Below are 55,189 nucleotides of genomic sequence, written 5' to 3'. Positions count from 1 at the left end.
TCTTCTAATTACCCTCAAACTAAATCCACTTTCATCCCAAAACCATACCTGGAGACGCTCCGGACTCTCTTTTTCTATTTTTATATATGCTTCTATCTTTTCTTTAAATGCTTCTCTTTTTTGGAAGTCTCTCTTCGCTTCCAAGCTATATTTTGTCCAAAGGTAAGCGTACTTTTTTCTCTCTAATATCCTCCGAACCTGTGAACCACTTAACTGAATTTCCGTTTTTTATTCTAAATACTTAGCCAATCTTTGGGTTGTCCATCGACCAAATTCATATCCGAACTCTTCGAGACTTTTTTCGATTGTTTCCAGTAAAATATCAATATATTTATCTGTGGCTTTTTGATGGTTACCTGACATTCTTCTATCTCTGAGACTTTCCAAGTTGTCTGGGTCTCCATGAACGCACCAATAGCACACTTTGTTTTGTGAGCAACCAATAAACTCGGCAATTTCTTGTTGTGTTTTGCCATCATTCAGCAATAATAGTATTAGAATTTTTTCTCTAATATCTGCATTGTTCTCGGTTTTTAGAGCAATTTGTAATTTTTCTTTCTGCTCTGGTTTTAAATAATTTTTGGCTGGCATATTTTTTCGTTTTTCGGATTTTCTATTTTGATTATACCCTATTTAAATGCCGAACAGCTTATCAACAATCGCTCCGGCGATCGCGAATTCATGCTGAAATCCGTAACCCTACTGACTCACCCAGGGGGCGCGATCGCGAACTAATCCAGCAAACGTTTCCTGTCTATTGGCTATCTTTAACGCGAGGGTACAAGTCAGCCAGAGCCGTCCTCCTGCCACGAAATCACTCGGACGTTGTCAAAGGTTTCAATCCACACCTTAGCTCCACATCTGGGACTATCGGGACGATAAACAACCCGGCATCCTCCCGGTATTTCCACCTCATGACCATAGATATTGGTCTTGCCCTTTTGGGTCCCCTGTTTCCTGGCGTCAATCCCCGAGGCGGGGTCGCCCCACTTTTTCACCGTAATCACCGGCTGGCGTTGTTGGTATTTTTGATTGGAGCGAATTCTTTGTGAATTGACGTGAATGATTGTTTTCGCTGGCTTTCGGGGATTGCGCCAACGCGGAGCCGGACCTCTTTTCCCGCGCTTAATTAGGGGTTTGCCACTAAATAGAGGCATTAACCACATCCTCCCAGTCTTGTAAGCCCCTTCCACTCTGCCTTGGAGCAGCAGGACTCGCAGTCGAGCCGTGGAGATATTTAAAATTTCAGCCGCTTCTTTTGTACCGACAATCATAGTAACTAGAAAGATAGCGTAATAGTTTTGAGGAATATACTCAGCAGTATACCCGTTATCAGAATTAGTAAGGAGAAAACACGACACCCTTCAGGGTAAACGTCGTGTGCCTGGGAACTTGGGAAGACAATTAGATCCGACAGGAGAGTTAGAATCGGGAATTTTTCCCGCCTTTATCGTCGAACAAGCGCCCTATAAGTTTAATGCTGAAACGCTAGATAATCAAATCACGGCTTGGCGATTTGGTCCCAATCTATACTGGCAGATTGCCCCAGATACGAGCTTTTTTACCTTTCTGAGAGTGGGTCTTTATAACGATGGGAATCAAGAGTGGCAATCCTTTAGTCGGCTAGAGCAGAAAATGGGTCAGTTTTATCGGGCGGCTAATCTGTTTACCTGGAGTTATCAAGAGGATTTAGAGAGGCAAAATGGCTATTTTTCACCGCCAGATTTCTTAGTTTACAATGCCGAGATTGGTTGGGAGGGGGATGTTTTTGATTTTCTGAGTTGTCGGTTAGCGGCAACATTAGGACGCCAGCGATTAGATGGAGAATTTGATAATGCTAATGGGTATGAAGCCCGTTGTACAGCTAAGATTTCGCCCAATGTAGAGGCAGATTTTGGTTATCGCTATACCAATGTCCAGAATCGAGCGACGGGGGATAGTGACTATAACAATGATGCCTTTAGCGGACAGGTGCGGATTTATTTTTAGGTCATTTGTAACTTGTAATTTGTAATAGTTTGAGGAGCATTATGAGTATTAATTTTGAGCCACCGCCAAGAAAATTATCTCTTTTTGTTTGTGCTGGAGGAATTGCCACAGCCATCGCCGCGATCGCGAGTTTGGAAAGCCTGTCAAATCAGCCGAATATGGCGTCTATGCCATCGCCAGAAGCCTCGGTTTCTCAAGTCATTACCCCTAAGTCCCAGGAAAACCCTAAATTGGCGAAAATTGATGCTGAATCGGTAAAATTGCCCGGTACTCCTGTCACATCTGCCGAACTCAAAGCGGCAGAACGTTCAGTGATTACCCCTGGTGCAGGTATATTAACCCCAGCGGAAATGGCAATGGCTGAACAAGCCTGGAAGTATTTTGAACAGAACTGGAATGATCAAACCGGATTGGTGAATTCTGCTGATGGATTTGCCTCAGTAACGATGTGGGATCAAGGGGCGGCAATTGCGGCATTAGTCAGTGCTAAAGAACTGGAGATTATCCCAGCGGCTGAATTTAAGACTAAGATGAGTCGCCTGTTGAAAACACTGGCAACGATGCCGCTTTATAACGATGAATTGCCGAATAAAGTCTATAATTCTGAAACATTAATGCCTGTTGATTATGGTCAACTGGACAAGAAAGAGGAAATCGGTTGGTCAGCCATTGATTTGGGACGATTGGCGTTATGGCTAAAGATTGTCGGCGCGAAATATCCAGAGTTTAAATCTGAAACGGAAGCGGTTTGGGATCATTGGCAGGTTGAGCGGTTGACGGAAAATAATCAGATGTATGGCACTAGCGTTGTTAATGGCAAAGAGCAATATAATCAGGAAGGGCGATTGGGCTATGAAAATTATGCGGCTTATGGTTTGAAGTTGTGGGCTTTGAATGTTCAGAAGGCGTTGGATTTTGCCGAAAATGTGGCGTTTGTCGATCTTTATGGTCAAGGGGTTCCTTATGACAAGCGAGATTATGAAACCTCGGAAGCCAATAACTATGTCCTCAGCGAACCCTATATTTTAGATGGAATTGAAACTGGGTTTAAAGCTTTGCCGAAAGCTTATGCGGATCGACTTTTAGCGGCACAAGAATCCCGGTACAACGCCACGAATCAATTAACGGCGTTAACTGAAGATAATTTGGATCGTCCGCCTTATTTTGTCTATGGCACTTTGTTTGCCAATGGGGAAGCCTGGGCAACGATTACTGATACTCGCGAAAATTATGATGATTTGCGCTTTATCAGTACGAAAGCGGCGCTGGGTTGGCACGTTCTTTATAATACGGATTACACCAAGAAGTTATTTGAGTTTGTCCAAGATAATCTCAAAGCGGATAAGGGATGGTACAACGGGTTTTATGAGTCGTTAGATGAACCGAATAAATCCCTGACGGCGAATAATAATGGTGTGATTCTGGAACTGTTTCTCTACAAAAAAGTTGGCGAACCACTCATCGAGTGGGCAGGGGTGAAGGAATAGGTTTGTAGGGGCGGGTTTTACCGATAAGGTGACGATTCAAACTATTAATGTAGCCAAAACCGCCCTGACCGAGTTTTGAATGTGAAGGAACTAGCGGCAATGGTGCGTTACGCTGCAATGGTGCGTTACGCTACGCTAACGCACCCTACAGATAGTTACGCTGCAATGGTGCGTTACGCTACGCTAACGCACCCTACAGATAGAGACTCGCTATCTGCTTTTTGTCCTGAAGCATTCCTCCGTAAATATTCAGCCCGCTGGTTAAATTTAATTGACCAGGGAGAGTTCGACTATCGCCTGAATCAGTTTTTAACGGGTTTGGAAATGTTGAGGTTATTTGAAGATAGCCTACCCAACAAAGTGTATAATACCGAAACTGGACAACTTGTTGATTATGCCAATACTCCCATCGAACGAGGAATTGGGTGGTCGGCGTTGGATATTGGTCGCGTATTAGCCGCATTTGATGTAATTCGGACTTGTCATCCCCAGTATGAAGATTGGTTGTCTAAAATTCTTCAGACGTGGGATATTGAGCGATCGCTTAACGATGGACACCTCTATGGCGCTACGGTTTTACCGGATAATCAAACTCTATTGGTGCAAGAAGGGCGTCTGGGTTATGAAGAATATGCGGCGAGAGGCTACGAACTTTGGGGCTTTAATGCGGCGAAAGCGGTCTCCTTTGAACCGTTTAAGTTGGTGGAGATTAATGGGGTGCAAATTCCTGTGGATACCCGCGATTACCAAACCACCAATGCCAATAACTATGTAGTGAGTGAGTCCTATATTTTAGATGGGATTGAATTTGGCTTCCAGGGAGATATTGCGGATTATGCGGCTAGGGTTTTAGAGGTTCAGAAACGTCGCTATGAACAAACTGGACAACTCACGGCGGTGACGGAGGATAATATTGATCAAGCGCCCTATTTTCTCTACAATACCGTTTACGCTAATGGCGTTCCCTGGGCAACAATTACCGATCGCAACGAGTCTCACTCAGCGTTACGCAGCATCAGCACTAAAGCCGCCTTCGGTTGGCACTATCTCTATCCCGATAATGATTACGCCAAAACGCTGTTTGAGGCGGTGAAAGACTTACGCAGTCCCGATGGTGGCGGGTTTTATGCGGGATTGTATGAGGAAACTCAAGCACCGAATACCGCCTTAACCGGGAATACCAATGGCTTAATTTTAGAAATTCTCTACTACAAAGCCAGGGGCAATCAACCATTAATTGGCAGCAATGGCGTCAGTGTTTCCACCGGACAACCGGGAAAGGAAGCCGTTGTTTCCCCTAGAACTCATTCCACCTCCACCCCGCCTGCGGTAGCGATTCAACCCCTCCCTCCAGTCGGAAAACCCCAGTCCTCAACCTGTCCCCCTCTGGCAATACCCCTCACCGATACCCAACGGCGTTACGGGGAGAAGGCGTGGCAGTATTTCCAGGCAACCTATCACCAGAATACAGGCTTAGTGAACGATCGCGCGGATCTCAATGGGGCTACGCTATGGGGATTAGGGGATTATCTAGCCGCCCTCCATGCCGCCCGTACTCTAGATATTATCTCACCGGAAGAATTTAGCGATCGCACTCGTCATCTGTTAGCCGCGTTGCAGCAGTTGCCCCTATTTGCCGGACAATTACCCCATCGAGGCTATGATACCCAATCCTTACACCCCATCGATTACGGCGGGAACCCCAGTGTCAAGGGTAGCACCAATCCTACGGCTGAGGGGACGGGTTGGTCGGCGTTGGATTTGGGACGACTATTGGCGGCGTTGTACACGTTGAAAACTTGTCATCCAGAATACACTGATGTTGTGGATCATCTGGTGTTGGATTGGTCTTATTCTCAAGTTATCCGGGATGGGATTCTCTATAGTGCCAGGGTGACACAGGATAACAATGGACGACTGCGAACCCATGTCACGCCCGAAACCCGCCTCGGCTATGTAGACTATGCGGCGCGGGCATTTCAACTCTGGGGGTTCAACGTTACCCCGTCTCAGAGTAGCAAGAATTATCCGACAACCCTCGTTGAGGGGGTTCCCGTACCCTTAGCTAGCCCAGACTCCTCCACGGTTAGTAATCCCTTTCTCCTCTACGGCTTAGAATTTGGCTTTGATCCCTCCATGTTGGCATTGGTGCAACCCCTCCTGCAAGCCCAAGCCCAACGCTATCATCGCACAGGTACCGTCACAGGGGCGGCGACTACCCTACTGGATCAACCACCCTATATTGTCAATAGCACAATTATTGGCAAGGGCAAACCCTGGGCAACTCTGGATGATCAAGGAAACTCGGTTCCCGACAATCGCACCGTGAGTACAGCCGTTGGCTTTGGCTTTCATGCCCTATTCCCGAACCAGGTCAAGGATTGCCGACGACTGTCCAGCAAACCGCCCAGTTAATCACGGGAACGGCGGGAACCTACTGGCGTTCCACATTAGGATTTTGAAACGTCATGATATCAAGTTCACCTAATCCTAACTCCGGGTTAATTATCTCCTGCCTTCTGCCTCCTGCCCGGTTGGTGAGCCTGTCGAACCACTGCCTTCTAAAATCACCATGACTACCTCTATTTCACTTCTAGAAAACTCCTCTGTTTTTTTAGGCAACATTCGCTCCCGCCTCAAAGAACGAACCTTACTATTTCGCTATTTAGCCGAAATCAACTTAATTTTTGGCGCTTGGTATCTCCACTGGCGAATTACTCATTCAATTAATACCAATGCGCTGTGGCTATCCATTCCCCTACTCCTCGCCGAAATTTACTGTTACGTGGGCGGTGTCATGTTTCTGCTGGGATTATGGCGACCCATCGTTCACAAAGTCCGCTCATTGTGGCAACTTACTCCACCATTCCCCCCAGCAGAATTTCCCACCGTGGATGTGTTTATTACCTGCTACAATGAACCCCCGGAATTAGTCGAAAACACCACACGCGCTGCTTTAGCCCTCAATTATCCCCTCACCAAACTATCGGTTTATGTTCTCGATGATGGCAATTCCCCCGATTTGCGAGCCATGACCGAAAAACTCGGGTTAGAGGACTTACAATCGCCAATGTTGCAACAAGAAGCCGAGCGCATTAATAGCGAGCGATCGCAGTTAGAAAATCGGCGTCAGCAACTGAAAAATTTAGCCCTAGAAATTTCCCAAGCCGAGCAATTTTTAGAATCCTTCCAACTTACCGTCAATACCGACTTTAATGCCTTATCTCAAGTTTTATCCTGGTTTGAGCAATTAAATCCAGTCGAGGAAACCGCAGAACGGGGGCGTGGCGTCAATATTATGTATCAAGTTGCGGATTATTTGAGTTACACACATACCTTAGATAATCGCAATTGTTTGCTCATGATTAAATCCTATTCTCCTCTCTCCGAGGTTGAGCAAGATTGTCCCTCTTATACCGTTACCAGTCATCTCAAAAGTCTGCGGAACTGGCTGCGCGTCTTACATCCCACCTCTCCCAATTTGAGCAGTAATTTAGCGTCTGAAATTAGAATCGTCGAAAAAGCGATTTACCAAAAAGAGTTAGAACTCAGTAACTTAGTTCGCTGTCGCTACATTGCGCGTCCCAAACCCAAAGGAAAACCCCACCATGCCAAAGCAGGTAATATTAACTACGCGATGTTTTCCGGCGAAACCTCTGGCGATTTTATCCTCACCCTAGATGCAGATCACATTCCCAAACCGCAATTCTTACAACGAGTTCTGCCCTACTTTTACACCTACAACCTCAATACCGGAAAATACGAAAGCAATCAAATCGCCTTTGTTCAAACCCCCCAAGCTTTTTATAATATCCCTCCTGGAGACCCCTTTGGACATCAAGCCCACTTATTCTACGGACTAATTCAACAGGCAAAAGATGGTATGAATTCGGCGTTTTACGCTGGAACCAATGCCGTGTTAAGACGCGAGGCATTAATTAGTGTCGGCTTGCAAAACTTTGCCGATGAATTTGCCGTCGATCAAAAACGGTTAGCCGAATTTGACTTAGTAGGTGGTGTCTCCAGTAACAGCATTACCGAAGACATGAATACCGCCATGCGCCTCCATGCAGCAGGGTGGAAATCTGCCTATCACGATGAAGAATTAGCGACAGGATTAGCCCCCGATGACTTAAGTTCTACGCTCAAACAAAAGCTACGCTGGGCGCAGGGAACTCTACAGGTTCTCCTGCGAGAAAATCCCTTCAGTAAACCGGGGTTAACCTTTTGGCAAAAGTTACACTATTTTCAAACCATGTACAGCTATTTCTCTGGGTTTGCTACGGTTGTCTTTCTCATCTGTCCGATTATTTATTTCTTCACCGGGATTATTCCGGTGCAAGCTTATGGAGATGAATTTGCCATCCACTTCATTCCCGCCTTTGTTCTCAACCGTTTAACCTTTATCGCCGCAAGCTGGGGGATTCCCGCCCGGGAACTGTGGCGTTCGGAGCAATACGCGATCGCGTTATTTCCCCTATTTATCCAAGCGGTTTGGAGTGTATTCACGGGACGCCCGATTAAATTCCAAGTCACGCCCAAGCAGCGTCAATCGGGAATGTATCTTCGGTTAGTTTTGCCGCAGTTAACGATAGTTATTTTCACGATTCTGGGAATACTATGGTGTCTGTATCGATTAGCAATGGGAGAGTTAGAAAATCCTGGACTTTATCTAATTAACGGGCTTTGGGCAGTTTACAGTTTGTCTTTGTTATGGGTAATTATTCGAGCCGCTGTCTGGCAACCCAAAGCTAGCCGTAACTAGGTTATCAGTAATCAGTTATCAGTGATCAATGATCAGTTATCGGGAGATGGGGGAATTGTAGGGGCGGGTTTCACTACTATCGTTTTTTACCCACCCTAATGTCACTAAACCCGCCCTGTCTAAATGACCAATGACAAAGGTCAAAGTAAATTTATTCACAACCAAGGAGTCATGCAAATGAGTACAACCATTAAAATTGTTCAACCTGCTGGTATCTTAGATGGCGTAAGCGTCAATCAACTCCGACGTGAAGTCAATGATGTTGTCGAAAGTGGAGCGGATATTGTCTTAGTTGACTTTCAGGATGTTACATTTATGAACAGTACAGGGTTAGGGGCTTTAGTTGCCACGCTAAAAACGGTTCAGGCGGCTGGCGGTCAACTGTTTATCTGCTCGCTTTGTGACCAAGTTAAGATGATTTTTGAACTGACAAAAATGAATCGCGTGTTTAAAAGTTTTGCCAATCGAGAGGATTTTGAGCGTCAGATTGCTCCTGTCAGTTAATCCAATTGACAGGCAAATCCAAATGTAGGGGCGGGTTTAGGGACTCAAGTAACGGGGAAATCACTGCATTGAATACAAAACCCGCCCTTCCCCAGTCTTGAACCTAACCGATAAGCTCAATCAAAAATACCCCGTTCATGCTTAAGCAGAGGGCGGGTTTCGTTGTTCATTAGGTGCAATAGTTTAGTATTACCTAGCAGCCAATCCAAATGTAGGGGCGGGTTTAGGGACTCAAGTAACGGGGAAATCACTACATTGAATACAAAACCCGCCCTTCCAAAATTTTGAACTACGAACCCATTGTTTTTGTAATATTATGGTGGCATTCTTGCACAAGAAGAGGGCGGATTTTGTTGTTCATTTATTGGTGAGGTAGTAGGGCGGGTTTTGTTTTTCAGTTAGTTCTGAGTAGCCGATTTTAGTGCCTAAACCCGCCCCTACAAATTGTCCCCCATCTCCCAGACGTTCCACCGGAACGTCTCTACTACCCCCATCTCCCCCATCTCCCTCATCTCCCCTCTTGACAGGTGTGTCTAGGGTGAGGTAAGTTAAACATAACTAAATAGTGATTTAACGAATAAACAATACAAAACAGTCCAAGGGAGATGAGCTGATGTTATTTCGTCAACTATTTGACAGTGAAACCAGCACCTATACCTATCTCATCGCTGATTTAGCCACAAAAGCCGCGATTCTGGTCGATCCGGTCAAAGAACAGGTGGATCGCGATCGCAAACTCCTCGATGAGTTGGGATTAACCTTGCAGTATTGTCTGGAAACACATATTCACGCCGATCACGTCACCGGAACAGCGCGACTGCGGGAGTTGACACACTGTCAGGGTGTGGTTCCTCAAAATGCCTCGGCTGCTTGTGCTGACCGCTTTCTGGCGGATGGTGAGGTGTTAATGGTGGGTTCAGTTGAGATTCAGGCGATCGCCACACCGGGTCATACCGATAGCCATAACGCCTACTTCGTGAATCGCGATCGCGTCCTCACGGGAGATTCGCTGTTAATTCGGGGATGCGGTCGAACTGATTTCCAAAGCGGTGATGCAAGCACATTATTTAATTCTATAACTCAAAAGTTATTTAGATTGCCCGATGAGACGCTGGTGTATCCCGGACATGATTATCGCGGACATACCGTATCCACGATTGGCGAAGAACAGCAATGGAATCCTCGATTAGCGAATCGCGATCGCGCCAGCTTTATCGAATTGATGAATAACTTAAATCTTCCTGACCCCAAGAAGATAATGGAAGCGGTTCCCGCTAATGAACGCTGTGGCAAAGTAGCGGTGAACACCTAAAAGAAAAGGGATTCCTGTAAACATCTACACCAATACATTCAGTTAGACAAGTTCTGCACATAGATAAGGAGAAAAACTCATGGTTTTAGCCAATGCCAATAACCTCCAAGAAATAGACGCCAAAACGTTAAAACAATGGCTGGATCGTCAAAAAGTAATGCTGATTGACGTGCGGGAACCGGGCGAATATGCCAGCGAACATATTCCTGGGGCAAAATTAATGCCACTGTCTAACCTCAATCCCGCCGATGTTAAACCAGAAACCGATCAACAGGCTGTATTGTACTGTCAAAGCGGGAATCGCTCGAAAATGGCGGCTCAAAAACTACTCGATGCTGGATTTGAATCCTTAACCCATCTTCAAGGGGGATTACCCACCTGGAAATCCGCCGGATATCAGACTCAAGTTAACAAAAATGCGCCCATTAGTTTATTCCGACAAGTGCAAATTGTGGCAGGTACATTAGTGTTTACGGGAACTGTACTGGGTGCGTTTGTCTCTCCCTGGTTTTTAATCTTGAGTGGTTTTGTTGGTGCGGGATTAGTCTTTGCTGGCGTCAGTGGAACCTGTGCGATGGGGATGTTACTAGCAAAGTTACCTTACAACCAACGAGTTTAAATGGGATAGATCAACTGATGTAAGCTGAGTGGGCAATGCCCACCCTACAGGGTGTTGACCAATTAAAAATGACCAAGCACATAAGACAAATGACAACATGGATAATTGGGTTAATTCTCGCCGCCGGAATTGGTATTAGTTTGGGGTTAATGGGGGGTGGCGGTTCGGTACTAGCCTTGCCTATTTTAGTGTACGTGATGGGTGTGGAAGCAAAAAGCGCGATCGCGATGACATTGGTAATCGTGGGAACCGTTAGCTTGATTGGAGTTATTCCTCACTGGCGACGAGGGAATCTGAATTTCAAAAAGGCGTTTATGTTCGGCGCGGCGACGATGGTAGGTGCATATTTAGGGGCAAAGTTAGCCTTTTTTGTCAGCGGAACAGTCCAGCTTCTTCTCTTTGCAGTAATGATGATTATTGCGGCGGGATTTATGATCCGCAAAAGCAGTAAACCGACTCAACCCGATAATGACTTGCAGTATTATCCTCAACCCGTGTGTAAATATTGTTGGGTATGGATGTTAACTGAAGGGTTAGGTGTGGGCGTATTGACAGGGTTAGTTGGGGTTGGGGGTGGATTCGCGATCGTTCCAGCGTTGGTATTATTAGGAAATACGCCGATGAAGGAAGCGGTGGGAACGTCATTATTAATTATTGCCTGTAACTCGGTGGCTGGATTTCTGGGATATTTTGGACAGGTTCCCCTAGATTGGGGATTAATGGGTTCATTCATTGTGGCGGCAAGTGTGGGAATTATCGTTGGCGCATATTTGGCACAGTATGTCAAAGCCCAACAGTTACAGAAAGCCTTTGGTTATTTTTTAATTGCCGTAGCCGCGTTTATTTTAGTGCAAAATCGTCAGGTTTTCACATCTGGACAGAATCAGACGGACTCAATCAGAAAGCCAGGGGTTCAGATAGCTTATCGATAAATTTCAGGTTTGATGAATGTTCGTTGGCACTTGACTTTTTTTGTCGTTTCCGGTATTATTTCATCATGGGAAAATGTGCCGTCCTATAGACCCAAATAACCCAGAATCGGTAAGGTGGGTTAGGCGGTATTCAATAGAGAAAACAAATCCTTAAATTAAATATCCACCGTAACCCACCAAGTTATCGTTGCTAACAGTGGAATAACAGAATATAGGGCTAAGGTTCCCCACTACGAACCCAAGCTAATCTACCAAATTATGCGTGCCACGCCAGTAGGGTGGGTTAGGCGGTATTCAATAGAGAAAACAAATCCTTAAATTAGATATCCGCCGTAACCCACCAAGTTATCGTTGTTAACTGTGTAAGTAGGTTGGTGGAAATAAACTCAACCTTATGAAGTTATGTTAACAAGCCTTAAACCCTGACAAATGACAAATGACGAATGACGAATGACGTAGCTTGCTTCTCGCGAAAGCGAGTTCCCCACCGTTGACTTTAATTGTCCTCACCTACTTATTCCCTGTTGCCTGTTGCCTGTTGCCTGTTGCCTTTTCCGCTACAGTTAGCAGTAAGCTGGTTTACGGCGTTCGTCACAATTGATTATGGCAACCATCAACGATAACTACCTCAAACTCAAAGCAGGCTACCTGTTTCCCGAAATAGCCCGCCGGGTGAATACCTTTGCAGAAGCTAACCCAGATGCCGCTATCATTAAACTGGGAATTGGCGATGTTACCGAACCCTTACCCGAAGCCTGTCGCACGGCGATGATTCAGGCGGTAGAAGATATGGGGAATCGGGAGTCTTTCCGAGGCTATGGACCCGAACAGGGGTATCCCTGGTTGCGGGAGAAAATCGCCGCCCAGGATTTCCAGGCGCGGGGATGTCAGGTGGATGCATCGGAAATCTTTATCTCCGACGGTTCTAAGTGCGATACAGGCAATATTCTGGATATTTTTGGCAAAAATAACAAAATTGCCGTTACTGACCCTGTTTACCCTGTCTACGTGGACACGAATGTAATGGCGGGACATACCGGAGAGGTGAATGAGAAGGGTGAATTTGAGGGATTAGTCTATTTGCCGATTAGCGCCGAGAATAATTTTACCGCCCAGATTCCCTCTCAGAAAGTGGATTTGATTTATCTGTGTTTCCCCAATAATCCCACAGGCGCTACCACGACTAAGGAAAACTTGAAGGCGTGGGTGGATTATGCCAAAGCCAATGGGTCAATTATTTTCTTTGATGCGGCTTACGAAGCGTTCATCACCGACGAGAGTTTACCCCATTCTATCTATGAAATTGAAGGAGCGCGAGATTGTGCGATCGAGTTTCGTTCCTTTTCTAAGAATGCAGGATTTACCGGAACTCGTTGTGCGTTGACGGTGGTTCCCAAAACTTTAACCGCGAAAGCATCGGATGGTTCAGATGTGGAACTTTGGAAGCTATGGAATCGCCGCCAGTCTACTAAATTTAATGGTGTCTCCTATGTTGTCCAACGGGGGGCGGAAGCGGTTTACTCAGAAGCAGGAAAAGCCCAGGTGAAAGCCTTAGTTAGCTTTTATTTGGAAAACGCCAAAATTATTCGCCAGAAGTTAACGGAAGCAGGATTAAGTGTGTATGGCGGGGTTCATGCCCCTTATATTTGGGTGAAGACACCCAATGGTTTATCCAGTTGGGATTTCTTCGATAAGTTACTGCAAACCTGTTATGTTGTCGGAACACCAGGTTCTGGATTTGGGGCTGCGGGTGAAGGCTATTTCCGAATTTCGGCGTTCAATAGTCGAGAGAATGTGGAAGAGGCGATGAAGCGGATTACCCAGAAGTTTAAGGTTTAGTACGTAGGGACACGATATTATCGTGTCCTGATCTAAGTGGGCATTGCTTTTATCAAAATAATGGTGCGTTACGGCGACATTCCTATTAAAAGGATGATCAATATGATTGATTACGCCTAACGCACCCTACGGTTTTTGCTTGACCTGAATCATGGTGTCCTGATCCAGGCGATCGCGACTCTCCAAACTTATTGTGTGAAATCTCACGCCTTTATGGGATGAGTTTAAGTCAATCCTTTATTCCGCTATACCTTTATCAACTGAGATGTCCGATTCGGGGGGATTTTCCACCGTGAGATTAAGCTGATAATCAATCGGTTCATCCGCATCAGATACTACAACAAACTCATAGAAGCCCGATTCTGGTAATTCCCCAGAAAAGCTGTGCTGGCGCGAATCTTCCAGGAAGATTGTATTCCCTGTGGGACTGTAGATCGATAATAAGGCATTGGGGGCGGTGGAGAGATCCACATCCATAACCTGATCGGCTGCTAACTCAGCGGTAAAGGCTTTTCCTTCTCCCGGTTGCAGGGTTCCACTCATTTGTGTGCCAGTATCACCCCGTTTAAACACAATCCGGTCTAACGCCTCTCTGGATTGTAATGCCTTGACGGTATCCGCAACTGTGGCTTGCCAGATTTGACCTATAGGTTGATCCAGAAATTCTGATCCCGTTTCGCCTTCTTGTTTGGGGAAAATACGGAAAAACTTGGCATCGGCGAGGTCATATAACGCCCGACTACTGACACGTAGACGATTGACTTGACGTTTCCAGCGATCGCGATCGCTCTCGTCATAACTGCCCAATTCTGCCTTGGCTTGACGACTCAGATCAAGCTGTTCAATCTGGGTAAGTACATTTGCCGCGATTCTATCCCAGGCTTCTCGCAGCCTAGCATCGTCTGGATCGGTACTTAATGGAACTCCCCGTTGTCCTGGATACTCATTCCAAAACGCTTCATCGACTAAATTGACATAAAAGTCATAATCGATCCCCAGATTCATCCGTCGCTGTCGCAAGGCTTGCTTGCGTTGTCGTTCTTCTAGCGAAAAGTCGGAGGAGGGTTCAGGTTCCTCATCATCTTCTGGTGAAATCACTGGATTCTCAAAATCCTCTACGGTAGGCGTAGCATTGGGTTGGTCAGGTTGCAGTTGGCTATCAATCCAGAGATTACCCGCCCACCAGCCAAAAGCACCTGCTGCCAGAATTAACCCTAATACTAGGATCAATTTCCCCAACCAGCCTAAGGCGGCGTTATTATTGCCACTGGGCGCAGCACTGGGCGCAAACCTCTGGGCAACAGGGGCAGGGGGGGAGGGTGGCGTTGGTGCAACCTGACCCGGTGAAACCGCTACAGTTGCTTGGGTTTGCGGTGATGGTGGCGGCGGTGGAGAGTATGCCTTTGGGGGGGACTGAGAATTAAGCATCTGTAAGACTTGGTTCGCACTTTGGGGGCGATTACGGGGATGGGGTTGCAGCAGTTGTTCGAGAACATGGCTGAGAGTAGGGCTAAGGGGAGTGGCACTAAAGTGCCTACTACGATCCCAGGTTAAGGTGTGGGGATCGATGAGTTCAGAGGGTTCTTTCCCGGTGAGTAACACTAAGACTGTTGCCCCTAAAGCGTACAAATCGCTACTGGCAGAAACAATCCCCCCTTGCATTTGTTCGTGGGGCGCATAACCCACTTTACCCAAGCGCGTGGCTGTGGCGGGGGATGATGCCATCACCTGAGAGGCTACCGTAGCCGCGACTTGCTTCACTCCACCAAAGTCAATCAGTACAGGCAATCCATCCTGTTGACGAATAATAATATTCTCCGGAGAAATATCTCGATGAATCACGCCGAGGGAGTGGATATAGTCCAAAACGGGGAGAATTTGGCGTAATAGTTTGAGAACTTCGGTTTCGTTAAACCGTAATCCCTGATTCCGGCGTGCCTCTAAGATAGCCCGACAGGTTTGTCCAGCAATATAGTCTTGGACTAAAAACAGGCGTCCTTCTCCCTGCTGCTTCACCCGCAGCAGTTCTCGGAACTCTGGAATTTGGGGATGTTTCAGCTTATAGAGAACTCCAGCTTCTCGTTCAAACAGTTCTGAAGCTTTCTGTAAGGCAAAGGTGCCTTGCACTTGTGGGGCGAATTCCTTTAGTACACAAGCTTCACCGAAGCGATTCAAGTCTTGGGCTAAATAGGTGCGTCCAAATCCGCCATGTCCCAATTCCCGCACAATCCGATAGCGTCCCGCCAAAGCTAGTCCCGACTCCCTGTTGCCATTTTCTGCTTGCTCCAGTTTCTCACCACAGTGGAGACAAAAGCGACTATTGGGGGGATTTTCGTGACCGTGAGAGCAATGTAAGGGCTTCATGAATCCAGAAGTGGGCGACGTGAGTGAAGAAGGCGGACGGTGGGCAATAGCGGAATGACCACTAAGATCATTACATGGTTGTAATTGTAGCCTCTGGATTTTTCTGGACTTCTATCATGTCCGCGTCAACCTGCGGACTAGCGCCGTCTCCTGAACTCGCGGCAGACTACTGGGGAGCCAGTCTAGGATAGCCCAAAACGCTCAAGTAGGTCAGGAGCGATCGCGAAATCCAACACATTATTCTAAAACCCGTGATACACCGTAGGGTGGGCATTGCCCACCAGCTAAAATTTGGGATTAGTTGGGTTCGTAGTAGGGGCTTCAGCCCCTAATTTCTTTCATGGGCATCAGGCTAATCCATCTTGCTAAGATGTGCCACGCCACTACTGAAATCGGTTGAATCGGGCGCACGTCGGTGCGCCCCTACGGTTTCCATTCATCTTGCGTAGGTAAAGTAAAATAACACTTGTGAAGCCAACGAGGATATCAAGTCAATATTAGGAGTGTTTTATGCACCTGCAACGAATTCGAGTTCCTGATTTCCGGGTTTTAAAGGATGTTGATATTACCTTTGAACAAGATTTTGTTCCCAGGATTTTTCCTTTAGGTAGTCTAAATGGTGGTGGCAAGAGTACACTGCTGCAATTAATTTTTACTCTCCTTCACTGTTCGACTGATCCGGAAAAGAAACCTTTTTTGCAAAATCTGCTATATGGATTCAATCTTCGTGAAGACTCTCCTAAGAGGACTTTAGCAAAAATTGACATTTGGGACAATGGTAAAACTGTAAGCCTTTATTTTTTTGTATGCAAAGATTCTCATATTCAAGATTTATTGCCCTTGAATAATAATTCAAAATCAATTATTAATTCAAACTTAAAGTTTTCCACACCATATAGGTTAGAAAATTTACAATCCAAAAGTTCTGTTTTGACAACAGAAATTTCAAATTTAGAAAAGGCAAAAAAACAGGCTTTGACAAGTGAAGTGATTGAAGAATTTAAAAGAATACTAATAAATTTGCAAGATAGTAGGATTTTTACTCCAAATATGGTAAATTTACTTTTAAAGAGACATGAAATAGAAAAAACTATACGTATTTGTAGTCAAAGACTTAAAGCTTATTGCGATTTAATTCAAAAAATTGAACCCGTTTTTCCAAAAATAAAAGAATACCTGGAAGAAAATCATTTGCTATTCATAGATCAATATAAAACCAATGAAAGCGACATAGAAAACGAAAATACTTTGCTTTGTAATATCAAATATAATAAATCAAAATTTGATAATATAGAAAATAAAATATCCGAATATAAATCATTTTTGATTCATTTATCACAGAAAATATTTCTGGCTGCTCCTTCAACTCAAGTGTTTCTTTTTATGGATCAAGAAAAGCGAAATTTGTTATTTAAAAGTAGAATAATTGAAGATGAGGATTATTATTCGCAACTTAAGACTGCAAAATCTCGACTCCAGAATTTATTTACTTATGATTTTTTGGCGGTAGATATTCTGATACAATCTTTTAAAGATGCTTTTGATCGAGATGTAACAGAAGTCGTAGAAACAGGGAACTATGGCAATCATTATCATAACTTAACAAAAGAGTTAAACCAGATGTTATTTAATAAAAAGATAAATATAGATAAAGACCTTAATGGAGTGAACTTTACATTAGATAGAAATGGCGAGACTATCAAACTCTCTCCCGAAGACCTTAGTCATGGAGAGTTGAAACGGTTAAGCATTTATATGTGGCTCAAACATCATAATATAGAAGATGCCATTGTATTAATGGATGAAATAGAAATCGCATTCCACCCCGATTGGCAATATCAAATCATTCAAGATTTACAAGAATGGGCACCGAATAATCAATATATTCTGGCAACCCACTCTTATGAACTCTGCCAAGCCTTAACTCCTGCCCATGTGAAAGAATTAGAACCTAAACTTATCCAGCAAAACCCCGAAAACTAGACATGAGTTTTAGTCCAGAACAGTTACAACGCCACTGTAAAATAATTCTTAATTCTCGCAGAATTAGGAATAAAATAGTTGTTCTCTGTGAAGGTAAAGGGGGTGTCTGGGATCTGAAGGGTAGACCATCACCTCAATCTTATCGAAGAATGGCACAAATGCCAGATGCTAACTTTTATAATGCCTGTGTTCCTAAGTGGTGGCGGAACTATCGACCTGAATTTTTCAATTGTGGCGATCGCACAGATGTACTTGATACTTACTTCACGTTATTACAGTTACACGATAAAGATAGCACTAACTCCTATTTAAGTCCAGAAAAGCTGTTTGCGATTGTGGATTTAGACTTGCAACTTAAAACCATTGATGATTATCTGTTCCCAGACACAGAGGCAATTTTTAAGGATTTGTATACACAAGCAAAGGTTAATCCTAAGAATGCAACCAATCATCAGATCTGGGTGACAGGGTTTATCTATAAGGAGTCCTACTTTCTGTTCCCGGAACTTCAACCTGTATTTGATGACTTTTCCCCTACTCCAACTCCAATGTATAAAGATAATCCGGCTTTGCTGCAAACAATTTATATTGATATGGCAGATGGAATCAGTAATGATGCTAATTTGCGAGATAACTTACAACGAGCATCGCAGCGTCTTCGCTACTGTTCTGGATTAGATTGCCAGGGAGTCAATGAGTTGCGAGATTCCTGGATAAATGAATTTAAAAGAGCTTAAGTTGACACGGGTGACTGACATGCGCCCGATTTAACAGTAAAATCTATTGCACGATTTTAGCTGGGTTACGCCACACCTAAGCAAGATGGATTAGCATTCTGCACAAGAAACCCGTACAATTAAGGGCTAAGGTTCCCTTACTACAAACCAAATCTACCAGCATCGAAAGCGCGATCGCACACCGTACACCATGCCTACTGCTAAAATTTGTCTTGGATAAATAATGTTATGGATTCAGCCTATGGCATCGTTAAAAAACGTTTTAGTATCAGGGTTGCTGCTGTTCCTGCTATCTCCGCTAGTAGCTTGTTCTCCAGCATCTGAAACAGCGGATGAGACAACCGTTGAACCCTTAATCGCTGGGGCGATTCCTGATCAAGATCCGGAAAAGTTGCAACGGCTGTATGACAAGTTGGCAAATTACCTGGAAACGGAGTTAGGTGTACCCGTCGAATATAAACCTGTAACCGACTATGCAGCGGCGGTGACAGCGTTTCGGGTAGGGGATCTCGATCTGGTTTGGTTTGGCGGCTTAACTGGCGTACAGGCGCGATCGCAGGTTGAAGGCGCAGAGGCGATCGTCCAACGGGATATTGATGCTGAATTTACCAGTGTATTTATTGCTAATAAAAATAGTGGACTACAACCGATTCAGGATATCCAAGAATTATCCAAATTAAAAGGATCAACCTTTACCTTTGGCAGTGAATCCTCCACATCAGGGCGGTTAATGCCTCAGTATTTTCTGGAACAAGCCGGGGTGACACCAGAAGATTTCCAGGGAGAGGTCGGTTTTTCCGGTTCTCATGATACCACAATTCAACTGGTTGAAGCCGGGAGTTATCAGGCGGGGGCATTAAATTCTCAAGTCTGGAAAAGCCGCGTGGAAGCGGGAGACGTGGATTTAAATAAAGTGGATGTGATTTGGGAAACGCCAACCTATTATGATTATCATTGGGTGATTCATCCCGATGCTAAGTCACGCTATGACGAAGATTTTTCCCAGAAAGTGCAAGCCGCCTTACTCCAGCTTGACCCGAATAACCCTGAACACCAAGAAATTTTAGACTTATTTGGGGCTGATAAATTTATTCCCACAGAAAATTCCAATTACGCACAAATTGAAAAAGTCGGTCGTCAAATTGGCAAAATTAAATGAGCGATTCGTCGCCAATTTTCCAGCTAAAAGGTGTAACTCAGCAATTTGGTCGATTGACCGCCCTAACGGAGATTAATCTCACGCTTTACCCTGGCGAACGGGTGGCGTTAGTTGGGTCAAGTGGGGCGGGAAAAAGCACCCTATTGCGTTTGTTGAATGGGACACTACAACCCACCCAAGGAGAAATTTGGGCATTAGGGTACAATCTTTCCCAGCTATCGACTCGGAGATTACGCCAAGTGCAACGGCAAATTGGTACAGTCTATCAGCAGTTTCATTTAGTGGATAATCTGCGAGTGATTCACAATGTTAATGCTGGACATTTAGGACGGTGGTCATTGTTTAAAGCCGCTTTATCACTATTGTTTCCGTTAGAGATAGAAACAGCGCATCAAGCGTTAACTCAAGTAGGAATTCCGGATAAACTTTACACCCGCACTGATCAACTCTCTGGTGGACAACAGCAGCGAGTGGCATTAGCGCGAGTTCTCATACAAAATCCCTTAGTTATTTTAGCCGATGAACCCATTTCTAGTCTTGATCCGGAGTTGAGTCGAGAGATAATAGAGTTGCTATGTCAAATGAGTGAACAGGGCGGTAAGACTTTGGTTACTAGCCTACATTCGGTTGATTTTGCCCTGAGGTATTATCAGCGAATTATTGGATTAAAAATGGGAAAAATTTTATTTGATAGTTTAGCTACAAATGTTTCAGCAGAAATGATTGCTCAGTTGTATAAAATATAACAGCATAAATTATAGAAATTTGTATGGGTTACGAAACTGGGTCGAGTATGGCTTAAAGTAGACTGGAGACGTGCCGTGGCGCGTCTCTACATGATGCCGATTATTTTTTATTCAAAAGGCGACTCACTCTGATAGAATCAGGGCTTGCAGAGAGAAAGTATTCCAGATTACTAAAATCCCAGGCAGAGACTTTGGGAACCCGTAATCAATTTGGTGCAACGCGCAAACTCATGAAACGCAGAAAATTTGTCGGGAATGCTGTCATTGGTGCAACAGGCACCGCCGCCCTCGCGGGGTGTCGCCCAACTGCCACTAATTCAGGGGCGCAAAGCGGTAGCCAACCCAGAATTCGATGGCGCATGGCAACGAGTTGGCCCCAATCGTTGGATACTATTTTTGGCGGCGCAGAAACCATCAGCCAGCGTGTCAGTGAAATGACCAATGGACGTTTCACGATTAAGCCCTTTGCTGCTGGTGAAATTGTCCCCGGATTGCAGGTGCTAGATGCGGTACAAACTGGCACGGTGCAATGTGGTCACACCGCCAGCTATTATTACATCGGCAAAAACCCAGCTTTGGCATTTGGCACGGCTGTTCCCTTTGGTTTAGACGCCCAACAACAGAACGCCTGGTTATATCACGGCGGTGGTTTAGAGGCAATGCACAAGCTTTATAGTGACTTCGGCGTGATTAACTTTCCGGCGGGGAATACGGGAACTCAGATGGGCGGCTGGTTTAAGCGAGAAGTTAACTCGGTGGCGGAACTCCAGGGTTTGACCATGCGGATTCCTGGGTTAGGCGGTGACGTGATGTCCCGATTAGGGGTCAACGCACAAGTGTTACCCGGTGGCGAGATTTACCTGGCATTAGAACGGGGGGCGATTGACGCGGCTGAATGGGTGGGTCCCTATGATGACGAGAAACTCGGCTTGCATCAAGCAGCTCAACTCTACTACTATCCCGGTTGGTGGGAACCAGGAGCCACCTTAGAAGTGCAGGTGAATAAGGCAGAGTGGGATAAATTGCCCACGGAGTATCAGGAAGTCTTTAAAACGGCAGCCATGGACGCTAATCTGAACATGCAGACTCGGTATGATGCCTTAAATCAACAAGCCCTAGGAAAACTGCTGGAGGCTGGGGTGAAGCTGACGCCCTATTCTCAAGAGATTATGCAGGCAGCGCAGAAGGCATCCTTTGAGATATATGAGGAGAATGCTGCTCAAGATAGTACGTTTAAAGAGGTTTACGAGCAGTGGAAAGGCTTTCGCGAACAGATTTACCAATGGCATCAGGTGAATCAACTCAGTTTCTCTAACTTTGTGATGGCAAATCAGCAATGAGAACGTTTTGAGGTTTGACCCTTCACTTCATCCCTTGGGCATGGTTTTGAGTTTTGAATGTGTAGGGGCGGGTTTAGGGATTTTAGGCTTGGCTATTGGTGGTAATGCTCGCGGGATTGTTCCATGGGTATGCTTATAGAGAAGCCATTATTCCCGATACAATATACTTAGTTCCTGTATAGTGTCTGAAAACTGAACCTAACTTCTGGTATTTTATATCCCCCTAATCCCTCCCTGGTAATTTTAGCAACGTTGATTTAACCCTTATGAGACGCCGACCGAACCCTATCGCTTCCATTCTCAATGCCACCACCCTAGCCATTCTCGGCGGGATTTTTATCCTGGGAATTGGCGTTGGTATCGCCTTTAGTTCCACCGCCAGTCCCAATCTGGAAAATGTAGCATCCCGTGAAGCTATTGACCGCAGTGCGCCCAATCCGGAATTATGTATCCAGTACGGTGCCAGCGCGATGGTCACCGATATGCGGGTTTTTGTGACCCTCAACCCCTTCAACGTTTACGTCACCCAGCCGAGTATGCGCCCCGGATGTGTTTTGCGCCGGAACAACTGGGCAATTTTAGAGAAACGGAACCTGGTTACTTCGGATCAAGTGAAATCCTGTAAAAATCGGATGAATACCTTTGGCTTCACCGGTCCCTTGGAAGGTAATCCAGAAATTGAATGTATCTATCAGAATGAGGTAGAGGATAACTTATTCCTTACCAAACCCGGAGGAGGCAGTTCACCCTCTGAAACCGATAAGTTTTAACGCCTATCTCGCTCACCTTACGGATGTAGAGACGTTGCATGCAACGTCTCTACATTTGTTGTGTAGGGGCGGGTTTTACGCCTATCGTTGCTGAAGCAGCAATCATCAGGACATAACCATTAAAGCCTTGGCACTAAAGTGCCTACTACAAACAATGACTAATCCCGATGCATTAAAGGTCGTAGTGCATTTAACCCAGCAACGATCGCACTTCCATTATGCACCCCTGTGGCAACCAAGGGATGAAGCCCCACCGTTGACGCCAATCCCAACGCCGCTACATTAGGCGTAACCGCCAAGGCGGTATTCTGCTTGACAATTGCCAGAGTTTGTTTGCCGATCGCGATCGCATCGAGTAAACTGGCTAAGTCATTCTCCATCAACACCACATCTGCTGTTTCCCGTGCCACCGCTGAACCATCACCAAAGGAAATCGACACATCTGCATACGCCAGCGCCACGGAATCATTTAACCCATCCCCGGTAAACGCCACCGTTTTCCCGGCTTCTTTTAACCGATGCACCACCTCGGCTTTCGTTTGGGGGAAGGCTTCGGCGTGAACCTGAGACAAGGGAATCTCTAACTCCTGCGCCACGGCGACGGCTTTCGTTTGGCTATCCCCGGTTAACAGATGAATCTCCATGCCATACTCATGCTGCAACTGATGAATCACCCGGCGACTTTCTGTTCGCAAGGGATCTTTATATTGAATCACCCCTTGGAATTCATCCTCACATGCCACATAAATTAGCGACGAATCAGCGGAAATCGGACAATCTTGCTGACATTCCGACGATTCACGACAACAGGGATGTTGATCATAAAAACAATCTACATCAATTCCAGCTTGCCGCAAAAAGCGATCGCTTCCTACTAAGACTCTCTCACCGTCAATTTCCGCCTGCACACCTAATCCGACTTCAAAATGCCACTCACCCCGGGGTAAGACATCAATACCCTGTTCCTCCACGTAACGCATCACCGCTTCCGCCACTGGATGAGTCAACCGTTGTTCCGCTGCTGCTGCAAGTTCTAAGATACGTTGTGCTGACAAGCGATTGGTGACGGTTTCCACGGCGACAACTTGAATATTCCCCTGAGTTAACGTTCCCGTCTTATCGAAAACAATCGTATCCACCTGGGCAAGTTGTTCCAATGCCCGTCCTGAACGGACTAAAATACCATGGCGCGTAGCATGGGTGAGGGCGGCGAGAAAGGTGGTGGGAATGGAGACGCGCATCCCGGTAACAAAGTCCAGGGTGAGGATAGAGGCTGCCCTAGCCGGATTCCGAGTAATTGCCCACACCCCACTGGCTAAGAGAAACGCAGGCATAATTGACCGTTCTGCCAGTTGTGCCGCATAATTTTCCATGCGCGTATCATGGACAGGGGCTTGCTTAACCAACTGAATACTCGCACCCGCACAGGTATCAGCACCAACCCGTTCCACTTTGATATACAATTCACCCGATCGCACTAATGTGGATGCATAGACGGTTTGTCCAGCTTCTCGTACCACAGGCATCGATTCCCCGGTGAGTTTCTGCTGATCAATCGTGGCATTTCCCCGCAACACCATGCCATCAACAGGAATTTGTTCGCCGGGATAGACTATCACGGTATCCCCAGGCTGTACCTGAGTCAATGGAACCTGCTGTGTTTCCCCATTACACTCCATCCAAGCATATTGTCCGATAGAATCGAGTAAATCCGTGGCTTGAGCCTGAGACGAACGGGCGGTGCGATCGCGGATGATATCCCCTAATTCGTGCAGTGTCATCATCAGGGCAGGTGTCAACCAGTTTCCCTGGATTGAGGATAGCGTAATTGCCACCAAATCCAAGCTATCAATCGTGAGGCGACGTTCTCCCAGCAAACTGGCGATGGCACGTTTCGCCACAGGTAACCCCGCCACGGCGACAGAACCCGCCACCAGCGATTGAGGAATGGGAAGGCGTAATGGACCGGCTAATAGGGCGAGGAGAGTAGCTAAGGCGGGACGTTTCAATTCGGACCATTCACTGTCCTCCGTCGTCTCCTCTGGACTCTCATCAACCGGGGAAATCTTCTCCTTGTCCGGGTACAGGGGACTACCTCTGCCTTCTGCCTTACGTCCAGAGGTTTTAATCAACGTCAGCAACACCCGATGCATCTGAACGTCAGATAGCTGCTGATTCTCATAGCCAATCACCATAGACGCGGCGGCGCGACGAATACGCACCATTTTCACCCCATCCTGAGACGCCATCAATGCTTCTAGCCTCTGGGCATAATCAGCATCATCCACCAACCGAGGCACGCGAAATCGCACCCGTCCAGGAATCGAATGCACTACGCGACAAGGGTTTCTCCCAGACACAGCCTTCTTCCCTGATGGCTTTGCCCTATTGAAATTATTGGAGTTATCATAACTTGTGTAATTGGCGTAGCTTGCGATCGCGTCCCATCGGGTGTCCAGATTTACCATACTCATGCCTCAGCACTGTTGATTGGTCGTTAGACCTTTCTACTATAAAACGTTCAGGACGGTTAATTCAGAGTTGGCAATTTTTATTCACAAATTATTAAGATATTAGTTGATAATTCAACAATTTTTATGAAATTTTAGATATTTTTTGTTGATTGTATAGTAAAATTACAAGATTGTCTATCATATAAGTTATTGCGAATTATTTTTAGTTGTTGCCTATTGGCTGTAGGGGCAGGTTTGATCGATCAAGGTTGGACTCAAACCGATAACGTGACTAAACCCGCCCTTCTAGCGAAGTTGAAGGAAAAGAAATTAAGTCGTTAACCCCAACGGTTAACTGGCTTCACAACCTGTATTCGAGGTAGAACCATCTGGCATTGTCACCCCACATAAATTCGATTTTCTCAACTCAGCATCACTTAAATCAGCACCATTGAGATTAGCGCCACTCATGTTAATATCCACAAGACGAGCAGAATTCAAATTCGCCTCACTCAAATTTGTTTTCACCAAGAAAGCCTTAAGCAGATTGGCATTACTGAGGTTAGCCCCCGTTAGATTAGCATTCTCCAAGTTAGCATTTTCTAAGTCAGTATTGCTCAGGTTGGCGTTGATGAGCTTGGCATTGACTAAAAAAGCATGGCTCAGATTTGCCCCAGTTAGACTTACATTAACTAGATTTGCATCGACTAAAAAAGCATGAACCAAACTTGCCCCAGTTAGATTTGCATTGACTAAATTTGCACCAATTAAATTGGTGTGATGGGTATAGACCATGTTAGCTTCTTTGTAGATATCACTACTCAGATTTGCTTCCGTGAGATTGGCTCCTTCCAGATTAGCTGCCATTAACCAAGCACCTCTCAAAGACGCATTACTGAGATCTGCATTTTTAAAGTTAGCAGAGGAGAGAAGCGTTCGACTGGTTCTCCGCGCATCCAAATTGGCTTTGCTGAGATTAGCATTTTCTAGAGTTGCCCGTTCGAGATTACTCCCTTTTAAATTAGCCTCACTCAAATCAGCATCGTTCAAATTAACTCTTGCCATATTAACATCGACCAAACGAGCAGAATGCAAATTAGCATCCTGAAGATTCGCATTCACCAAGTAAGCTTTAGTTAAATCTGCATTGCTGAAGTTCGCGCCAGCGAGATTTGATCCGGCTAAATTAGCACCCCGAAGTTCTGCACCACTGAGATTCGCACCACTCAAATCACATTCAATACATTCTTGGGTTTCTAAGAATTCCTTGAGGTGTTCAGGGTTTTCTGCTTGAGCTGAAAGGCTTAAGCAGAGGGGAGTCAGCAAGACAGCAATGGTCAACAGGTTTAGTTTCATCGCAGGATAGATGTATTCAGTCCACCCATCCGTATTTCTCAACTCACTGAGCTTATGCAGTTTGGTTGTCTAATTTTATTATTCCTAGAAACCGGGTTTCTCGTAAGGATAACAATGAAATATCAAGCTTTCACCCAAAGAAACCCGGTTTCTTGACTGATGTCCTAGGGATAAAGAGGGTAACAATTAACCCCTCCCTAACCCTCCCCTTGTCAAGGGGAGGGAACTCGAATGACTTAAACGCCTATTCGTGTCAGGTTAACCGTTGCCAAAGCTTCCACCAAACTGCGGACAGCTGCAACCATCGCCACTTCGTTGTCCAACTGATTCACCGCCGAACCCACGCCAACACCAGCTGCGCCTGCGGCAATTGCCATAGGTACGGTGACACTGGATAAGCCAGAAGCACAGAGTACAGGTACAGATACGGCGCGAGAAATTTCCGATGCAGCGGCTAAGGTGGGAGCGGCTTTTTCAATCAAGCCCAAGGTTCCCGCCGAACGAGGCTGACTGCTCGTACCGCCTTCGGTTTGAATAATATCTGCCCCGGCTTGCACCAGTTCTTGTGCCAGTTCCACTTGCTGATCTAATGTCAGGATATGCGGAACAGTAACGGATAGGGTAATATCAGGCAAGAGCGATCGCGTCTGTTGGGTCAAGGCTAAAACCTCTGCTGCCTCAAACCGCCGCCCTTGGGCGTAGAAGCTATCGAAATTCCCGATTTCAATCAAATCAGCTCCGGCTTCCACTGCACTGACAAATCGATGGGGTTCCACAGCAGAAACACAAATTGGCAGATTTGTCAACCCTTTTACAAGGCGAATCAAATCTGGATCAGCGGCGATATCGACAAACGTCGCACCACCCCGATCTGCTGCCTTAACGGTAGCACTCACCCGTTGGGAGTCAAAGTTATTCAAGCCACTAATAACCTTGAGGACTTGGCGGTGTTCAAAAGCTTTTTGTAGTTTTGGATGCATAGTCATCGTTGCACGTCTGTTCTATATACTAACGATCTATCGTTTATTTTTGTCGAAATTAATCGCTCAGGTCGCCTACATTTATTCATGAATAGGAAATATCTATTGTGCCACTTATCGGGGCGTCGTGTAAATTTGAAGAAAGATAAGATCTTTGCCTAAACTAAGAACAGGCTGGAGAGCTTGTACCATCTGATTCTGGAAAAATGAATTTTGCGCCGGGAAACCTGTCTTCCTTCCACTCGGAAATTTTACAGCAAACCCAACTTGGTCAGCTTTGCGGTCAAAATGAACTCTTTTGCGATCGCTATGAGATCTTGCGAATGTTGGGTCGCGGTGGGTTTGGTGTGACCTTTCTCGCCAAAGATGCTGGGTTACCGGGTCAACCCCTGTGTGTGATTAAGCAACTTTGCCCCAAAGTTGATGACTCGAAAGCCTTGGAGAATGCTCGTCAGCGTTTTGAACGAGAGGCAAAAAGTCTCGGCAAACTGGGTAGTCACTCTCAGATCCCCATGTTACTCGATTACTTTGAGACTGGGGAGGAATTTTTTTTAGTTCAGGAATACGTCCAGGGTTCCACCTTAGCGCGGCTAGTCAGGCGCAGTGGTCGTTTCTCTGAGGTAGCCGCCAGACAGTTTTTGGCGGAAATGCTACCCCTACTCGACTACATTCACCGCAATAACGTGATTCACCGAGATATCAAGCCACAAAATATTATCCGCTGTGAAGATGATGGTCGATTGGTGTTGATTGACTTCGGTGCGGTCAAGGAAAAGTTGGTGCAAGCCCTAGACAGTAGCATGAAACTCGCCTCAACTCATTTTATCGGCACCGTCGGATTTGCCCCACCCGAACAGTTTTCGCTGCGCCCGGTATTTGCCAGTGATATCTACGCCCTAGGAATGACCTGTCTTTACCTGCTAACCGGAAAAGCGCCTCTAGACTTGCACAGCGATCGCCAAACGGGTGCCTTATACTGGGAACGCTTGGTGCATATCAGTCAGCCTTTGACTCAAGTGCTGCGGAAAATGACAAATGTATCACTGACGAATCGTTATCATTCAGTTCGGCACATTCTGCAAGACCTGAATTTTAAATCACCCTACGATGATCTGGCGCAGTATTTAGTCAAACAACCCCACCCGAAAACTAGCACCTCAGCCAATCAAGATGAAAGTAGCCGCAAGGGTTATCGCACTCCCGCCGCAAAAGAGGCGATTGCCATTCGGGACTGGAAACAACGGCAAGAAAAAAAGCGGTGGCGTCCGAGTCAACCTCCATTGGGAAATTCTAAGTGAACAGAACAGTCAAGCATGTCCTTTACCTATAACCGCACCGTCCGCTTTCAAGATACCGATGCTGCTGGTGTCGTTTACTTTGCCAATGTTTTAGCGATGTGTCACGAAGCCTATGAAGACTCTCTAGCCAAGGTGGGTATTAATCTCAAAACATTTTTTAGTCACGCTGCTGTGGCTGTGCCAATTATCCATAGTAGTGTAGACTTTTTTCAGCCCATGTTTTGTGGGGACAAGCTGCTGATTGATGGGATACCTCAACGGTTAAGTGATAGCAAGTTTGAAATTAAGTATCAGGTTATCGATGCTGCTTCACCGCAACGACACCTAGCAGATGCCTTAACTCGCCATGTTTGTATTGATACGAACACTCGCACTAAAATTATCTTGCCAGATGGGATGATTGATTGGTTATGTCATGTCCGATGAATACTTACCAAGACATGAAAAACCGGGTTGCTTAACGAATAATCCAGGCTTTCAAGTTGCACCAATCGCCAGAAACTCAGTTTTTGGCGTTGGTGGTATTTTAGTGCAGGGCTTAACCTCGCCCTAAAAACAGTGCCAATTGGCAAACTGTACATATCCAGATGTTACCAAAGCTACAGATTTGGTGAGATGGATTGGTTATTTAATAGTCAATCAAAAGAGTTACCTATTATCCTCTCTAAACCCAACTCTATTTTTCTACTGTTGAAGTATTGACAGCAGGAGATTTAGTTATGGAATCTGTTCTTATTGTGATGCTTTTGGGTATTATATTCATGCTGGAAGTTTTAACCAGAAACGATCATATTTAACTTGAGCTTGACTGGCAGTTGAACGGTTATGGCGTTGTCAGCCCTATTTAGCCATCGCCTAACCGCCGTAGCTGAGTCGCCCAAGTGATCGGTAAACTACCCATAATCTTCATTAAATCTTTATTTTATGAAGATTGTTCGGTGAATCTACGCGAAATGGCTGATAAAAGATCCGCAAAATTTTCAGTAAGTTTACTGAAGCTATTTAAGAGGGTTTTTAGTTTATGATTTTACTTGACAGGGAGTTTTATCCCGGTGATTTTCCATCACCAAGTCATAGCTGAGTTTACCACTGGAGTCTTGCCAGTGATTGAGTAAGGTTATTTCAGGGCTATGTTTAACGTAAAATTTACTCGTAATTTAACCGCCACGGCATTAGTCTTGGCACTCCTGACTTTTAGCTTAACCTCCGTGCAGAAGAGTTCAGCGCGATCCATCAAACAAGAGCGATTTGCTCAAATTGAGAGTGGAATTAAATTAGTTGGTGTAGTTCGGGCAAAACAGTGGCGTTATCAAAAGTAGTAGTAGCCGGGAAATAAATTTCCGGAACCAACGCTTAAGTAAGCTAAAGCTTACTACATTAAAGAATTTGAACCCGTTTGAACGGGTTTTAGCTTTCAGCCCGAACTTGAGTTCAGGGCTAGCTCACCTCTAGCCGGGAAATAAATTTCCGGAACCTAAAGCTTAAGGAAGCTAAAGCTTACTCCATTAAAGAATTTGAACCCGTTTGAACGGATTTTAGCTTTCAGCCAGTACTTGAGTTCAGGGCTTTAATTCAGGGCTAACCGCACCCGCTCCAATTCTTGCTCCAAATTCTCTAAAACATTTTGCAACAACTGTAACTGATGATGATCAATTGTCAATTTTAACGGCTCATTCGTCAAATTAACATTAATCATCGTTTCCGCCAATTTCTCATAAGCTTCCAGCGCAGAAACCGCTTCGCGGCTAAAACAAGTTAGGTACTCTGTCGCCGCATCCGTGTACGATTGAGTCACTTGTTCTACATAAGACATTGAAGACTTTGGCGGTGCAGAATCGCCGGAATTTTTATTCAACAAATATGTCGCCCCACCCGCCACCGCCGCGCCAACAGGTCCCCCAAATACCCAACCGAGTCCCGTCGCGATCGCAACTGGAGTAACGCCCTTGGTTCCTTTGGCTTGGGGTGGGGGTTCGGGAAGCTGGACTTCTGGGGGTTTGGGAAAGGGAATGGTCAGATCAGTGGGAGGTTGGCGATCGAAAAATTCACTGGCTTGATGTACCCATTTAACAATTCCCTGTTGATGGTTCTGAATCGCCTCTTTAAAACCGCCTTGTTCCCACAAATTAAATGTACCCTGTTGTAGCGCTGCAACCAGTTCTGATTGATAGCGTTCTAAAAGTTTGGGTAAATACAGCCATCCTTGGAAATCCGACACACTGGCGGCGAATCCTTTTTGAATCAGATTTTGGGCTTTTTGTTTAATCTCTAATTTCGTTTGATGCTTTTGCTCCGCCACCGCAATTTCAGCAGAAACGGCTTGCATTTTGACGGTTGCAGCCTGTTGGATTTGAGACGCGATCGCCTGCACACGGGGAAAGCGGATGGCGAGGCTCTCATGGCGCTCGGCGACAATGCTTTGCAGCGCCGATTCCAACATATCTAACCCCGTAGTTTGGGCAGCGGCGGTATCGCCTTTGAGCCGATAGCGTAAGGCGGGGAGAGCATCGACGCGATAGATATTACTGATATTATTCGGCAGTTGCGAGCGGAAACTTTCTGCTACAAATAATAAACGGTTATAGACTTGTTTCTGCTCGTCGGGTTCCAATAAATTCAGAAAATTAACCACAAAAATAACCGTATTTATTCCCCGATCCAATAACCAATCTCTCAGGTGTTCTCGTTCCCCTAACGTCATCAACTTACGACCATCCAGCACCTGAACAATTAAATCCGCCGTGAGCAGTTGGTCGCGAACTAAGGCTTCCTGGGCTTCGCGGTCATCCGTTCCCGGTAAATCCAGCAATTCTACCCCCGTTTTCAGGAACGGATGGGGACAAAAGACCTCAACATTAGTCACATCCTCCCGCATCCGCCGTTGGTCATCTAATATGGCAAACTGTTTCAGGACATCTGTTCCGTTTTCACTGATTTGTTGACCGTTAGAGAGGGTAATGCGCGTGTGTACTTCGTTCCCGTAACGGATATGAATCGCCGCGCCTGTGGTGGGGATTAAATCGATAGGTAGGGTACGTTTCCCCAGTAAAGCATTGAGTAACGTCGATTTTCCGTAATTAAACGGACCAAAAACAGCGATGCGGAAAATCGGATTCTCCAGATAATCGCAGAGTGCGATCGCGTCTTGGCGGAGTTGGGCGTTCTGTTCCCCATCCAGCAGACCAATTGCCGATCGCAGCGTGTTTGCAAGTTCGCGGAAAACGTCCTGTTCCATTGGTCATTCGTCTTATGTCTTATGTCAGAGTTTGAGGAATCTTTATATAACTTAGTATAGTTGGGTTTATTTCCATCAACCGTAACTAAGGGTATACCATTTTTCTGATAGAAGGGGGTTCAATCCTTTAACATGATCAACAGCAACTATTACAGATTTCACCATGATCAAAGCTTATGCTGCTCATGAACCCGGAGGACAACTCCAACCCTTCGAGTACGATCCCGGTAGTCTCGGTGATGAAGAAGTCGAGATTAATGTCGAGTATTGCGGGATTTGTCACAGTGATCTGAGTATGCTAGACAACGAGTGGGAAATGACTGAATATCCCTTTGTTCCGGGTCATGAAGTTGTGGGTACAATTGCTGCATTGGGCGATAACGTCACCACGCTTAACCTAGGACAACGAGTTGGATTAGGGTGGTTTTCGAGTTCCTGCATGACGTGCGAATGGTGTATGTCAGGGAATCACAACCTTTGCTCGGATGCAGAAGGAACTATTGTCAGTCGTCATGGTGGATTCGCGGATAAGGTTCGTGCGGATCACAGTTGGGTGATTCCCCTACCTGATGGGATCAATCCCGCTACCGCCGGTCCTTTGTTCTGCGGCGGGATTACCGTATTTAACCCGATTGTTCAGTTTGACATTAAATCGAGCGATCGCGTGGGCGTGATTGGTATTGGTGGATTAGGTCATATCGCGCTGCGTTTCCTCCAAGCTTGGGGGTGTGAGATCACAGCGTTTTCCAGTAGTCCTGATAAAGAAGCAGAAGCACGGGAATTGGGAGCCACTCATTTTATCAATTCGGGCGATGTCAACGCCTTAGAATCCGTGCAGAATTCCTTTGACTTTATTCTCGTCACAGCGAATGCTGACCTCGATTGGAACGCCTACATTGCTGCATTACGTCCCAAAGGTCGGTTACACTTTGTTGGAGTCATTCCCAATCCCCTGTCTACTCCAATTTTCCCTCTGATTCTTGGTCAAAAGTCAATTTCAGCCAGTCCCCTGGGGAGTCCAGTCACCATTACTCGGATGCTGGATTTTGCTGCAAGACAGGGTGTTGAACCGATTACTGAAACCTTCAGCTTTGAACAAGTGAATGAGGCGATGGAAAAACTGCGCCATGGTAAACCGCGCTATCGCTTGGTGTTGAAGCATTAGAATAAAACAATTGCGATTGTGAGGGATGTGCTTTGATCCGTGTTTCACCAAAAGACTTGAAATCGGCGGAAGTCGGGGCGGGTTTAGTCACATCTAGGTGTAACCGAAAGGATAGTCGTGAAACCCGCCCCTACACAATCACACGCCATGTCCGACAAGCGTTGCCAAAGATTTATGCCATGAAAACTCAGGCGATCGCTCCAGAATATAGTTTATCGTTTATCGTAGGGGCGACCCGCTTCCACAAATCAACAACGGTGTCCACTCAATTTGATCGGGTCGCCCTGTACTTAACTCAAAACCACTTAAAATAACAAGTAAATCCAAATTAGGGAAAATAGGCAAACTTATCTAAAGGCAGGAAAACGACGAACAGTGTTTTTGACGAATTAGCCGAATACAGACAGCGCCTGGGTTTACCTCCTGCGGGCAGCGCAGAAGATTACTCAACTATAGCCAAATTAGAAATCAGGGGTGAAAATTTCTTCGGTATCAATTCTGGTGATAATCCCAATCCTCGACCGATAACTTTTAGGGTTAATCCAATCACTAAAACCCACGCTGAGGCTGATGCCTTCCAACAAGCCGCAGATGCAGGCATTAGAGGGGGTAAAGCTCGTTTAATTGTTGATCGAGATCTTTGTGCGGCTTGCGGTTTAAGAGGAGGTGTGAATTCTATGGCTTGGCAGTTAGGCATAGAAGAATTGGAAATCATAACTCCAAGTGAAAACAAGAAAAGAATAGTCAAACCCCCAAATAGAAGGAGGCAATGATGTTTGTATCAAACCTATCAATCGAAAAATGGGTTGGCAACAAAAATCAAGGTGACTTAATCGAAAATCCGGATTGGAGTCAGATAGAAGCAGCTATCCGCCAGTTAAATGGAAAAAATCAAACCTTAGTTACCTTAGCAGCCGATGATGAGACTTACATGACGATTGGCGGTGGTTATGCTGGGAAATATGTTGTTTCAGTCACCTTCGATAATCTGGATTTTTATAATTTAGTTGATTTATCCAAACCTGAAGCAACCGAAAAACTCGTTATTGGCGGACAAGAAGGGCTTTATTCCACAAAGATGTCTGTTGATTTGCTGCGTTGTCTGCTAGCAGCGCGAACATTTTCAGAATCAGGAAAACTCGATTCATTGCTGTCGTGGGAAGAAGATAAGTCGTTAGTCACCGTATAATAGATAGGCGATCGCTACGGTTGGTTAGTGTAAATAAGAAGCTAGTTGTAATAGGCAGTATCCTCAAGGTAGTGCCTTCTCCGCTTCAATCAGAAACAAAATTGTACTCGCCGTCATGTGAAGTTGGTAAGCTGCAAAATATTGTGGCACAATACAAGGCTGGGAACCTTGACCATGACCTCCAAGTTTGTTTCTCACAGTAGGAACACCGCTTTCAAGACTTGACCTGAGTGATGTAAATTGATTCTGTAGGTAACTTGGAAAGAGTTATCTGTCAAAGTACAAGTTTATACTATAGCCATAATAAGTAGGCTGTGCCTTACTGTTCGCCCATCATTGAGAGAATGTATTAGCGATAACAGCCATACCAACTATTATTGTAGCACGAAGAGTTACTTTGGTAGTACGCCATGAAAGCAGTGGATGGATTGTGGATGAGGATAATTTATCTTACTCCACCACCGCCTGTCCCAACCGCTTCAAAATCCGTAGAACCTCGCTTAACTCATGTCGCCTGGGAAACAGCGAAAAAGTCCGCGATACATCATACTCTGGACTATCTCCTTGACTAAGCTTTAAAAACACAAACTCATCCCCATTTGTCGCCATACCAAACGCTGGATGATCCCTCTGCGGACTCGCTAACATATAAGCCAACAACTGTGGTAAAGCCGCCGGAACCGGAATACTGGTTCGCTTCGACTCAATCACCAAAATCCAAAGTTGTTCTTGTACAACCAACGTATCAATAAAACCGCGAATCGTTTCTTCCGGATCATCAAGTTCTAACCCAACCCCATAAGGCGAACTAATGCGGAAAGGCGGATCAAGAAATCCTGCAAGTTCTAATAGTGGCGAAACCACCAGCAGATTGATTGTACCTTCCAATAACAAACCATCGCCGCGATGATAATCATAGCGTTGCTTAATCCGAGTAACACCCGCCTCTTCTTGTTCGTCGAGTTCGAGTAAATCGTCAACCCACTCACTGAAAAAGCGATCATCATCCGCTTGACGCAAATTACAGCGCACCCGCAGATCGTTTAAGCTTTTTATAGTATCAGTAATCCCTAAACCTGTAACCATCGGTTGCTGTTTATTTGTTAATCTGAGTTTAGCAAACTGTTCTAGGACTTACGCAAAGGCTCTATTTGTAGGGTGTGTTACCGTAGCGTAACGCACCTTTACCCCCATCCGTGGTGTGTCTGCGTAAGTCCTGTGTTCAAGATCCCCCCATCTCCTCCAAGCCAGTGATACCAAATCTGAGTTGACTACCCCCTTGATAATCTATCTAGTTTGCACATCCTTCTGTCGTTTACCTTCTACCTTTTTATTATGGTTCGGATTAACCTTCTAGATACTCGCACAACTAGCTTCGGCGATTTAATTAGCAACGGAAAAATCTATCGCGTCCCGCCGTTTCAACGGGATTATTCCTGGACGGTGGAGAATTGGGAAGACCTTTGGCAGGATATTTTAATGCTGCATAATAATGTTAGTGTCAGTCATTATATGGGAGCAATTGTCCTGCAACGTTCTGGGACAACTGATCAATCATTTACCATTATTGACGGTCAGCAACGCCTAGCCACACTCAGTATTATTGCCGTTGCTGTTATTAAAATGCTCCAACAGCTTGTCGAGAAAGATATTGAGCCTCAAGCCAACCAAGAACGACAAGAAATTCTCAAGCGGACTTATCTCGGTGATCGCGACCCTCGTTCTCTGCGATATTCAAGTAAACTGATTTTGAATGAAAATAATAATGATTTTTATCAAAGTAATTTAGTTAACCTGAGAAAACCCCTAAATATTCGTTCTCTCTCGAAATCCAATCAACTCCTATGGCAAGCTTTTGAATACTTCTTCACTCAATTAGAAAAACTGCCAGAGGTGACTCAAGATGGCGAAAAATTGGCAATGTTTATTACCGATACAGTGGCTCAAGGACTGTTGTTCATCCAAATCAGTGTTGAAGATGAACTGAATGCTTATACCGTTTTTGAGACATTAAATGCCAGAGGAATCGAGCTAACCTCGACTGACTTGTTGAAAAATTACCTCTTTTCGCTCTTTCGAGGACCCGACGACTTACAAGAAGCACAGCGCCAATGGCGACGCATTATCAATACAGTTCAGATGGAGAAGTTCCCAGAATTTCTGCGTTATTATTTGAGTTTAAACCATGAGCGAGTGCGGCGTGAACGCTTATTCAAGCTGGTTCGAGCATCGGTCAATAATGCAACCAAAGCGTTTGATTTATTGGATCAGCTTGAGAACTTTAGTAGTTTATATGTCGCCCTCAGCAATCCCAATGATGAATTCTGGCGTGATACTCCGGAGAACCAACCTTACATCCGTGAGTTGAATTTATTTCGAGTCAAACAGGCTTACCCGACTCTATTTGCTGCCTATCAGCAGTTTTCTCCGGAAAATTTCACGCGCTTACTCAAGCTCATCGTTGTCATCTCGTTCCGCTATAGTATTGTTAGCCGCTTAAATCCGAATGAACTGGAATCATTTTACAATACTGTTGCCACTAATATTGCAGAGGGAACCATCACAACGCCACGACAAGTATTTGATACTCTTCGTCCGGTTTATGTCACTGACGAAAAATTTCAACAAGATTTTTCTCTACTCTCAATCTCGACAAAAGGGCAAAAGCGTAAACTCGTTCGTTATATCCTCAGTCAGTTAGAGGCAGATGCGTCAGGGATGCAGGTGGAGGAAAATAGTTTTTCTATCGAACATATTCTCCCGGAAGTGCCAACCGATGAATGGCGGCAATATTTCACTGAGCGGCAATTAGAGGAAATGGTTTATCGTCTGGGAAATCTGACGCTATTAGAACCCTCGTTTAATCGGGATATTGGGCAAAAAAACTATCAGAGTAAGCAAGAAAAATATCAGCAGAGTGTTTATCAGCTCACTCAACGAATTACGGCTGAAGAATGGAATCCGGATGCAATGGCTGCACGCCAGAGGCATTTTGCCCAACGTGCTGTTCACATTTGGCAATCGGATTTTTTATAGCCCAGACTCTGCTAAGATTTTAAACATGAGGGCAAATAAATAAATTGATGTTTGTCGGTTAAATTAACCATCTGTTTAACGCCATTGATAACCACCGCGATCGCACCCCAATCAGGTAGGGGCGGGTTTAGGGATTAAATTAGTGGACACACCCCAAATAAGACAACGAAACCCGCCCTAATCCCCACCGCGATCGCACCCCAATATGTAGGGGCTTCCTTTAGGGATTACAGCAGTTTTCAAGTTAGTAGACTACAAACGATCATTGCGCTGAAAAGCAAGCCGATACAATTTTGTATTCCATAAACGTGAAAAGCGCTGTAAATCGGTAGACACACCCCAAATAAAACAACGAAACCCGCCCTCTTCTTAACCGTAAGGGGTGGATTTTGAATTGAGGTTATCGGTTAGGTTCAATACCGTTGAAGGGCGGGTTTTGTCTGAAATGTATTAATTTACCCGTTCATTGAGTTCCTAAACCCGCCCCTACATTGGAATTTTCCTGTCAACTGATTTCCTTCTGGCAATATCTAGGGTTGTATGACATGATTGAACCCTTTTCTTACACAGTATCTTGCAATCGCGCTACTAATTCAGCACGCGCCGAGACATTTAGCTTGCGGAACATCCGTTTCAGCGCCTGCTTCACGGAATTTTGGGTAATCCAAAGTTCAGCACCAATTTCCGCATTTGTCAACCCTTTGGCAACTAAATCAGCGATTTCCCGTTCCCGTGGGGTAAGGCGATTGGCGACGAGAGAGGGGGATTTTTTGGCTTGCGATCGCAAGGTAGCCAGACGGGATGATAAATGCAAACATAATCCGGTTAAGTCAGCCAAGTCTTTATAATCAAACGCAGGTGCATCAGAAGCACGGGCAAAATATACCCCACCCATCAAACGCCCCCCACTGACAATTGGACCCATCATCACATGCTCGTGATCGTAGCGAGCATAACAATTCTGGTACAGTTCAGATTGTTTCCAAACCTCTGGAGAGAATACCAGTTGTTCATGGGCGGGAGCATGGTGTTCGATGACATAGCGTAACACCGGATCAACCTTTCGCGCCAGCTTATTGTAATCAGCGACAAACCCCTCCGTATCCGCTCCCCCTTGCATCTGCACCTCAGCCGCCTGAGAATCTTCGTTGAGCAGACATAGCCCCCAATACTGCGCCTGAAAATGCTCCCCTAATTCGTCCATAATTTGCAGGCGAAGTTCCTGCTCATCACGAGCATCTGCGATCGCTTGGAAGAAACTGTGGAGAGAACGGTTCATCGTACTTGGCACGGTCATAATCTATCATTTTGAACGAATTGTTAAATAAGTCAGCATGGTTTAACCTGAACGCTTAGGAGAGTTCATTTTTTAATCGGGGTGAACAGTAATTACAGTATAGCGACATTATCTTGACGATAAAAATTGTATTTTGATATAATTTGTCATTTTTATATGCTACTCTGAAGAGGTACTACAACAGTAGAGTAGCTAGGAGCAAGAAATCTACTCTTGATGATCTGACGGGCTTTGAGCGATAAAAGCCGTAGCCAATCACGACACCTCCAAGACAATTAATGGTCTCTCGGTTGAGTCGTACCGATAAACCGTTTTTCGTGCTGGATACGACTGACACAGCCAATTCATTGACCCAAAGGAAGAGTATGAACATTCAAGCACTCGATATTAAAGTAGGCGATCGCATCATTGCCTACTGCAAGAATAAGATGCAACCTTGTACAGTGCAACGGTTACTCGATTCAACCCCCAACACGATCACACTAAAAGTATCCACCTGTACCCGTGTCCATTATCGGGAATCAGCCTCTTGTGTGATTCAGTTTCACCGAGAAGCTGTAGTTGAAATGGCTAGCTTAAATAGAAGTTTCGCCAAGACGATCGAACAGGAAGCTTACCAGGAAAGGATTTCAAGTATGTAGATAAAATTATAAATTGTCGAGAGGCTTGGCAATTATCAAAAAGTCTCTTGATGAGTGCAAAAAAATTGAAAGAAACGAATTGAAATGACAATCCGAGATGAAGTGAATTTTAACCTGGATTACGGGGGTATTCTGTCCGCGATGACTTCTCCTTTTATTAGAAAGCAATTTATGAGGGCAACTGAAGCTATAATTCCTGTGGTTAAAACGTTAAAAATGGTCTCACCTATAAATTAGAAGTTGTAAGTCAATAAACGAAGTTGATGTGAAAATCTTTGCCGTTTAACTCACATCTTGCACCACTCACTATTTTCCCCTGCTTCCCAGTGGCGTAGTTGACGCAGACTGTACCCACTTGGGGTCTATACAGGCTGGATAGTCCCGACTATGCTAGTTTACAGCAACTAAAATGATAGGAGAAGCAGATGGTTGGAGTTCAAACATCAGCGCGTGATTTCTTTCGGGCGGCGTATGAGAACCGCTACACCTGGGATCACAACTTCCCCGGTTACACCGCAGACGTGACATTCAAACAGGATGATCAGGTTGTTACAGGGAAGGTTCGGGTTAACCCGGATATGAAAGCCGAAGTCTTCGATGTCGAAGACGAAGACGCCAAGCAAGCGATTCACTCTCAACTCTGGGAAACCGCGATTCACCGGGTTCGTCGTTCCTTTGAAGACACCCACGGGAAAAACACCTTCTCCTTCGGAGATACCGATGAGACGGGTGCTGTGGAACTCTTAATGGGTGGTAAAGCAGAAGGCGATCGCTATAAAGTCCGCGATAATGAAGTAACCCACGTCCATCGTCATATTCACGGCGTTGTCGTCACGATTAACACCTTCAGTTCCCACAACACAGGCGAAGGTTATCTTTCTCACCGTTATGATTCCGTCTACCACGACCCCAAAACGGGTGAACAAAAGGGCGGTAAAAGTGTGTTTGAAGATAATTACGAAAAGGTTGGCGACTATGTTATCCTGACCCAGCGGATTATTCGCACCGAGACTGATGGTAAAGAGTCCGTTCAGGAGTTTAATTTCTCGAATATCAAACTTCTGTAAATGGTGAATAATTCCCTAATTTTTCCTGAGTCCGCCTCGGCGGGCTTTGTTTGTTTAGTTCCGCGATGTTAACCGTTCGAGTTCCCTCCCCTTGGTAAGGGGAGGGTTAGGGAGGGGTTTTAAGGAAAGGATTTTATCTCCTAGACCGATTAAGATCAATGTATGAAGAAATCGTTCGGGCTTGGGTCTATGAAACGCATCGTCTTAATCGCTGGGTTTGAATCATTCAACGCCGACTTGTATCGCCAAGCGGCTGATTGGGCGACAAAGCGCTGTCCAGACTTGGATATTCGCGTATTTAGCGACCAATCCTTGACCACAGAACCGGATATCGTCGCCGCCGCCCTCCAGGAGGCTGATGTCTTCTTCGCCAGTCTGCTGTTTGATTATGACCAAGTTCTCTGGCTGCGGGAGAGAACTCAACATATCCCCATCCGCCTCGTCTTTGAATCCGCCCTAGAATTAATGAGTCTGACTCAAATCGGGGCGTTTAAAATTGGCGATAAGCCCAAAGGAATGCCCAAGCCGATTAAGTTTATTCTGGATAAATTTAGCAATGGACGAGAAGAAGATAAACTCGCAGGTTATATTAGTTTTCTAAAGACCGGTCCCAAGCTGCTGAAATATATTCCGGCGAAAAAAGTTCAAGATTTACGCAACTGGCTGATTATCTATGGCTACTGGAATGCTGGCGGTTCCGAAAACGTTGCTTCAATGTTTTGGGTACTCGCTGAAAAATACTTAGGATTACAAGTGGGAGACATTCCACCGCCAGTCGAAACCCCAAATATGGGATTATTGCATCCTGATTATGACGGGTATTTTGCCTCACCACGGCACTATCTGGAGTGGTATCGGCAAAATAAAAATAACTTTTCCTCTTTATCCACTTCTGATTCCCTCCTTATTAAGGGGGGCTGGGGGGGATCTCTTCCCGTTGTCGGTATTCTCCTCTACCGCAAACACGTTGTCTCTAAACAACCGTATATTCCTCAATTAATTCGCCAGTTCGAGAATGCTGGATTAATCCCTGTTCCTATCTTTATTAATGGTGTGGAAGGACATGTGGCGGTGCGCGATTGGCTGACATCGGCGGAGGAAACTGCCCGACGACAACAGGGTAAAATTGACACACCGTCCTTATCAAAAGATGCTGTTGAAGTTGATGCGATTGTCTCTACAATTGGCTTTCCATTAGTCGGAGGACCCGCTGGTTCTATGGAGGCGGGGCGTCAAGTTGAGGTGGCAAAACGCATCCTCACAGCGAAAAATGTTCCCTATATTGTCGCCGCACCGTTACTGATTCAGGATATTCACTCTTGGACGCGACAAGGAATTGGTGGCTTGCAATCGGTGGTATTATACGCATTACCAGAATTAGATGGGGCAATTGACACGGTTCCTCTGGGGGGATTGGTAGGAGAGGATATTTATCTGATTCCCGAACGAGTGAAACGGTTAACTGGGCGTCTGAAGCGTTGGATTGAACTGAGACAGACAGCCGCCTCAGAACGGAAAATTGCCATCATTCTCTATGGTTTCCCGCCCGGATATGGAGCGACAGGAACAGCAGCCTTACTCAATGTACCGCGATCGCTCTTGAAAGTCCTTCACGCCCTCAAGCAGCAAGGCTATACCGTGGGCGAGTTACCGGAGGATGGTGAAGAACTGATTCGCCGCGTCAAAGAAGCTGATGAAGCGATTAGCCATGATGATTTAACGCCAAACTCCGTCAACGTTAAAACCCTGGAAAAATGGCTCGGCTATCTCTTGACAACTCGCATCGAAAAGCAGTGGAAATCCCTCACCGGAACCGGAATTAAAACCTACGGGGATGAGTTCCAAATTGGTGGAATTCAATTAGGAAATATTTGGATAGGTGTGCAACCTCCGTTAGGTATTTCAGGTGATCCGATGCGGTTAATGTTTGAACGGGATATGACCCCTCATCCTCAATATGCCGCGTTCTACAAATGGCTACACCATGAGTTTAATCCTAATGCTATAGTTCACTTTGGCATGCATGGCACCGTGGAATGGTTACCGGGTTCTCCTTTAGGGAATACGGGGTATTCCTGGTCAGATATTTTGCTCGGAGATATTCCCAATCTCTATATTTATGCTGCCAATAATCCCTCGGAATCCATTTTAGCCAAACGACGTGGCTATGGCGTCCTGATTTCCCATAATGTACCCCCTTATGGGCGGGCGGGATTGTATAAAGAATTAATCGCGCTGCGAGATTTAATTGCTGAGTACCGAGAAGACCCCGATAAAAACTATGCGTTGAAACCTGACATTTGTCAGAAAATTGTGGATAGTGGCTTAGATGCTGATTGTCCCTTTGATGAAGCGAAGAAATTAGGGATTCCATTCACACCTGATAATGTCCGTTTATTCAGCGCTGATGCATTTAATCATTATCTAGTCAAATTGTATGAATACTTACAAGTGGTTGAACAACGCCTATTTTCATCGGGATTGCATACCTTGGGCGAACCGCCGAACTCAGAAGCATTGGCGAGTTACTTAAATGCTTATTTTGGCGAGAATGGGGCAGCGGATTTAATCAAGGAAGTAACCGATAAACTCGCCAATCCTAAAACGATTCAATCCCCTCTGGTTAACGATAAAACTGACAACTCAGATTCCCTTGCCACGAAAATAGAAACGATTGCCCATTTATTACAGCAAAACACCGATGAACTGACCAACTTATTACGGGGATTAAATGGAGAATACATTCCCCCAGCACCGGGCGGTGACTTATTACGAGATGGTGTAGGCGTATTACCTACCGGACGAAATATTCATGCCTTAGACCCCTATCGGATGCCCTCACCGGGAGCCTATCAACGAGGACGAGAAATTGCCCAAAAAATTATCGCCCAACACCTCCAAGACCAGGGAGACTATCCAGAAACCGTGGCGGTTATGTTATGGGGATTAGATGCGATTAAAACCAAAGGTGAATCCTTGGGAATTTTACTGGAATTAGTAGGTGCAGAACCCCTCAAAGAAGGAACGGGGCGAATTGTCCGCTATGAGTTACAACCTTTAGCCGAGGTAGGACATCCCCGGATTGATGTCTTGGCAAATCTATCGGGTATTTTCCGGGATAGTTTTGTGAATATCATTGAATTACTCGATGATTTATTTAAACGGGCGGCGGAGGCGGAGGAACCAGATGACCAGAATTTTATTCGCAAACACGCTTTAGCCTTACAAGCCCAAGGAATCCAGAATAATTCTGCCCGATTATTTTCTAACCCGGCTGGCGATTTTGGTTCTCTCGTGAATGACCAAGTGACGGATGGAAACTGGGAATCAGGAGAAGAATTAGGCAAAACCTGGGAAAGTCGTAATGCATTTAGTTATGGGCGTCAAGATAAAGGACAAGCGCGTCCAGAGGTTTTAAGTCAGCTATTAAAAACAACCAGCCAGGTGGTTCAGGAAATTGACTCTGTTGAATACGGTTTAACTGATATTCAAGAATACTATGCTAATACCGGGGGATTGAAAAAAGCGGCTGAGAAACAACGGGGAAAGAAAGTGAATGCTAGTTTCGTAGAAAGCTTTTCTAAAGATACAACCCCACGCCAATTAGATGACTTACTACGGTTAGAATATCGCACCAAGTTACTAAATCCCAAATGGGCAGAAGCTATGGCAAGTCAGGGTTCAGGGGGTGCTTATGAAATCTCGCAACGAATGACGGCATTAATTGGGTGGGGAGGAACTGCCGATTTTACCGATGATTGGGTGTATGATCAAGCGGCAGATACTTATGCCTTAGATGCAGAAATGGCAGAGAAGTTAAGACAGGCAAATCCTGAGGCATTTCGGAATATTGTCGCCCGGATGTTAGAGGCAAGTGGACGAGGATTTTGGCAACCGAGTGAGGAGAAGTTACAGAAGTTGCAGGCGTTGTATGAGTTGACGGATGAGGAATTAGAAGGGGTGACTGTTTAATTGTGTCCACCTCAATTTAAAGTATAGTTTTAACAGACAATTCACGATTGATTGAGTGTCAGAAAATTTGCATGGATAGGTATAAAATACAACAAAAATAATAGAAAGATGTCGATTATAACTCGCTTCCTCTGCTTACCCCGTTTCCGCATAGTCATATTCGTTTTACTGACTTTAGCTTTAACCTTGGGGTTAGCCATAAAATTACCAGTCAAGGTGCAAGCACAGTCTGAACCTTCCCCACTTAGTAGCCTGATTCCTGAGCAATGGGAAGTTATACCTGCGACTGATTCAAACAATGATGTTCGTCACGATTTTCGACAAGGCGTAGGAGGGTGTGGTGGTTGCGTTTTCCCTCGCGGAACTCCTGCGACAACCTTAGTTCCGCTATCTGGAATCGGTAAAACAGTTGCCGAGTATCCAACTTTATTTTGGTATATACCAAAGACATACGCTTGGGGAATAGAATTTGTGTTGATGAATACTAATAAGGAACACATTTATTCCGCTAAGTATAAATTTATGAATTATTACACAGAAGAAGATTCCAAGGGTGATGAAGTCAAAATAGCAGTAGGCACTCCTGGTATCATCAGCTTAACGCTTCCCGGTTTGGCTACCCTTCCTCCACTAGTTCCTCCTTTAGAGATTGGTCAAAAATATAACTGGTGGTTAAACATAATATGCGATCCGCTTGATCGCTCAGGCGACATTTATATCGAGGGAGCAATTAAACGAGTCCCATTTAATCCCCTGGATAAACGTTTTCTCACCCAGGCAACTCCAGAAGAACGTTTGGCTTTCTACACTAAAGAACGAATTTGGTACGAGACTGTAGATACTTTAATGGAACTACGGCGTGAACGTCCCGATGATCAAGATGTAACTGATGCCTGGAACAAATTGCTTAAATCAGTCAATTTAGAAGAGTATACCTTTCTATCTGAATTTAGCTAAACTCAAGAATGCATAAAACTAACAAATAGTCAATTAAACAAGATGGAGTAACATTGTAGGGGCGCACCGACGTGCGCCCGATTTACCGATAAATCTATGCTACCCTTTTAGCCAGTAGTGCCGTGACCCAGCTAAAATGGTGCATTAGTATTGGGTAAAACGGATCTAATAATTGTTGATGTTTTGATGTAAGATAATCAATTGCAACCAAACAAAGCTAAATCAAATATCTGGATGAATCCACAACCACCCACCAAGAAGAATTGGGAAACACCCCGTCAAGGACGCGATCGCAAAAATATATCTGGATGAGTCCACAACCACCCGCCAAGAAGAATTTGGAAACACCCCGTCAGGTATTGAGGTCTTCATCCAGTTGAAAAACAGGATATAAGTGTTTGAGCTTGACCCGTGCATCAGCAATTTCTTCATCCGTCCGTTTTCTCTTTGCTCCTTCTCCTTCATCTGACATCAGCAGAATTTGAGCGTGAAGTATCTTCTTGGTTGATGCGTAACCATTGTGGCTTATTGCTTCTAGCCTTTTTCTTTCCTCGGCGCTCAGAAAGATTTTGTCTCGTTTTCCTCTTCCCATGCTATTGTCCTCATCGCCAAGTGAATCTAATGCACCATTTTAGCTGGGTCACGGCACTACAAATAGAGGCTTGGCGTAAGTCCTAAATCAATCATTTCTTCGGTAAAGGATTGATGCTTATAATACGGATAAGGTGGTGCGAGTTGGTGCAGGGGAAGACGTATGCAATCAGAGGAACAGCAATGGGTTCAGGAATTTGTTGAACATGCGACGGAACATCTCTATCGAATTGAACAAGATTTGCTCCAGCTATCAGGTTCTAAAGACATAGAATTGGTGTATGGGCTATGCCGTGCAGTTCTGTCGATTCAAGCCCAGGCAGAAATGTTAGGTCTAGATAGTATTGATAGACTGGCGAATCGTTGGCATGAGCAACTCGAACGATTAAGTTTGGTTTGGATATTGTTCGCACAGAACTTAAGAAAATTGGTGGCTCTATTTCGACAACTTCTCTACCCGGAAAAGGAACAACGTTTAAAATTATTTATCCAAACGCCCTTGGCTAATCCCACGCTGATGCGAAATAATGCAGGTGCAAACTCTAATCATCCACGAGATTGTGATGACTGCATTTTTATTCATAACTGACTTAGATAACACTCTAGTTGGCGATGACGATGCCCTCAAGGAACTGAATCAGCAGTTAGAGCAGCATCGCCAAGACTATGGTACTAAGATAGTCTATGCTACCGGGCGATCGCCTGCCCTCTACCGGAAACTGACTAGCGAAAAGTCCCTGCTGCCACCGGATGCGCTGATTACCTCAGTTGGCACCGAAATTTGCTTCAATCCGCAGGAAGAAATCTTTGACCCAGAATGGGCGGATATGTTGGCACAGGGGTGGAACCGGGACGCAGTTGTGGCTATAGCTGCCCATTATTCTGACCTAGTGCTGCAACCTGAGACAGAACAGCGCCCGTTTAAAGTCAGTTATGTGGTAAGTGAAGAAATTTCCTCAGAGGTTTTGCCCCGTCTGGAATCCTCTTTAAAGGAAAAAGGATTAGATGTCAAGCTGATCTATAGTGGAGGTCAAGACTTAGATATTCTACCTCGTCAAGGGGATAAAGGTCTAGCGGTACAATTCCTGCGTAACAAATGGGACATGGACGCCACAAAAACCGTTGTCTGTGGTGATTCTGGTAATGATATCGCCCTGTTTAGTGCTGGGGAAGAACGGGGTATTCTGGTGGGAAATGCTAAACCTGAACTGCGTCAATGGTATGAGGAGAACAAAAAAGATTATCACTATTTCGCTCAGGCACATTATGCAGATGGTATATTAGAAGGTCTGCATCATTTTGGGTTTCTGGTTTAGGAATTGGGGATAGGAGAAGAGGGAACAGGGAAGATCGCCAACAGTGTAGAGACGCGCCATGGCGCGTCTCTACTGATGTAACGGTCAGTCTAAATTTGGATACTTATAATTAATGATTAGTTATCTCAAGGGAACAGTCGCGACGATTCAGAAAGGGAATGGGAATCGAGTTACTCTGATTCTAGAGGTTAACCAAATCGGGTATGAGGTGCAAATTACTCGACAGCTATCCCAAGAGGTTCAGATCGGATCAGAACAAGTGGTGCAAGTCTTTACTCACCTGCAAATCCGGGAAGATCAACAAATCCTCTATGGCTTCGCCTCCGCCGCCGAACGGGATTTATTTCGCCAGTTGGTGAGTGTGAGTGGGATTGGCGCCCAATTAGCGATCGCACTTATTGATACCCTGGGACTACAGAATCTGGTTCAGGCGATTGTCACTGGGAATACTCGCACCTTAGCCAAAACACCGGGAGTGGGTAGCAAAACCGCTGAACGTATCGCCTTAGAATTGAAAACCAAGTTATCTGAATGGCGAAAATTCGCGGGTGTGGAAACCCCAGCCAGTGCAACGGGACCCTCCCCCGCTATTTTAGAAGATGTGGAAATGACCCTATTAGCCCTAGGGTATGAAACCGCCGAAATTACGCAGGCGCTGAACGCGATTAGTCAGGATGCACTGCTGGCGAAAAACCCCAACGCCGAGGAATGGATTCGACGCGCGATCGCATGGTTGAGTCAGTAGCTGTGGGCGCGATCGCTAAAAACTATCACACACCCCAGCCGGAAATCTCAGATACGTATCTGCCTTGCCCCCCTATAAGGATTATGCCTTCAGGATGCTCAAGCTTGTCACATCCTGGGAAAAACTCTTGGCTAAAAATTCCACAAAATATTGAACTTTGGGCAGTAGATAACGTTGAGCAGGAAATACCGCATAAATTCCCACATCATTATCCGCCTCATACTCCTTGAGCAGATGCACTAGCTGACCCGATGTCAGTTCCCGTTGAGATAGAACTTGTATGACCCGACCGATGCCTCCTCCTGCTAAAATCGCCTCGTAAAGGGCTTGACCACTATTGACTTCAAAGTTTCCCCGTACTCGAATCTCTCGTTGTCCAGAGGCGTCGCGAAATCGCCACTGGTTCAGGGTCGTTTTTTGGGCATTTAAACTGAGGCAATTGTGATCGGCTAGCTCGTCAGGTGTTTTGGGTATACCATAACGATCAAGATACTTGGGCGCAGCGCAAATAATGCGACGAGAGCTGATTAATTTTTTAGTCATCAGTGAGGCATCAGCAAGTTCTCCAATGCGAATGGCAACATCAATTCCATCGGTCACCAAATCGACAACATCATCGGTCAGGATTAATTTGAGAGAAATCTGGGGATATTGTTCGAGAAACGGCGGAATTTTTGTCAGTAAAAAGCGATAGGCAAAATAGGTAGAACAACTTACATACAGAGTACCTTGCGGTTGCTGACTGTATTGTCTGGCTTCTCGCTCGGCTTCTTCAATGTCTGCCAAAATGCTGAGGCAACGGTTGAAATAGCGCTCTCCTACTTCAGTCAAGCTTAAGCGGCGAGTCGTGCGATTCAACAATTGCACCCCCAGTCGTTGTTCCAAATGGCTAATTCGGCGGCTCACAGCCGAGGGATTCAGTTGCAGTTCATCAGCAGCTTTGGCAAAACTGCCGCTTTTGACGACTTGCACAAACACGTCTAAATCTTGTTGGCGGCTCATGGATTATTGCTTTTTTTGCACGAGAGTCGTGATCAAAAACGCTATTGTTATTATTTTAATCATGAATATAGAATGAGGTCATTACTTAATCAATTAAATCTGCGGTTTAGGAGATGCAAATGAAACTCCAGAGAGTTTTGGCGATTTTGATCAGCACAGCTTTAATCACCAGCATCTGGATTGGTGGCGGCTTCAAATCCAGTCTGAATGTCGTTCCTGAAAGCGCACTGGCTCAGGAAGACGCGATCGCAACCCCAAACCGATTTCAAACAGGCTTATCACTGATCGAGCAAGTTAACCAAGCCGGATATGAACGCTCTCGCGACAGTCTCAGAGACATTTCACCTGATTTGATGCGATTTGCCATCGAATTTGGTTATGGCGATGTTTTATCACGCCCAGGACTCGATATAAAATTGAGACAAATTGCCACTGTTGCCGCTCTCACTGTACTAGGCGATGCCCAACCCCAGCTAAAATTTCATATTCAAGGTGCATTAAATGTTGGCTGTACTCGTCAAGAAATCATCGAACTGATTACCCAAATGTCGGTTTATGCAGGATTTCCTAAGGCGATCAATGCCATGGTTGTTGCTAGGGACGTCTTTCAAGAATTAGATGTACAAGGTAACTAATGTCAGTCGATCACAAAGTTGAGCAGCCAATAGACATGTACAGCAGATTTGCTGGTTGATGAGGTACAGTCTTTTAAGCAAGATCCCCGACTTCTTGGAGAAGTCGGGGATCTGTCTATGTACCTCACTTAGTTGAATACTGAGTAAACCATCGATAAACGGCTAAACTGATACAATAACCAATGCCAATACTGAGAAGAACACTCAATGATGCCCCAATCCAAGAACTTGCGATTGAGGGTTCAGGTTTACCTTTATCCAGACGGTGAGAAACTGTGGCGGTGATGGGGGCTTCAATAATTTGACCGACGCCAATGGCAGCACCCACACCTGCTAAAATTTGTCCCAGTTTCGCTTGTTGTTGATTCTGCTGATTTTGATGGGCGGCTTCATCAATACTCACTTGGGTTTGTACACTCAGCATGAGTTTCTCATAGAGTTGAATACCGGGACTTAGAAAACCAATATTTGCTTCCATTTGTTCCCGGTAAAAGCTAATCTCTTGCTCGAATTCTGTGAAAAATTGCGGTGGGGTCTGTCCGGTTTGCTGTTGAATTTGTCGGAGACATTCTTGATAATTCTTAAGGTTGACGCCAACGGTTTTAGATTGGTCTTGTAGAAAAGAGAGCTTTTTATAATAGTCCAGAGAGTCTTGCGGTAGCTTTTTCAGGGATTGACTATCCCATTTGTGTTGATTGTAGTCCTCGGTGAGTCGTTCGATAGCTTCGTACTGTTGACTGAGGATCTTTTTTAAGATAATGCTTTGGGAATGGAAAAAGTGAATTTTATGATAACTGAGTAGCATATCTTGGAAGATGCGATACACTTTATCGGCTTGCTGCTCAATGGTTGGGTCTTGATAGAGGAAAACACAGCTTAGATGGATGGATTCGATAGCATAGTTATTAAATTTTTGGATAGTAACGGGTTGGGCGTGAATACAAAATGGGCTGTTTAAAAATTCCTCAACTCTCAGATTGTTTGGGTCAATGGGTGTGCCATAGTAGTGACTGAGACAATTGGCGGCGATTTGGGGAATATCACTAGGGGAATAGTAGGAATTAGGTAAAATTCCGCCCAGGATGACGGTTTGTCCGAGTTCCAGAGGTAAGTTGGCAATATGTTCACCTAGATTCGCAAAGATGGGTAGGGCTTGTTCTTGGTGAATTGAGGGAACGTAGCTGGTGAAGCGCAGCAGGTAGGTGTCATTGAGGCGACGTGCGACTAGGCGACTGTGAATAATTCCTGTCTCTAAATACAGTCGGTCATTGTTGGGTTTTTGGCATTCTGGCGGAACAGTGGTGAAATCGAGGACGTTTCCAGAGGGGGCTAATTCTTGTTCAATGGGGATGAGTTGAACGAAATCTGATGCCCGTTTATTGGTGCTGCTGGTGAGGTGGGTGGAGAGGTTTTGTAGGTTTTCTTGGAAGAATTGCCGCCGCTTGTCTGTGGTTTCTGGGCGTTCGTTGAGGCTATTTCGCAGCACGTAATGATAGAGGTGCAGCGTGGGGGATAAAAGTTTAATGGTGGTACTGGTTTGGGTGGGATTCATGGTTAAATCGGTTGTCCTCAGACTTAAGGTCTGGGATTATATAGGGACTGCTGAATAAGTCTTGTGGTGGGGGAATAGAGCAGGGGAAGCAGGGGAAGCGGAGGGAGCAGGGGGAGCAAGGGTACATTTTCGGTGATTCTCTCGCCATAGTTTTGATGGATAGTCTCACATTTCCTTGAAGATAAACAACTTTCTCTACGGCTTAAAGCATTGATGGCTAAGGGTTCTGGAGTTGTGCTGCAAACCCTATATAAATGAAGTCTGCTGATACAAGTTATGAATAATTCAGAGAGTTTAACCCCGCACAGGTGGGTTGGGTTGGGGTAACTGTGATGTCTAATTGTCCAGTATCGGATGTCAGTTGGCAGCATTTTGATTTCCTGGTTTACCTTGACCTTGTACCGGGGGATTATTGCGCTGATTGGTTTGATTTAACTGTTGAGTTGCCCAGTTTTGCAGATATTGGCAGATATCACGCCCTTCGTTTATCAGTATTCTCTTGGTTTCAGGCGGTGCATCAGCTCCTTCACCCGGATCATTTATTTTTTTGACGAGCTTTTGGATATCGTCAGTACCTAACCTATTGTAGAGACGTAACAGCCATTTTTTTAAATTTTCATGCCCAGGTCTGTAGCAAAACTCTCCTATATTTTTTGCCATTATCAACGGATTAGAACGGTCTTCATCAGGTAACTGTGTTAAGTGTCTTGCAATAGCAACACGAGTGTTGGTCGTTAGTTTTTCCTCCAGTTCAGTCGTTGAATTTTCTAGCAGTTGACCAAAAGCTTGGCAAATTATGATATGTTCGTTATCCATGTTCTAACATCCTGTCAATATAAACGCCGCCCAATAGTAAGGATTCTCAAAGGGGATGCCTTCTAGGGAATAGAGTGCTGCATCCAAACGAATTCTTTCTGTGATCTCTAGTTTACTCAAATCCCAGGTGCTTGCTCGTTCTCGCAATTCATCAGCCGTGCAGCGACGCAGCCAGTTCTGGGCATTTTTCAGGGCGATGGCTTTATTCCCGGTTTGTTCGAGTTGGCGATAGAACTCATCAAAAATAAAGGCGGTGGCGATAGAGTTAACTTTCCACTGACTACCGATAACGGCTTTTGCACCTGCCAGCAAAAAGCCAGTGGGAAGTCCTAAATATTCTTCCAGGGGTTGAAAGGCATCGACAACACCTGTGCAGCAGGCGGAAAGGGTGACTAAATCGGCTTGGGGGATATGCAGGTCGGCGAAAATGGTATTGAGGGTGAGATTCTCTGCGCTGTTTTCCGATAACATCAGATAGGAGTCGAGGGGATTCTGGAAGTTGTATTCGGCATGACCTGAAAAATGGAAGCAATGGGTATCAGTTGCGGAGTGTAAAATTTCAGCTTTTGAGGCTTGTTTGCCTGGGAAAATTTTCCGGTGAATAAATTGTTGACGTTGGCGGATACTTGCCATTTCCGCTTTGGCAAAGATTAAATCTTTGTCTTGGGTGGGATTTTCTATGCCCATTAAGGAATGACAAGAACGTTGGCGGTTTTGGCATATTTTCCAGGTTTGGAGGTTGGGAAAATAACTGACGGCAAAGCGGTCAATGAGTCGCTGGTGGTCATTTAACCACAAGGCATGAAGGGGGAAAAGGTGTAAGTATTTATGAGGGACAATGATTAAGTGCTGAATCTGAGCGGGAATGTGGGGGAGTAAGGTTGACAAGTTGAGGGAATCGGAAATTTGATTGATTTGCTCAGAGAGGGTTTGGATGGTTGCGTTAATGTCTTCTTTTTCCTTTGATGGTGTTTTCGTCGTAATGCCGGATACCCAAGCTTGAGCGAGTGCGGCGATGGATTTGGGGTTGAGTTTTACTGGAATGGATTTAGGAGAGTTAGCTCCAGGTAAAATTAATAATGTTAGGAGTTTGTTGGCGGTAAAGAAGAATTCCAGAATGGCTGTATCGGATGGGAGTACAGACTGAATTTGTCGGAAGGATAGAGGGGATACTTTTGTCTTGGCAATAAACTCAGGTTCGATAACAGCGACTTGAGCATAAAGGGTTTCTAAGGCTTTTTTGGCGTCTTGCCAGCGAATCTCTAGTTGTTTGAGTTGCTGCTCGTCTAAGTTCTGATTAATTCCGTTCGTGTAGTCCTGTAATTGTTTCTTTTCAGTTACTTTTGCCTGGTTAATTTGTGCCGATAGCTCTGGTGTCACCGTATTTGGCAAGGGGGCATAGTGTTGGGCGATTCGCTCGACTAGATATCGATTCCGAAAAAGTTCTATATAGAAAAATGCCCGGTTTAAGTCACCTGTTTTAATTGAGAAATCAACAATCCGTTGATAGATGTCTAAGTAGGAGTTTAGTAAAGAACGTCGGGTGATAATATCTCGACCTTCTTGCAGTTTATCTAAGCAGGCAATGATGCGATGGTAACAAAATTTTGCCTTTTTGGGGTTATTAGTAGAAAAATAGCGATCAACGGTGTCTTTAACTCGCGTTTCTTGTAGAAACAGGAGTAGGTCATCCTCGATTTGTTGAGTTTCTGATTGCGTAAGAGCCGTGATTTTCGGTAGGAGTTCAGTGACGAGCAAACGGGTGTAAGGATTGCGATGGTGCTGCAAGTTTCTGAGTCCTGCAATAGCTTTTGGATTGCCAATACCGATTTTTTCCAGGATGGCGACGGCTTGTTGACGAGTGGGTACTTTCCGACTGGTATCTAGCAGTTGTATGAGTGCCTTGATTACCTTTGGGTTGCCTGGGTTGATTTTCCCTAGGCTTTCAGCAGCTCGCCTGCGGGTCAATTCATCCTGAGTTGTGTCTAGCACTTTGATGAATGCCTCAATCACCTTTGGGTTGCCTGTGCCAATTTTCTCTAGGCTTACAGCAGCTCGCCTGCGGGTTTTCTCATCCTGAGTCCTGTCCAGCACTTGTATGAGTGCCTCGATTACCTTTGGGTTGCCTGGGTCGATTTTCTCTAGGCTTACAGCAGCTCGCCAGCGGGTGGACTCATCCTGAGTCCTGTATAGCAGTTCTATTAGCTCCTCGATCTGATTATCTTTCATCTCACGTTCAAGAGTTGTCCAGTGAGCCTACCAACCTTTAACGACGATGGATTGGGGTTTACAAGGTAACACCGTGGGCAATTTCAGTATCTTCAGCCTGCTAGAACTTATTCTCTATTGGCGTTAGGCTAATTATAGCTTTGGCAAAGGCGTTGAGTATAGACTGGGACAACTGAGCCTTACATTTCACCCTTGTCCAGATGCCTGGGAAAATTAGGCAGGAGTTAACAACTATGAGCGAATACGAAACTTGGTTTAATCAAGGTGTGACACTCCAAGATGAGAAAAACTATACAGAAGCACTCACCTGCTTCCAAAACGCGATTGATATTAAACCTGACTTTATTCCCGCCTGGGTTTACCAAGGAATCTGCCTAGAGCAATTGAAACGGTACGAAGCCGCGATTGACTGTTACAATAAAGCGATTCAAATTAATCCCGATGTTGCTGACCTTTGGTACAACAAAGGTACAACCTACTGTACGATGAGGCGCTACAACGACGCGCTATCCTGCTTTGAGCGAGTTCTGAACATTGAACCTGACAATGCAATGGCTCAGACAAGCCGTTCATTCATTCTCGCCACTCCAGAGATTTTTAAAATAAACCCATTACGTTCTAATCCTAATGATGGGAATACAGATGAAAGTAGTGAGGAGGTTGAGATTCCCAGAGAGCGAGAAATTGGTCGCCAAATCAGCACATCTTTATCGCAGAGTAGTGAGAATGAGTTGATGCAAGAATGACTCGGCTAAGTCGGGGCTGATGAATAAGTCTTGTGGTGGGGTAGAGAGCAGGGGAAGCAATGTAGAGACGCGCCATGGCGCGTCTGGGAGCTGGGGTATGAAAGGGTTTTACCTTATGTCCTTGAAGATGAGCCAATGTCCATGCTACTCAAAGCCTTGATGTAGCGAGCAAGATGCTTGATGTAGCGAGCAAGATGCTTGATGTAGCGAGCAAGATGCTTGATGTAGCGAGCAAGATGCTCAATGTAGCGAGCAAGATGCTCAATGTAGCGAGCAAGATGCTCAATGTAGCGAGCAAGATGCTCAATGTAGCGAGCAAGATGCAAAGCCTGCGGCATGGCTTCGCTAAACGCACTACGGCAAGG

At 45.2% G+C, this 55,189-nt stretch carries 45 protein-coding genes and 4 pseudogenes; 32 read left to right on the top strand and 17 right to left on the bottom strand.

What is annotated here, in order from left to right; translation table 11 throughout:
* Together RID53_RS09375 and RID53_RS09370 are read right to left on the bottom strand one after the other, a co-directional pair.
* Positions 1-591 (bottom strand): annotated as a pseudogene (locus RID53_RS09375) (IS630 family transposase); the annotation flags it as partial.
* A 194-nt stretch (positions 592-785) separates the two neighbouring features.
* Entirely contained in the window at positions 786-1,274 is a 489-nt protein-coding gene (locus RID53_RS09370) for a DNA-binding protein (RefSeq protein WP_446387853.1), read from the bottom strand.
* Between the two features lie 106 nt (positions 1,275-1,380).
* Between RID53_RS09370 and RID53_RS09365 the strand changes: the two genes are divergently transcribed.
* The 4 genes from RID53_RS09365 (at position 1,381) to RID53_RS09350 (ending at position 8,241) form a co-directional block, all read left to right on the top strand.
* Positions 1,381-1,989, top strand: coding sequence for a hypothetical protein (locus RID53_RS09365; RefSeq protein ID WP_446387852.1), 609 nt, complete (start codon positions 1,381-1,383; stop codon positions 1,987-1,989).
* A 41-nt stretch (positions 1,990-2,030) separates the two neighbouring features.
* On the top strand, positions 2,031-3,476 hold the full coding sequence (locus tag RID53_RS09360) for a DUF3131 domain-containing protein (protein ID WP_446387851.1): 1,446 nt from the start codon (positions 2,031-2,033) through the stop codon (positions 3,474-3,476).
* Positions 3,477-3,557: 81 nt separating this feature from the next.
* Positions 3,558-5,891, top strand: a complete 2,334-nt coding sequence (locus RID53_RS09355; RefSeq protein WP_446387850.1) for a DUF3131 domain-containing protein — start codon at positions 3,558-3,560, stop codon at positions 5,889-5,891.
* A 157-nt stretch (positions 5,892-6,048) separates the two neighbouring features.
* Positions 6,049-8,241 carry a glycosyltransferase family 2 protein gene (locus tag RID53_RS09350; protein WP_446387849.1) on the top strand — a complete coding sequence of 731 codons (2,193 nt, stop codon included), beginning with the start codon at positions 6,049-6,051 and terminating at the stop codon, positions 8,239-8,241.
* Positions 8,242-8,277: 36 nt separating this feature from the next.
* On the opposite strand, the gene RID53_RS09345 is transcribed toward RID53_RS09350, so the two are convergent.
* The gene (locus RID53_RS09345; protein ID WP_446387848.1) at positions 8,278-8,400 is read right to left on the bottom strand and encodes a hypothetical protein; all 123 of its coding nucleotides are present in this window, start codon (positions 8,398-8,400) and stop codon (positions 8,278-8,280) included.
* Positions 8,401-8,418: 18 nt separating this feature from the next.
* On the opposite strand from RID53_RS09345, the gene RID53_RS09340 reads away from it, so the two are divergent.
* The 5 genes from RID53_RS09340 (at position 8,419) to RID53_RS09320 (ending at position 13,447) form a co-directional block, all read left to right on the top strand.
* Positions 8,419-8,745 (top strand): STAS domain-containing protein, encoded by a 327-nt coding sequence (locus RID53_RS09340; RefSeq protein WP_446387847.1) that lies wholly within the window; start codon positions 8,419-8,421, stop codon positions 8,743-8,745.
* 613 nt (positions 8,746-9,358) lie between these two features.
* Complete coding sequence (locus RID53_RS09335; RefSeq protein ID WP_446387846.1) at positions 9,359-10,057, top strand: MBL fold metallo-hydrolase; 699 nt, start codon at positions 9,359-9,361, stop codon at positions 10,055-10,057.
* 79 nt (positions 10,058-10,136) lie between these two features.
* Positions 10,137-10,676: a rhodanese-like domain-containing protein gene (locus tag RID53_RS09330; protein WP_446387845.1), complete on the top strand. Its 540-nt coding sequence runs from the start codon at positions 10,137-10,139 to the stop codon at positions 10,674-10,676.
* Between the two features lie 89 nt (positions 10,677-10,765).
* The gene (locus RID53_RS09325) at positions 10,766-11,608 is read left to right on the top strand and encodes a sulfite exporter TauE/SafE family protein (RefSeq protein WP_446387844.1); all 843 of its coding nucleotides are present in this window, start codon (positions 10,766-10,768) and stop codon (positions 11,606-11,608) included.
* Between the two features lie 603 nt (positions 11,609-12,211).
* The gene (locus RID53_RS09320; protein ID WP_446354192.1) at positions 12,212-13,447 is read left to right on the top strand and encodes an LL-diaminopimelate aminotransferase; all 1,236 of its coding nucleotides are present in this window, start codon (positions 12,212-12,214) and stop codon (positions 13,445-13,447) included.
* Positions 13,448-13,684: 237 nt separating this feature from the next.
* Here the strand turns inward: RID53_RS09320 and RID53_RS09315 are convergent, their stop codons facing one another.
* Positions 13,685-15,811: a protein kinase domain-containing protein gene (locus RID53_RS09315; protein WP_446387843.1), complete on the bottom strand. Its 2,127-nt coding sequence runs from the start codon at positions 15,809-15,811 to the stop codon at positions 13,685-13,687.
* 510 nt (positions 15,812-16,321) lie between these two features.
* Between RID53_RS09315 and RID53_RS09310 the strand changes: the two genes are divergently transcribed.
* From RID53_RS09310 to RID53_RS09285, 6 genes are all read left to right on the top strand, one after another.
* Positions 16,322-17,794 carry an AAA family ATPase gene (locus RID53_RS09310; RefSeq protein WP_446387842.1) on the top strand — a complete coding sequence of 491 codons (1,473 nt, stop codon included), beginning with the start codon at positions 16,322-16,324 and terminating at the stop codon, positions 17,792-17,794.
* Positions 17,795-17,796: 2 nt separating this feature from the next.
* Positions 17,797-18,531, top strand: a complete 735-nt coding sequence (locus RID53_RS09305) for a hypothetical protein (protein ID WP_446387841.1) — start codon at positions 17,797-17,799, stop codon at positions 18,529-18,531.
* A gap of 241 nt (positions 18,532-18,772) precedes the next feature.
* A complete protein-coding gene (locus RID53_RS09300; RefSeq protein WP_446387840.1) occupies positions 18,773-19,690 on the top strand; it encodes a putative selenate ABC transporter substrate-binding protein in 918 nt (305 codons plus the stop codon).
* The gene (locus RID53_RS09295; protein WP_446387839.1) at positions 19,687-20,436 is read left to right on the top strand and encodes a phosphonate ABC transporter ATP-binding protein; all 750 of its coding nucleotides are present in this window, start codon (positions 19,687-19,689) and stop codon (positions 20,434-20,436) included. The genes RID53_RS09300 and RID53_RS09295 overlap by 4 nt, the downstream gene beginning before the upstream one ends.
* 230 nt (positions 20,437-20,666) lie before the next feature.
* The gene (locus tag RID53_RS09290) at positions 20,667-21,776 is read left to right on the top strand and encodes a TRAP transporter substrate-binding protein (RefSeq protein WP_446387838.1); all 1,110 of its coding nucleotides are present in this window, start codon (positions 20,667-20,669) and stop codon (positions 21,774-21,776) included.
* A 266-nt stretch (positions 21,777-22,042) separates the two neighbouring features.
* Positions 22,043-22,546: a DUF3172 domain-containing protein gene (locus RID53_RS09285; protein WP_446387837.1), complete on the top strand. Its 504-nt coding sequence runs from the start codon at positions 22,043-22,045 to the stop codon at positions 22,544-22,546.
* 158 nt (positions 22,547-22,704) lie between these two features.
* On the opposite strand, the gene RID53_RS09280 is transcribed toward RID53_RS09285, so the two are convergent.
* The 3 genes from RID53_RS09280 to RID53_RS09270 form a co-directional block, all read right to left on the bottom strand.
* Positions 22,705-25,014 carry a heavy metal translocating P-type ATPase gene (locus RID53_RS09280; protein WP_446387836.1) on the bottom strand — a complete coding sequence of 770 codons (2,310 nt, stop codon included), beginning with the start codon at positions 25,012-25,014 and terminating at the stop codon, positions 22,705-22,707.
* Between the two features lie 336 nt (positions 25,015-25,350).
* Positions 25,351-26,355, bottom strand: a complete 1,005-nt coding sequence (locus RID53_RS09275) for a pentapeptide repeat-containing protein (protein WP_446387835.1) — start codon at positions 26,353-26,355, stop codon at positions 25,351-25,353.
* A 236-nt stretch (positions 26,356-26,591) separates the two neighbouring features.
* Positions 26,592-27,341, bottom strand: coding sequence for a DUF561 domain-containing protein (locus RID53_RS09270; protein WP_446387834.1), 750 nt, complete (start codon positions 27,339-27,341; stop codon positions 26,592-26,594).
* Positions 27,342-27,541: 200 nt separating this feature from the next.
* Here RID53_RS09270 and RID53_RS09265 point away from each other — a divergent pair, with 200 nt between their 5' ends.
* The 3 genes from RID53_RS09265 (at position 27,542) to RID53_RS09255 (ending at position 29,952) form a co-directional block, all read left to right on the top strand.
* Positions 27,542-28,633, top strand: a complete 1,092-nt coding sequence (locus RID53_RS09265; RefSeq protein ID WP_446387833.1) for a protein kinase domain-containing protein — start codon at positions 27,542-27,544, stop codon at positions 28,631-28,633.
* A gap of 15 nt (positions 28,634-28,648) precedes the next feature.
* Positions 28,649-29,059 (top strand): acyl-CoA thioesterase, encoded by a 411-nt coding sequence (locus RID53_RS09260; protein ID WP_446387832.1) that lies wholly within the window; start codon positions 28,649-28,651, stop codon positions 29,057-29,059.
* Positions 29,060-29,763: 704 nt separating this feature from the next.
* A complete protein-coding gene (locus RID53_RS09255) occupies positions 29,764-29,952 on the top strand; it encodes a hypothetical protein (RefSeq protein WP_446387831.1) in 189 nt (62 codons plus the stop codon).
* Positions 29,953-30,200: 248 nt separating this feature from the next.
* On the opposite strand, the gene RID53_RS09250 is transcribed toward RID53_RS09255, so the two are convergent.
* Entirely contained in the window at positions 30,201-31,868 is a 1,668-nt protein-coding gene (locus RID53_RS09250; protein WP_446387830.1) for a dynamin family protein, read from the bottom strand.
* A 163-nt stretch (positions 31,869-32,031) separates the two neighbouring features.
* Here RID53_RS09250 and ahr point away from each other — a divergent pair, with 163 nt between their 5' ends.
* The 4 genes from ahr (at position 32,032) to RID53_RS09230 (ending at position 34,222) form a co-directional block, all read left to right on the top strand.
* A complete protein-coding gene (gene ahr, locus RID53_RS09245) occupies positions 32,032-33,033 on the top strand; it encodes an NADPH-dependent aldehyde reductase Ahr (RefSeq protein WP_446387829.1) in 1,002 nt (333 codons plus the stop codon).
* Positions 33,034-33,065: 32 nt separating this feature from the next.
* A complete protein-coding gene (locus tag RID53_RS09240; protein WP_446387828.1) occupies positions 33,066-33,347 on the top strand; it encodes a hypothetical protein in 282 nt (93 codons plus the stop codon).
* A 96-nt stretch (positions 33,348-33,443) separates the two neighbouring features.
* Entirely contained in the window at positions 33,444-33,806 is a 363-nt protein-coding gene (locus tag RID53_RS09235) for a deaminase (protein WP_446387855.1), read from the top strand.
* A complete protein-coding gene (locus RID53_RS09230; protein WP_446387827.1) occupies positions 33,806-34,222 on the top strand; it encodes a hypothetical protein in 417 nt (138 codons plus the stop codon). The genes RID53_RS09235 and RID53_RS09230 overlap by 1 nt, the downstream gene beginning before the upstream one ends.
* 63 nt (positions 34,223-34,285) lie before the next feature.
* On the opposite strand, the pseudogene RID53_RS09225 reads toward RID53_RS09230, so the two are convergent.
* Both RID53_RS09225 and RID53_RS09220 read right to left on the bottom strand, forming a co-directional pair.
* A pseudogene (locus tag RID53_RS09225) lies at positions 34,286-34,489 on the bottom strand (DUF7014 domain-containing protein); the annotation flags it as partial.
* Positions 34,490-34,672: 183 nt separating this feature from the next.
* On the bottom strand, positions 34,673-35,308 hold the full coding sequence (locus tag RID53_RS09220) for a type I restriction endonuclease subunit R (RefSeq protein WP_446387826.1): 636 nt from the start codon (positions 35,306-35,308) through the stop codon (positions 34,673-34,675).
* A gap of 249 nt (positions 35,309-35,557) precedes the next feature.
* Here RID53_RS09220 and RID53_RS09215 point away from each other — a divergent pair, with 249 nt between their 5' ends.
* A complete protein-coding gene (locus RID53_RS09215; RefSeq protein WP_446387825.1) occupies positions 35,558-37,258 on the top strand; it encodes a DUF262 domain-containing protein in 1,701 nt (566 codons plus the stop codon).
* Between the two features lie 562 nt (positions 37,259-37,820).
* Here RID53_RS09215 and RID53_RS09210 read toward each other — a convergent pair.
* Entirely contained in the window at positions 37,821-38,555 is a 735-nt protein-coding gene (locus RID53_RS09210) for a helix-turn-helix transcriptional regulator (RefSeq protein WP_446387824.1), read from the bottom strand.
* A 278-nt stretch (positions 38,556-38,833) separates the two neighbouring features.
* Between RID53_RS09210 and RID53_RS09205 the strand changes: the two genes are divergently transcribed.
* The 4 genes from RID53_RS09205 (at position 38,834) to RID53_RS09190 (ending at position 45,192) form a co-directional block, all read left to right on the top strand.
* Complete coding sequence (locus tag RID53_RS09205) at positions 38,834-39,196, top strand: hypothetical protein (RefSeq protein ID WP_446387823.1); 363 nt, start codon at positions 38,834-38,836, stop codon at positions 39,194-39,196.
* A gap of 425 nt (positions 39,197-39,621) precedes the next feature.
* On the top strand, positions 39,622-40,263 hold the full coding sequence (locus RID53_RS09200) for a DUF3386 domain-containing protein (protein ID WP_446387822.1): 642 nt from the start codon (positions 39,622-39,624) through the stop codon (positions 40,261-40,263).
* A gap of 189 nt (positions 40,264-40,452) precedes the next feature.
* A complete protein-coding gene (gene bchH / locus RID53_RS09195; RefSeq protein WP_446387821.1) occupies positions 40,453-44,235 on the top strand; it encodes a magnesium chelatase subunit H in 3,783 nt (1,260 codons plus the stop codon).
* A 51-nt stretch (positions 44,236-44,286) separates the two neighbouring features.
* Positions 44,287-45,192, top strand: a complete 906-nt coding sequence (locus RID53_RS09190) for a DUF928 domain-containing protein (protein ID WP_446387820.1) — start codon at positions 44,287-44,289, stop codon at positions 45,190-45,192.
* Between the two features lie 412 nt (positions 45,193-45,604).
* Here RID53_RS09190 and RID53_RS09185 read toward each other — a convergent pair.
* A pseudogene (locus tag RID53_RS09185) lies at positions 45,605-45,784 on the bottom strand (IS630-like element ISMae25 family transposase); the annotation flags it as partial.
* Between the two features lie 162 nt (positions 45,785-45,946).
* On the opposite strand from RID53_RS09185, the gene RID53_RS09180 reads away from it, so the two are divergent.
* The 3 genes from RID53_RS09180 (at position 45,947) to ruvA (ending at position 47,844) form a co-directional block, all read left to right on the top strand.
* Positions 45,947-46,372 carry a hypothetical protein gene (locus tag RID53_RS09180; protein ID WP_446387819.1) on the top strand — a complete coding sequence of 142 codons (426 nt, stop codon included), beginning with the start codon at positions 45,947-45,949 and terminating at the stop codon, positions 46,370-46,372.
* On the top strand, positions 46,347-47,099 hold the full coding sequence (locus RID53_RS09175; RefSeq protein ID WP_446387818.1) for a sucrose-phosphate phosphatase: 753 nt from the start codon (positions 46,347-46,349) through the stop codon (positions 47,097-47,099). Before RID53_RS09180 ends, RID53_RS09175 begins: the two co-directional genes overlap by 26 nt.
* Before the next feature lie 112 nt (positions 47,100-47,211).
* Positions 47,212-47,844 carry a Holliday junction branch migration protein RuvA gene (ruvA, locus tag RID53_RS09170; protein ID WP_006098992.1) on the top strand — a complete coding sequence of 211 codons (633 nt, stop codon included), beginning with the start codon at positions 47,212-47,214 and terminating at the stop codon, positions 47,842-47,844.
* An 81-nt stretch (positions 47,845-47,925) separates the two neighbouring features.
* Here ruvA and RID53_RS09165 read toward each other — a convergent pair whose 3' ends face one another.
* Complete coding sequence (locus RID53_RS09165) at positions 47,926-48,846, bottom strand: LysR family transcriptional regulator (RefSeq protein ID WP_446387817.1); 921 nt, start codon at positions 48,844-48,846, stop codon at positions 47,926-47,928.
* 281 nt (positions 48,847-49,127) lie between these two features.
* On the opposite strand from RID53_RS09165, the gene RID53_RS09160 reads away from it, so the two are divergent.
* Positions 49,128-49,481, top strand: coding sequence for a carboxymuconolactone decarboxylase family protein (locus tag RID53_RS09160; protein ID WP_446387854.1), 354 nt, complete (start codon positions 49,128-49,130; stop codon positions 49,479-49,481).
* 124 nt (positions 49,482-49,605) lie between these two features.
* Here the strand turns inward: RID53_RS09160 and RID53_RS09155 are convergent, their stop codons facing one another.
* The 3 genes from RID53_RS09155 to RID53_RS09145 all read right to left on the bottom strand — a co-directional run bounded on the left by RID53_RS09155 (position 49,606) and on the right by RID53_RS09145 (position 54,078).
* Complete coding sequence (locus RID53_RS09155) at positions 49,606-51,033, bottom strand: hypothetical protein (RefSeq protein WP_446387816.1); 1,428 nt, start codon at positions 51,031-51,033, stop codon at positions 49,606-49,608.
* A 357-nt stretch (positions 51,034-51,390) separates the two neighbouring features.
* Positions 51,391-51,849: a hypothetical protein gene (locus tag RID53_RS09150; RefSeq protein WP_446387815.1), complete on the bottom strand. Its 459-nt coding sequence runs from the start codon at positions 51,847-51,849 to the stop codon at positions 51,391-51,393.
* 3 nt (positions 51,850-51,852) lie between these two features.
* The gene (locus RID53_RS09145) at positions 51,853-54,078 is read right to left on the bottom strand and encodes a CHAT domain-containing protein (protein ID WP_446387814.1); all 2,226 of its coding nucleotides are present in this window, start codon (positions 54,076-54,078) and stop codon (positions 51,853-51,855) included.
* A 233-nt stretch (positions 54,079-54,311) separates the two neighbouring features.
* On the opposite strand from RID53_RS09145, the gene RID53_RS09140 reads away from it, so the two are divergent.
* Positions 54,312-54,824 (top strand): tetratricopeptide repeat protein, encoded by a 513-nt coding sequence (locus tag RID53_RS09140; RefSeq protein ID WP_446387813.1) that lies wholly within the window; start codon positions 54,312-54,314, stop codon positions 54,822-54,824.
* 113 nt (positions 54,825-54,937) lie between these two features.
* Here the strand turns inward: RID53_RS09140 and RID53_RS09135 are convergent.
* Positions 54,938-55,189, bottom strand: a pseudogene (locus RID53_RS09135) (hypothetical protein); the annotation flags it as partial.

Source organism: Coleofasciculus sp. B1-GNL1-01, assembly GCF_040220235.1.
Lineage (GTDB): Bacteria > Cyanobacteriota > Cyanobacteriia > Cyanobacteriales > Coleofasciculaceae > Coleofasciculus.
This window is presented reverse-complemented; position numbering and strand designations above follow the sequence as displayed.

Excerpts from the sequence above, each read along its gene's own strand:
- RID53_RS09370 (WP_446387853.1), bottom strand. The coding sequence starts at position 1,274 with ATGATTGTCGGTACAAAAGAAGCGGCTGAAATTTTAAATATCTCCACG.
- RID53_RS09360 (WP_446387851.1), top strand. The coding sequence starts at position 2,031 with ATGAGTATTAATTTTGAGCCACCGCCAAGAAAATTATCTCTTTTTGTT.
- RID53_RS09350 (WP_446387849.1), top strand. The coding sequence starts at position 6,049 with ATGACTACCTCTATTTCACTTCTAGAAAACTCCTCTGTTTTTTTAGGC.
- RID53_RS09340 (WP_446387847.1), top strand. The coding sequence starts at position 8,419 with ATGAGTACAACCATTAAAATTGTTCAACCTGCTGGTATCTTAGATGGC.
- RID53_RS09335 (WP_446387846.1), top strand. The coding sequence starts at position 9,359 with ATGTTATTTCGTCAACTATTTGACAGTGAAACCAGCACCTATACCTAT.
- RID53_RS09330 (WP_446387845.1), top strand. The coding sequence starts at position 10,137 with ATGGTTTTAGCCAATGCCAATAACCTCCAAGAAATAGACGCCAAAACG.
- RID53_RS09325 (WP_446387844.1), top strand. The coding sequence starts at position 10,766 with ATGACAACATGGATAATTGGGTTAATTCTCGCCGCCGGAATTGGTATT.
- RID53_RS09320 (WP_446354192.1), top strand. The coding sequence starts at position 12,212 with ATGGCAACCATCAACGATAACTACCTCAAACTCAAAGCAGGCTACCTG.
- RID53_RS09315 (WP_446387843.1), bottom strand. The coding sequence starts at position 15,811 with ATGAAGCCCTTACATTGCTCTCACGGTCACGAAAATCCCCCCAATAGT.
- RID53_RS09310 (WP_446387842.1), top strand. The coding sequence starts at position 16,322 with ATGCACCTGCAACGAATTCGAGTTCCTGATTTCCGGGTTTTAAAGGAT.
- RID53_RS09305 (WP_446387841.1), top strand. The coding sequence starts at position 17,797 with ATGAGTTTTAGTCCAGAACAGTTACAACGCCACTGTAAAATAATTCTT.
- RID53_RS09300 (WP_446387840.1), top strand. The coding sequence starts at position 18,773 with ATGGCATCGTTAAAAAACGTTTTAGTATCAGGGTTGCTGCTGTTCCTG.
- RID53_RS09295 (WP_446387839.1), top strand. The coding sequence starts at position 19,687 with ATGAGCGATTCGTCGCCAATTTTCCAGCTAAAAGGTGTAACTCAGCAA.
- RID53_RS09290 (WP_446387838.1), top strand. The coding sequence starts at position 20,667 with ATGAAACGCAGAAAATTTGTCGGGAATGCTGTCATTGGTGCAACAGGC.
- RID53_RS09285 (WP_446387837.1), top strand. The coding sequence starts at position 22,043 with ATGAGACGCCGACCGAACCCTATCGCTTCCATTCTCAATGCCACCACC.
- RID53_RS09280 (WP_446387836.1), bottom strand. The coding sequence starts at position 25,014 with ATGGTAAATCTGGACACCCGATGGGACGCGATCGCAAGCTACGCCAAT.
- RID53_RS09275 (WP_446387835.1), bottom strand. The coding sequence starts at position 26,355 with ATGAAACTAAACCTGTTGACCATTGCTGTCTTGCTGACTCCCCTCTGC.
- RID53_RS09270 (WP_446387834.1), bottom strand. The coding sequence starts at position 27,341 with ATGACTATGCATCCAAAACTACAAAAAGCTTTTGAACACCGCCAAGTC.
- RID53_RS09265 (WP_446387833.1), top strand. The coding sequence starts at position 27,542 with ATGAATTTTGCGCCGGGAAACCTGTCTTCCTTCCACTCGGAAATTTTA.
- RID53_RS09260 (WP_446387832.1), top strand. The coding sequence starts at position 28,649 with ATGTCCTTTACCTATAACCGCACCGTCCGCTTTCAAGATACCGATGCT.
- RID53_RS09255 (WP_446387831.1), top strand. The coding sequence starts at position 29,764 with ATGTTTAACGTAAAATTTACTCGTAATTTAACCGCCACGGCATTAGTC.
- RID53_RS09250 (WP_446387830.1), bottom strand. The coding sequence starts at position 31,868 with ATGGAACAGGACGTTTTCCGCGAACTTGCAAACACGCTGCGATCGGCA.
- ahr (WP_446387829.1), top strand. The coding sequence starts at position 32,032 with ATGATCAAAGCTTATGCTGCTCATGAACCCGGAGGACAACTCCAACCC.
- RID53_RS09230 (WP_446387827.1), top strand. The coding sequence starts at position 33,806 with ATGTTTGTATCAAACCTATCAATCGAAAAATGGGTTGGCAACAAAAAT.
- RID53_RS09220 (WP_446387826.1), bottom strand. The coding sequence starts at position 35,308 with ATGGTTACAGGTTTAGGGATTACTGATACTATAAAAAGCTTAAACGAT.
- RID53_RS09215 (WP_446387825.1), top strand. The coding sequence starts at position 35,558 with ATGGTTCGGATTAACCTTCTAGATACTCGCACAACTAGCTTCGGCGAT.
- RID53_RS09210 (WP_446387824.1), bottom strand. The coding sequence starts at position 38,555 with ATGACCGTGCCAAGTACGATGAACCGTTCTCTCCACAGTTTCTTCCAA.
- RID53_RS09205 (WP_446387823.1), top strand. The coding sequence starts at position 38,834 with ATGGTCTCTCGGTTGAGTCGTACCGATAAACCGTTTTTCGTGCTGGAT.
- RID53_RS09200 (WP_446387822.1), top strand. The coding sequence starts at position 39,622 with ATGGTTGGAGTTCAAACATCAGCGCGTGATTTCTTTCGGGCGGCGTAT.
- bchH (WP_446387821.1), top strand. The coding sequence starts at position 40,453 with ATGAAACGCATCGTCTTAATCGCTGGGTTTGAATCATTCAACGCCGAC.
- RID53_RS09180 (WP_446387819.1), top strand. The coding sequence starts at position 45,947 with ATGCAATCAGAGGAACAGCAATGGGTTCAGGAATTTGTTGAACATGCG.
- RID53_RS09175 (WP_446387818.1), top strand. The coding sequence starts at position 46,347 with ATGACTGCATTTTTATTCATAACTGACTTAGATAACACTCTAGTTGGC.
- ruvA (WP_006098992.1), top strand. The coding sequence starts at position 47,212 with ATGATTAGTTATCTCAAGGGAACAGTCGCGACGATTCAGAAAGGGAAT.
- RID53_RS09165 (WP_446387817.1), bottom strand. The coding sequence starts at position 48,846 with ATGAGCCGCCAACAAGATTTAGACGTGTTTGTGCAAGTCGTCAAAAGC.
- RID53_RS09155 (WP_446387816.1), bottom strand. The coding sequence starts at position 51,033 with ATGAATCCCACCCAAACCAGTACCACCATTAAACTTTTATCCCCCACG.
- RID53_RS09150 (WP_446387815.1), bottom strand. The coding sequence starts at position 51,849 with ATGGATAACGAACATATCATAATTTGCCAAGCTTTTGGTCAACTGCTA.
- RID53_RS09145 (WP_446387814.1), bottom strand. The coding sequence starts at position 54,078 with ATGAAAGATAATCAGATCGAGGAGCTAATAGAACTGCTATACAGGACT.
- RID53_RS09140 (WP_446387813.1), top strand. The coding sequence starts at position 54,312 with ATGAGCGAATACGAAACTTGGTTTAATCAAGGTGTGACACTCCAAGAT.